Origin of the sequence: Geomicrobium sp. JCM 19037, from assembly GCF_000698105.1 — a bacterium.
Lineage (GTDB): Bacteria > Bacillota > Bacilli > Bacillales > Marinococcaceae > Geomicrobium_A.
Genome location: NZ_BAWZ01000018.1, coordinates 1 through 57671, shown reverse-complemented (window position 1 = coordinate 57671; position 57671 = coordinate 1). Strand labels below are relative to the sequence as shown.

The 57671-nt window shown below is 44.3% G+C and carries 51 protein-coding genes, 12 pseudogenes and 1 riboswitch (1 of these 64 running past the window's edge); of the genes and pseudogenes, 19 read left to right on the top strand and 44 right to left on the bottom strand.

What is annotated here, in order from left to right:
* The 5 genes and pseudogenes from JCM19037_RS11695 to JCM19037_RS11675 all read left to right on the top strand — a co-directional run.
* Positions 1 to 620 carry the 3' end of an ABC transporter substrate-binding protein gene (locus JCM19037_RS11695; protein ID WP_042401262.1) on the top strand. The gene continues 730 nt to the left of window position 1, outside the view, so the window shows 620 of its 1350 coding nt (coding positions 731–1350); the start codon falls outside the window, past its left edge; its stop codon occupies positions 618 to 620.
* A gap of 85 nt (positions 621 to 705) precedes the next feature.
* Positions 706 to 1599: a carbohydrate ABC transporter permease gene (locus JCM19037_RS11690; protein ID WP_042401258.1), complete on the top strand. Its 894-nt coding sequence runs from the start codon at positions 706 to 708 to the stop codon at positions 1597 to 1599.
* A gap of 10 nt (positions 1600 to 1609) precedes the next feature.
* Positions 1610 to 2482 carry a carbohydrate ABC transporter permease gene (locus JCM19037_RS11685; RefSeq protein ID WP_042401256.1) on the top strand — a complete coding sequence of 291 codons (873 nt, stop codon included), beginning with the start codon at positions 1610 to 1612 and terminating at the stop codon, positions 2480 to 2482.
* A 100-nt stretch (positions 2483 to 2582) separates the two neighbouring features.
* Positions 2583 to 4663 (top strand): annotated as a pseudogene (locus JCM19037_RS25110) (glycoside hydrolase family 3 N-terminal domain-containing protein); the annotation flags it as partial.
* A 26-nt stretch (positions 4664 to 4689) separates the two neighbouring features.
* Positions 4690 to 5836 (top strand): annotated as a pseudogene (locus JCM19037_RS11675) (exo-beta-N-acetylmuramidase NamZ domain-containing protein); the annotation flags it as partial.
* Between the two features lie 111 nt (positions 5837 to 5947).
* On the opposite strand, the gene JCM19037_RS11670 reads toward JCM19037_RS11675, so the two are convergent.
* From JCM19037_RS11670 to lipA, 5 genes and pseudogenes are all read right to left on the bottom strand, one after another.
* Positions 5948 to 6592: an SDR family oxidoreductase gene (locus JCM19037_RS11670; RefSeq protein ID WP_042401254.1), complete on the bottom strand. Its 645-nt coding sequence runs from the start codon at positions 6590 to 6592 to the stop codon at positions 5948 to 5950.
* 77 nt (positions 6593 to 6669) lie between these two features.
* A complete protein-coding gene (locus tag JCM19037_RS11665; protein WP_042401252.1) occupies positions 6670 to 7308 on the bottom strand; it encodes a response regulator transcription factor in 639 nt (212 codons plus the stop codon).
* Entirely contained in the window at positions 7299 to 8390 is a 1092-nt protein-coding gene (locus tag JCM19037_RS11660) for a sensor histidine kinase (protein WP_081829272.1), read from the bottom strand. The genes JCM19037_RS11665 and JCM19037_RS11660 overlap by 10 nt, the downstream gene beginning before the upstream one ends.
* Before the next feature lie 47 nt (positions 8391 to 8437).
* Positions 8438 to 8725 carry a YutD family protein gene (locus JCM19037_RS11655; RefSeq protein WP_042401250.1) on the bottom strand — a complete coding sequence of 96 codons (288 nt, stop codon included), beginning with the start codon at positions 8723 to 8725 and terminating at the stop codon, positions 8438 to 8440.
* A gap of 15 nt (positions 8726 to 8740) precedes the next feature.
* Positions 8741 to 9663, bottom strand: a pseudogene (gene lipA, locus JCM19037_RS11650) (lipoyl synthase).
* Between the two features lie 133 nt (positions 9664 to 9796).
* On the opposite strand from lipA, the gene JCM19037_RS29375 reads away from it, so the two are divergent.
* The 3 genes from JCM19037_RS29375 to JCM19037_RS11640 are packed head-to-tail and all read left to right on the top strand — an operon-like array spanning position 9797 to position 11480.
* Complete coding sequence (locus JCM19037_RS29375; protein WP_307189792.1) at positions 9797 to 10093, top strand: hypothetical protein; 297 nt, start codon at positions 9797 to 9799, stop codon at positions 10091 to 10093.
* Positions 10062 to 10790, top strand: a complete 729-nt coding sequence (locus JCM19037_RS11645) for a M23 family metallopeptidase (protein ID WP_307189791.1) — start codon at positions 10062 to 10064, stop codon at positions 10788 to 10790. Before JCM19037_RS29375 ends, JCM19037_RS11645 begins: the two co-directional genes overlap by 32 nt.
* 45 nt (positions 10791 to 10835) lie before the next feature.
* Positions 10836 to 11480 (top strand): histidine phosphatase family protein, encoded by a 645-nt coding sequence (locus JCM19037_RS11640; RefSeq protein WP_042401247.1) that lies wholly within the window; start codon positions 10836 to 10838, stop codon positions 11478 to 11480.
* A gap of 146 nt (positions 11481 to 11626) precedes the next feature.
* Here the strand turns inward: JCM19037_RS11640 and JCM19037_RS11635 are convergent.
* From JCM19037_RS11635 to JCM19037_RS11540, 22 genes and pseudogenes are all read right to left on the bottom strand, one after another.
* Positions 11627 to 12973 (bottom strand): annotated as a pseudogene (locus tag JCM19037_RS11635) (alanine/glycine:cation symporter family protein).
* 72 nt (positions 12974 to 13045) lie between these two features.
* Complete coding sequence (locus JCM19037_RS11630; RefSeq protein WP_042401245.1) at positions 13046 to 14398, bottom strand: sodium-dependent transporter; 1353 nt, start codon at positions 14396 to 14398, stop codon at positions 13046 to 13048.
* A gap of 76 nt (positions 14399 to 14474) precedes the next feature.
* Complete coding sequence (locus JCM19037_RS22820; protein ID WP_052363827.1) at positions 14475 to 14801, bottom strand: sporulation protein YunB; 327 nt, start codon at positions 14799 to 14801, stop codon at positions 14475 to 14477.
* Complete coding sequence (locus JCM19037_RS22815; protein ID WP_052363826.1) at positions 14798 to 15328, bottom strand: hypothetical protein; 531 nt, start codon at positions 15326 to 15328, stop codon at positions 14798 to 14800. Before JCM19037_RS22815 ends, JCM19037_RS22820 begins: the two co-directional genes overlap by 4 nt.
* A 45-nt stretch (positions 15329 to 15373) precedes the next feature.
* On the bottom strand, positions 15374 to 16483 hold the full coding sequence (locus tag JCM19037_RS11620; RefSeq protein ID WP_042401242.1) for a DUF1835 domain-containing protein: 1110 nt from the start codon (positions 16481 to 16483) through the stop codon (positions 15374 to 15376).
* 8 nt (positions 16484 to 16491) lie between these two features.
* Positions 16492 to 16866 (bottom strand): DUF3887 domain-containing protein, encoded by a 375-nt coding sequence (locus tag JCM19037_RS11615; RefSeq protein ID WP_042401240.1) that lies wholly within the window; start codon positions 16864 to 16866, stop codon positions 16492 to 16494.
* Between the two features lie 52 nt (positions 16867 to 16918).
* Complete coding sequence (locus tag JCM19037_RS11610) at positions 16919 to 17221, bottom strand: hypothetical protein (RefSeq protein WP_152549047.1); 303 nt, start codon at positions 17219 to 17221, stop codon at positions 16919 to 16921.
* Positions 17185 to 17553 (bottom strand): hypothetical protein, encoded by a 369-nt coding sequence (locus JCM19037_RS11605; RefSeq protein WP_042401233.1) that lies wholly within the window; start codon positions 17551 to 17553, stop codon positions 17185 to 17187. Before JCM19037_RS11605 ends, JCM19037_RS11610 begins: the two co-directional genes overlap by 37 nt.
* A gap of 110 nt (positions 17554 to 17663) precedes the next feature.
* Positions 17664 to 18149 (bottom strand): dihydrofolate reductase, encoded by a 486-nt coding sequence (locus JCM19037_RS11600; RefSeq protein ID WP_042401232.1) that lies wholly within the window; start codon positions 18147 to 18149, stop codon positions 17664 to 17666.
* 11 nt (positions 18150 to 18160) lie between these two features.
* Positions 18161 to 19123: a thymidylate synthase gene (locus JCM19037_RS11595; protein WP_042401230.1), complete on the bottom strand. Its 963-nt coding sequence runs from the start codon at positions 19121 to 19123 to the stop codon at positions 18161 to 18163.
* A 55-nt stretch (positions 19124 to 19178) separates the two neighbouring features.
* A complete protein-coding gene (locus JCM19037_RS11590) occupies positions 19179 to 19481 on the bottom strand; it encodes a YunC family protein (RefSeq protein WP_042401315.1) in 303 nt (100 codons plus the stop codon).
* A 68-nt stretch (positions 19482 to 19549) separates the two neighbouring features.
* Positions 19550 to 20533, bottom strand: coding sequence for a bifunctional UDP-sugar hydrolase/5'-nucleotidase (locus JCM19037_RS11585; protein WP_152549046.1), 984 nt, complete (start codon positions 20531 to 20533; stop codon positions 19550 to 19552).
* 29 nt (positions 20534 to 20562) lie between these two features.
* The gene (locus tag JCM19037_RS22810; protein WP_052363824.1) at positions 20563 to 20940 is read right to left on the bottom strand and encodes a hypothetical protein; all 378 of its coding nucleotides are present in this window, start codon (positions 20938 to 20940) and stop codon (positions 20563 to 20565) included.
* 4 nt (positions 20941 to 20944) lie between these two features.
* Positions 20945 to 21805 carry a DUF72 domain-containing protein gene (locus JCM19037_RS11580; protein WP_042401228.1) on the bottom strand — a complete coding sequence of 287 codons (861 nt, stop codon included), beginning with the start codon at positions 21803 to 21805 and terminating at the stop codon, positions 20945 to 20947.
* 249 nt (positions 21806 to 22054) lie between these two features.
* Positions 22055 to 22900, bottom strand: coding sequence for a TraB/GumN family protein (locus JCM19037_RS11575; protein ID WP_042401227.1), 846 nt, complete (start codon positions 22898 to 22900; stop codon positions 22055 to 22057).
* 357 nt (positions 22901 to 23257) lie between these two features.
* Entirely contained in the window at positions 23258 to 24655 is a 1398-nt protein-coding gene (gene sufB, locus JCM19037_RS11570; RefSeq protein WP_042401224.1) for a Fe-S cluster assembly protein SufB, read from the bottom strand.
* A 45-nt stretch (positions 24656 to 24700) separates the two neighbouring features.
* On the bottom strand, positions 24701 to 25138 hold the full coding sequence (gene sufU / locus JCM19037_RS11565) for a Fe-S cluster assembly sulfur transfer protein SufU (RefSeq protein WP_042401220.1): 438 nt from the start codon (positions 25136 to 25138) through the stop codon (positions 24701 to 24703).
* Positions 25122 to 26358 (bottom strand): annotated as a pseudogene (locus JCM19037_RS11560) (cysteine desulfurase). Before JCM19037_RS11560 ends, sufU begins: the two are co-directional and overlap by 17 nt.
* Positions 26358 to 27665 carry a Fe-S cluster assembly protein SufD gene (gene sufD, locus JCM19037_RS11555; protein ID WP_042401217.1) on the bottom strand — a complete coding sequence of 436 codons (1308 nt, stop codon included), beginning with the start codon at positions 27663 to 27665 and terminating at the stop codon, positions 26358 to 26360. The pseudogene JCM19037_RS11560 and the gene sufD overlap by 1 nt, the downstream one beginning before the upstream one ends.
* Positions 27666 to 27684: 19 nt before the next feature.
* Positions 27685 to 28470, bottom strand: a complete 786-nt coding sequence (gene sufC, locus JCM19037_RS11550; protein WP_042401215.1) for a Fe-S cluster assembly ATPase SufC — start codon at positions 28468 to 28470, stop codon at positions 27685 to 27687.
* A gap of 296 nt (positions 28471 to 28766) precedes the next feature.
* Positions 28767 to 29069: a carboxymuconolactone decarboxylase family protein gene (locus JCM19037_RS11545; protein WP_238544679.1), complete on the bottom strand. Its 303-nt coding sequence runs from the start codon at positions 29067 to 29069 to the stop codon at positions 28767 to 28769.
* A 64-nt stretch (positions 29070 to 29133) separates the two neighbouring features.
* Positions 29134 to 30658, bottom strand: a pseudogene (locus JCM19037_RS11540) (BCCT family transporter).
* 227 nt (positions 30659 to 30885) lie between these two features.
* Here JCM19037_RS11540 and JCM19037_RS11535 point away from each other — a divergent pair.
* From JCM19037_RS11535 to JCM19037_RS11515, 6 genes and pseudogenes are all read left to right on the top strand, one after another.
* Positions 30886 to 31584, top strand: coding sequence for a DUF421 domain-containing protein (locus tag JCM19037_RS11535; protein WP_042401212.1), 699 nt, complete (start codon positions 30886 to 30888; stop codon positions 31582 to 31584).
* A gap of 192 nt (positions 31585 to 31776) precedes the next feature.
* Positions 31777 to 32634 carry a YafY family protein gene (locus JCM19037_RS11530; RefSeq protein WP_052363823.1) on the top strand — a complete coding sequence of 286 codons (858 nt, stop codon included), beginning with the start codon at positions 31777 to 31779 and terminating at the stop codon, positions 32632 to 32634.
* Positions 32635 to 32659: 25 nt separating this feature from the next.
* On the top strand, positions 32660 to 32812 hold the full coding sequence (locus JCM19037_RS30105; protein ID WP_373900806.1) for an NAD-dependent epimerase/dehydratase family protein: 153 nt from the start codon (positions 32660 to 32662) through the stop codon (positions 32810 to 32812).
* Entirely contained in the window at positions 32776 to 33483 is a 708-nt protein-coding gene (locus tag JCM19037_RS11525) for an SDR family oxidoreductase (protein WP_238544685.1), read from the top strand. The genes JCM19037_RS30105 and JCM19037_RS11525 overlap by 37 nt, the downstream gene beginning before the upstream one ends.
* A gap of 17 nt (positions 33484 to 33500) precedes the next feature.
* Positions 33501 to 34471 (top strand): annotated as a pseudogene (locus JCM19037_RS11520) (ATP-binding cassette domain-containing protein).
* Positions 34452 to 35273 (top strand): ABC transporter permease, encoded by an 822-nt coding sequence (locus tag JCM19037_RS11515; protein WP_238544678.1) that lies wholly within the window; start codon positions 34452 to 34454, stop codon positions 35271 to 35273. The pseudogene JCM19037_RS11520 and the gene JCM19037_RS11515 overlap by 20 nt, the downstream one beginning before the upstream one ends.
* 200 nt (positions 35274 to 35473) lie before the next feature.
* On the opposite strand, the gene JCM19037_RS11510 is transcribed toward JCM19037_RS11515, so the two are convergent.
* The 4 genes and pseudogenes from JCM19037_RS11510 to JCM19037_RS22805 all read right to left on the bottom strand — a co-directional run bounded on the left by JCM19037_RS11510 (position 35474) and on the right by JCM19037_RS22805 (position 38980).
* Positions 35474 to 36373, bottom strand: a complete 900-nt coding sequence (locus JCM19037_RS11510; RefSeq protein ID WP_042401207.1) for a MetQ/NlpA family ABC transporter substrate-binding protein — start codon at positions 36371 to 36373, stop codon at positions 35474 to 35476.
* A gap of 11 nt (positions 36374 to 36384) precedes the next feature.
* Positions 36385 to 37052: pseudogene (locus JCM19037_RS11505) on the bottom strand (methionine ABC transporter permease).
* Entirely contained in the window at positions 37045 to 38067 is a 1023-nt protein-coding gene (locus JCM19037_RS11500) for a methionine ABC transporter ATP-binding protein (RefSeq protein WP_042401205.1), read from the bottom strand. Before JCM19037_RS11500 ends, JCM19037_RS11505 begins: the two are co-directional and overlap by 8 nt.
* Before the next feature lie 152 nt (positions 38068 to 38219).
* A riboswitch (SAM riboswitch) is annotated at positions 38220 to 38327 on the bottom strand.
* A 56-nt stretch (positions 38328 to 38383) separates the two neighbouring features.
* The gene (locus JCM19037_RS22805; RefSeq protein ID WP_052363822.1) at positions 38384 to 38980 is read right to left on the bottom strand and encodes a TetR/AcrR family transcriptional regulator; all 597 of its coding nucleotides are present in this window, start codon (positions 38978 to 38980) and stop codon (positions 38384 to 38386) included.
* A gap of 163 nt (positions 38981 to 39143) precedes the next feature.
* On the opposite strand from JCM19037_RS22805, the pseudogene JCM19037_RS11490 reads away from it, so the two are divergent.
* Positions 39144 to 40602, top strand: a pseudogene (locus tag JCM19037_RS11490) (MDR family MFS transporter).
* A gap of 676 nt (positions 40603 to 41278) precedes the next feature.
* On the opposite strand, the gene JCM19037_RS11485 reads toward JCM19037_RS11490, so the two are convergent.
* From JCM19037_RS11485 to JCM19037_RS11465, 7 genes are all read right to left on the bottom strand, one after another.
* Positions 41279 to 41836 (bottom strand): nucleotidyltransferase family protein, encoded by a 558-nt coding sequence (locus JCM19037_RS11485; protein WP_042401201.1) that lies wholly within the window; start codon positions 41834 to 41836, stop codon positions 41279 to 41281.
* A gap of 76 nt (positions 41837 to 41912) precedes the next feature.
* Positions 41913 to 43220 (bottom strand): flotillin family protein, encoded by a 1308-nt coding sequence (locus JCM19037_RS11480; RefSeq protein WP_307189793.1) that lies wholly within the window; start codon positions 43218 to 43220, stop codon positions 41913 to 41915.
* A 50-nt stretch (positions 43221 to 43270) separates the two neighbouring features.
* A complete protein-coding gene (locus JCM19037_RS29370; RefSeq protein WP_307189790.1) occupies positions 43271 to 43498 on the bottom strand; it encodes a hypothetical protein in 228 nt (75 codons plus the stop codon).
* 110 nt (positions 43499 to 43608) lie between these two features.
* Positions 43609 to 44091: an NUDIX domain-containing protein gene (locus JCM19037_RS22800; protein ID WP_152549043.1), complete on the bottom strand. Its 483-nt coding sequence runs from the start codon at positions 44089 to 44091 to the stop codon at positions 43609 to 43611.
* Positions 44042 to 44632 carry a cysteine hydrolase family protein gene (locus tag JCM19037_RS11470; RefSeq protein ID WP_042401198.1) on the bottom strand — a complete coding sequence of 197 codons (591 nt, stop codon included), beginning with the start codon at positions 44630 to 44632 and terminating at the stop codon, positions 44042 to 44044. The genes JCM19037_RS22800 and JCM19037_RS11470 overlap by 50 nt, the downstream gene beginning before the upstream one ends.
* 1009 nt (positions 44633 to 45641) lie before the next feature.
* On the bottom strand, positions 45642 to 45806 hold the full coding sequence (locus JCM19037_RS25795) for a hypothetical protein (RefSeq protein ID WP_193744748.1): 165 nt from the start codon (positions 45804 to 45806) through the stop codon (positions 45642 to 45644).
* Between the two features lie 55 nt (positions 45807 to 45861).
* The gene (locus JCM19037_RS11465) at positions 45862 to 46329 is read right to left on the bottom strand and encodes a GNAT family N-acetyltransferase (protein ID WP_042401195.1); all 468 of its coding nucleotides are present in this window, start codon (positions 46327 to 46329) and stop codon (positions 45862 to 45864) included.
* A gap of 84 nt (positions 46330 to 46413) precedes the next feature.
* Between JCM19037_RS11465 and JCM19037_RS11460 the strand changes: the two genes are divergently transcribed.
* Positions 46414 to 47802 carry a YfcC family protein gene (locus tag JCM19037_RS11460; protein ID WP_042401193.1) on the top strand — a complete coding sequence of 463 codons (1389 nt, stop codon included), beginning with the start codon at positions 46414 to 46416 and terminating at the stop codon, positions 47800 to 47802.
* 290 nt (positions 47803 to 48092) lie between these two features.
* On the opposite strand, the gene JCM19037_RS11455 is transcribed toward JCM19037_RS11460, so the two are convergent.
* Positions 48093 to 49901: a hypothetical protein gene (locus JCM19037_RS11455; RefSeq protein ID WP_042401190.1), complete on the bottom strand. Its 1809-nt coding sequence runs from the start codon at positions 49899 to 49901 to the stop codon at positions 48093 to 48095.
* 219 nt (positions 49902 to 50120) lie between these two features.
* Here JCM19037_RS11455 and JCM19037_RS25790 point away from each other — a divergent pair, with 219 nt between their 5' ends.
* On the top strand, positions 50121 to 50294 hold the full coding sequence (locus tag JCM19037_RS25790; RefSeq protein ID WP_193744290.1) for a hypothetical protein: 174 nt from the start codon (positions 50121 to 50123) through the stop codon (positions 50292 to 50294).
* 34 nt (positions 50295 to 50328) lie between these two features.
* Here the strand turns inward: JCM19037_RS25790 and gcvH are convergent, their stop codons facing one another.
* The 5 genes and pseudogenes from gcvH to JCM19037_RS11430 all read right to left on the bottom strand — a co-directional run bounded on the left by gcvH (position 50329) and on the right by JCM19037_RS11430 (position 56659).
* Complete coding sequence (gcvH, locus tag JCM19037_RS11450) at positions 50329 to 50712, bottom strand: glycine cleavage system protein GcvH (RefSeq protein WP_042401188.1); 384 nt, start codon at positions 50710 to 50712, stop codon at positions 50329 to 50331.
* A gap of 44 nt (positions 50713 to 50756) precedes the next feature.
* Positions 50757 to 51152 (bottom strand): arsenate reductase family protein, encoded by a 396-nt coding sequence (locus JCM19037_RS11445; RefSeq protein ID WP_042401185.1) that lies wholly within the window; start codon positions 51150 to 51152, stop codon positions 50757 to 50759.
* A gap of 136 nt (positions 51153 to 51288) precedes the next feature.
* Positions 51289 to 53071: pseudogene (locus JCM19037_RS11440) on the bottom strand (acyl-CoA dehydrogenase family protein).
* Between the two features lie 17 nt (positions 53072 to 53088).
* Positions 53089 to 54265, bottom strand: a pseudogene (locus tag JCM19037_RS11435) (acetyl-CoA C-acetyltransferase).
* Positions 54266 to 54278: 13 nt separating this feature from the next.
* Positions 54279 to 56659, bottom strand: a pseudogene (locus JCM19037_RS11430) (3-hydroxyacyl-CoA dehydrogenase/enoyl-CoA hydratase family protein).
* Between the two features lie 260 nt (positions 56660 to 56919).
* Here JCM19037_RS11430 and JCM19037_RS11425 point away from each other — a divergent pair.
* Together JCM19037_RS11425 and JCM19037_RS11420 are read left to right on the top strand one after the other, a co-directional pair.
* Positions 56920 to 57156 (top strand): hypothetical protein, encoded by a 237-nt coding sequence (locus JCM19037_RS11425; protein ID WP_042401308.1) that lies wholly within the window; start codon positions 56920 to 56922, stop codon positions 57154 to 57156.
* Positions 57153 to 57479: a spore coat protein gene (locus JCM19037_RS11420; RefSeq protein WP_042401182.1), complete on the top strand. Its 327-nt coding sequence runs from the start codon at positions 57153 to 57155 to the stop codon at positions 57477 to 57479. The genes JCM19037_RS11425 and JCM19037_RS11420 overlap by 4 nt, the downstream gene beginning before the upstream one ends.
* Positions 57480 to 57671 lie beyond the last annotated feature (192 nt).

Below are 57671 nucleotides of genomic sequence, written 5' to 3'. Positions count from 1 at the left end.
GTGCGGAAGGTGCATGGGAAACACCTGAAGTTGTCGAAATCATGGAAAATGTTGAACAGATGCAAACAGAAGGATTTTTCGATTCTGGGCTTGGCGCGTTTAACCATACTCAGTCGCAGATGAACTTTATTCTTGGCGACAATGCCTTCATCCCAGTTGGTTTCTGGTTGCCAAACGAAATGGCAAACGACACACCAGATGACTTTGAGTTTGGGTTCATTCCTTCACCAATGCAAGCCGCAGGTGAACCGTATCGCGTCGTGCCAGATTTACGTCCACTTGCTATTGCTGAAAATGCAGAGAATCCAGATGCAGCGAAAGCGTTCGTTGATTTCGCCTTTAATCGTGAATACGGTGAACTGTTCTCCGAGCATACCGGGGCGATGGTTAACATTACAGACATTGACTTAGATGGTAATGAAAATGTACCAGATTATCTCATATCCGCAAATGAAATGATTAATGACGAGTCACAAGTTCAAATTAACCAGCTTCCACACCCAATGAGTGCTGATTTGGAACAACCGATCAGTGACGCACTCGTCTCATTGATGACCGGAAACATTGGTGCTTCCGAGTTTATTGAAAGCGCAGAAGCAGCCGCCGCTAGTTACCGTTAATACAAACATCAAAAGGATGTAGTGATGACGATGCACTACATCCTTTTGTACATATCCGTACGATCTTTGAAAAGAGGTGATCACCATGGTGCAACCAAAAAGTCAGCGTTACTTATTTTTAGCCTTTTGTATCGTTCCAACGCTCGTTCTTTTTATGATCTTTACAATCTACCCGATGTTAAACGGGTTGTATCTCTCCTTCTTTGAATGGTCTGGTTCAGCAGGAGGTCGCACATTTATCGGTCTTGATAATTACGTGCAACTATTTAATGACAGCATTATTCCTCGCACCATCTGGCATGATTACTTTCTAGTGATTACAAAAGTATTCGGCATTATGATCCTGGCAACATTTTTTGCCGTTGCCCTTACTCAGTTAAGGCTACGGGAGGCTCCTTTTTACCGAGTCATTTTCTTCTTTCCAAATATTATGAGTGTTGTAGTCGTCGGGATTCTTTGGTCATTTATTTACAATCCGTCACTCGGGATCGTAAATTCTGGTTTGGAAGCCGTCGGTCTTGAAAATTGGACTCAACCTTGGCTTGGTAGCGAGACGTGGGCTCTTCCGAGCTTGGTTCTACCTTCTGTATGGGCAGGAATTGGTTTATTCATGCTCATGATGATGGCGGGTATTTTGAACGTACCGAAAAATACGTATGAAGCAGCGAGGATCGATGGTGCCAATGAATGGCAACAATTTTGGAAAGTGACGATGCCTCTTATTTGGCCACAAATCAAAAATTCCATTCTTTACATCGTCATTACCACACTGAACGGATCATTCATCCTCGTTCAAGTGATGACGCAAGGTGGACCGAACAATTCAACGCACGTGATGGGTTCGTACTTATACCAACAAGCCTTCAATCAGTATAACTTTGGATACGGAGCGACCATCGGCGTCATGATTCTCATTTTGTCTCTCATTACTATTATGATTCTACAATTCTTCTTACGTCGTGAGAAGGTCGAATACTAGGGGGGATCTCATGCAGACAGCGACAGAACAAAACAAGAAAACCAATCAAAGCTTCAAACATACACTCGCTCGTGCAGGCATTCGAATCCCACTCATTCTTTGGTCCATTGTTGTTCTTTATCCACTTGCCTGGATGATTGTTGGGGCATTCAAATCGAATGCAGAGATTTACGCTTCTCCTTGGGGGTTACCAGAGACGTGGAACATCCAAAACTTCGCAGATGCGTGGGTAAATTACGAAATAGGCAGTGCATTCTTAAATAGCTTTCTCGTCACTGGTGGTGGAACTTTACTTACAATCGCTCTTGCATTGCCTACATCTTACGCGCTAGAACGTCTGCGCTTTTATGGACGGATGCCACTGTATTACATGTATATTGCCGCTATGCTCATTCCTGTTGTACTCGGCTGGATTCCGTTATTTTTCATTCTTGGGAATTTAAATCTACTCGATAGTTTACTAGGGCTCACCATTGTGTACGCTGTGAGTCAAGTTCCGTTCAGTGTATTTATACTGACAGGTTTTATGAGTTCATTTCCTAAAGAATTGGAAGAATCGGCGGCGATTGATGGATTATCTCCGTACGGCACGTTATGGAAGGTCGTTACTCCTCTTACGATGTCGGGAATTATTACGGTGTCGATTATGAATGCGATTATTTTTTGGAATGAGTATTTCATGGCACTCATCTTTTTACAATCAAGTGAAAACTACACGCTCGGTCTTGCGATGGACTTGATGAATAGTGAAGCGCAATACACGAATGCGTGGGGAACGCTGTTTGCCGGACTCACCATTTCCATTATTCCAGTCATCATCTTATACAGTGTGTTCCAACGCAGAATCACTAAAGGGATGACAGAGGGCGCGGTTAAAGGGTAAAAGATGATGTCTAAACGAGAAAGGAGGCTTCTGGGTGTTGATGACGAGGCAATACGGCAATAACACAACGTAAATGGAAAGAAAAAGGGAGGATGAAATAATGAAAAAAGGAATGCGACAAATGGCGTCACTCGGTCTCATTGGAGCGCTTGTGCTTTCCAGTTGGGCTACACCTGCGACATCCAAAGCGAATGATGGAAAAAAAGACTTTGTTCTCTATGAAAATCTTGATGAAGCTACCATTGAAGTGACGGATCATGTTCAGTTAACAGGGATGAACGTCTATTCAGATGGCCACTTTACACTTGCCGACCCTGAAGATGTTCAATGGACATCCACAAACAGAAATGTGGCAACTGTTGATGACACTGGCCGGGTTGAGTGGACGGGACAACCGGGTCGCACATACATTCGAGCAACGAATGGCAATTATTCAGATCGCATTGCCGTACACAATCGCCCCAACCAAGACGTCCCAGATGTGATTAAATGGTCAGGTGGTGAACGTCATGATCTCGTCTCCCACGCCATTAATAACATGACGATGGAAGAAAAAGTTGGGCAAATGCTCATGCCAGACTTTAGAAACTATGACGGAGCCAATGTCACAGAAATGCTTCCTGAGATTGAGCAGTTGGTGCAAGAATACCACCTCGGTGGTGTGATTTTGTTTCGGGAAAACGTCGTGACCACGGAGCAAACCGCACGTCTCGTCGCTGATTATCAAGCGGCTTCTGACAAGTACGGACTGCTCATGACGATTGACCAAGAAGGCGGCATCGTTACTCGCCTCCAGTCAGGAACTGACATGCCAGGGAATATGGCGTTAGGTGCTGGACAAGATGTTGATACGACACGAGCCGTTGGACAAGCCATCGGGAATGAACTTGCTTCTTTAGGCGTGAACATGAACCTCGCTCCAACGTTAGATGTAAACAACAACCCAGACAACCCTGTAATTGGTGTTCGTTCATTTGGGGAAGACCCGAAACTCGTGTCTGAACACGGGGTAGCATACATTGAAGGTGTGCAAAATGCCGGTGTAGGCGTTTCAGCAAAACACTTCCCTGGACACGGGGATACCGATGTGGACTCGCACCTTGGCCTTCCTTCGGTCCTCATGATCGTGAACGCTTGTTTGACGTCGAACTGGCACCATTCCAAGCAGCGATTGACCACGGTGTTGATTCGATTATGACCGCACATATGACATTGCCTGAAATCGATGATACGACGGTCATTTCCGAAAAAACGGGTGAAGAAATTACATTGCCAGCAACCCTTTCTTATGAAGTGTTAACCGGTCTTATCCGAGAAGAGATGGGTTATGATGGCATTGTTTATACTGATGCACTGAACATGAATGCGATTGCTGATCACTTCGGTCCGGTTGATGCATCGATCCGTGCAATTCAAGCAGGCTCAGACATTGTGCTAATGCCTGTCGGCCTGAGTGCTGTTGCTGAAGGGATCTATGAGGCTGTCAACGAAGGTGACATTAGCATCGAGCGCATTGAACAATCGGTGGAACGCATCCTTACGTTAAAGCTTGAGCGTGGCATCATTAAAGAAGAAGCGCCAGCGCCTATTGAAGATGTTATTGAAAACGCTGAGCGTGTCGTTGGCTCTGTTGAACACCAAAAAGTTCAAAAACAAGCCGCGGAAAAAAGCATTACAGTTGTGAAAAATGATGACAACATTTTGCCACTTCAACCTGAAAGCGACGAGCAAATCGCTGTTGTATCAAATAATTATCTCGAAGAACTCGAAGCTTCAATCTCTCCTCTTCACAGCAACGTCGATTACGTCGAGCTTGGTAGTGACGGGCTAACCGAAGAGAATTGGGAGACGATCAACGCAGCTGATTATGTAATTGCAGCGACCACATCGGCAACAAATGCAGATCGTGATGCCAATCACCCGCAAATTCAGATGGTGAATGAAATTCAAGAAAATGCTGATGCTTCGGTAATTGCACTTGGGGTCAGAAACCCATACGACATTATGGCTTATCCAGATGTAGATGCTTATGTTGCACAGTACAGCTTTAGAGATGCTAGCTTTACAGCTTCGGCTAGGGCGATCTTTGGACGATTGGGTCCGACAGGGAAACTGCCTGTTACGATCCCGACAATTGATGGAGATGATGTACTGTACGAAGCAGGTCACGGCCTTACGTATGATGAGGTTGAACAGCCTGAGCTTTCCAACTTGGTGTTGACGCCTTACTTGACAACCTCGACGTTTTGGAAGATAAGCGTATCGGAATTGTGACGAACCCAACTGGTGTAACACAAGATTTAGACAACATCGTTGATGTTCTCGTTGCTGAAGAGACTTAAACGTCACGTCATTGTACGGACCAGAACATGGGATTCGCGGCGATGCACAAGCGGGTGACTATGTTGAGTTTACATCGATGAAGAAACTGGATTACCTGTGTATAGCTTGTACGGAGAAACACAAAAGCCAACACCGGAAATGCTCGAAGACGTTGATGTACTTCTCTTTGATATTCAAGATGTAGGTACTCGTTTCTATACGTATATTTATACGATGGCTTACCTTCTTGAAGCTGCACAAGAAAATGATAAAGAAGTGATCGTGCTTGATCGTCCGAATCCTATTAACGGTGTTGATGTTGAAGGACCGGTTCTTGAAGCACCAAAATACACTTCTTTTATTGGGAATTATCCAATTCCAACACGCCACGGTATGACCGTCGGTGAACTTGCTCATTACTTTAATGATGAACATGACATCGGTGCAGACCTTACGGTGATGGAGATGGAGAATTACGATCGCAGCTTGTATTTTGATGAAACTGAGCTGCATTGGGTCATGCCATCCCCTAACATGCCAACTGTTGAAACAGCGGTCGTTTATCCAGCCACTGGTATCATTGAAGGAACGAATCTGTCTGAAGGCCGAGGCACGACAAAACCGTTCCAGTTGCTCGGCGCACCTTATGTGAACAGCACTGAACTTGCGGCAGAGCTTAACAGCTTAGACTTAGATGGGGTACTTTTCAGAGCAGCATCATTCACACCGATGTTCTCTAAACATGCAGGCACTCTCTCACACGGTGTCGAAGTCCACATTACAGATCGTGATGCATACGAATCCGTCACAACGGGTCTTCACATTGTGAAAACTATTCATGACCTGTACCCTGACAGCTATCAATTCCAACCAGAAGGTGGAGACGGCATCTCTTTCTTTGACCGCTTACTCGGCAATGGCTGGATCCGTGACGCCATCCAAGATGGCACCACCGTTGAAGAAATGGAAAACGCTTGGCGAGAAGACTTAGAAACGTTTAAAGATACTCGCGAATCGTACTTGATTTATTAGTATTGTTGTAAATAAACAAAACGGCTAAGGAGGGCATGACCCTCCTTAGCCGTTTTGTTGCATGTTGACCTACAAGCTCCCACGCATAAGCGCGGAATTACCTAGTATCTTTTACAAACGCTTCAACGCATCTGCAATGTCGTCAGTTCCAGAAATCATGTCGAAATCTTTGCCGATCGTTCCCTCATCTTTTAATGAGGCGAGAATCGTTTCGGCAACGTCTTCACGAGGAATTTCTCCACGCTCAACCTCTTTCGCCACTTTTATTTGACCATTGCCACGATCATTTGTCAGTCCACCTGGACGAATAACCGTGTAGTCTAGACCGCTACGCATTAACCATTCATCTGCATAGTGTTTGGCTGCACTGTAGTACGGGGCTTTTGACATCCATTTGTTGCGATCATACACACCAATCGCACTAACGATAACGAATCTCTTCACACCTGCACGCTCTGCTGCTTCCATCGATTTGATCGCACCGTCCATGTCAATCATCATCGTCTTGTCAGCGCCAGTGTGCCCTCCAGAACCGGCGGCAAATACTACGGCATCTTTACCTTTAGCCGCTGCGGCTATGTCCTCCACTTGACCTTCAAGGTCTTGTAGCACCGTTTCAGCACCCATATCTTGAAATGCTTTAACTTGCTCTTCTTTTCGCACCATCGCTGTTGGCGTAAAGACGTCGTCGTTTACCATCTTCTCCACAGTTTGCTTTCCGATCTGTCCGTTTGCACCTACAATGAGTACTTTCATGTATGTGAACACTCCTTAATGTAATAATCATGTTCACTATGTAATGTACCCGCCCTTGTCTGTGGACAAACATGCGCTTAAAAGATGTTATTCTTCAATGCGAAAATCGCTAGCTGCGTTCGGTCTCTCAAATCCAATTTCGTGAGCAAATAACTAACGTTATTTTTGATTGTGCCAATACTTAGAAACATTTCTTCAGAAATTTCGCGATTGCTTTTCCCTTCTCCAATGAGCCTGAGTATCTCTACCTCTTTCGCACTTAACTGAGCTAGTTCTTTGGCGGGTACGCGTAATGATTCCCTTTCCAATAGTTTTGGCATCACAGAAGCCGCCACCTCACCATCAATGACGACCTGACCTGTTTGTGCTCCTTGAATGGCATCAATAAGCCGGTCTTCATTTGCATCTTTTAGAAGGTAACCAACGGCTCCATATTTGAGTGCTTCAATGGCGTACTCATCATCTGCAAACGTCGTTAACATGATAATTTTACTGTTCGGGTCATGCTCTCGAATTCGTTTTGTTGCTTCCAAGCCCGTCATTTGAGGCATACGTATATCCATGAGCACAACATCAACCGACTGACTTTGGAATTGCTCGACTGCTTCAACACCATCTGCCGCTTCGATGACGGTATAGTCGGAATGAGTTTCAATCATCATCCGAATCCCTTTTCTTACGAGCGTCTGGTCCTCTGCAATGAGAATCACGCCCATGCCCTCTCCTCCGCTTCTACATTCGGAATTGTAAAGCTTCCTTCGATCACAAATTGGTCGTCATGATAGCCACTTAAGAAGGTTCCGCCAAGCGCCTCGAAACGTTCTCTCAATTGCCTCAACCCGAAACCTTCTGAAAACATCGAGTGATCTTTCGCACCGCTTTTCACGCGTACTACATACCGACGCGCTCCGAGCACTTCAAAGGTGATATCCACCTGTTTTGAATAAGCATGACGCATCGCATTCGTAAGCCCCTCTTGTACAAATCGATAAATGGTGACCGATTGCTCTTCGCTAAGCGAAACCGATAACACACCGCCTTTTGTCGTAAAAGAAATCTTCATGAGCGACTCTGATTCTAGTTTTCGAATCAGCTGAATAATCATCCCTAATCCTTTTGGTTGATCGCTTTTTAATTCGTGTACAGATGCACGCATTTGCGATAAACTCTCTGAAGCCAACGCCGACGCTACGTACACTTCTTCCGGTGCCTCATCGCGCAGCTCAAGCATTTTCAATTGCATCATGAGCGCTGTTAAATTATGACCGACAGAGTCATGCATTTCCCGGGCAATTCGCGCACGCTCATCTTGCTTTACTGTGTTTTCAGCCTCAATGACTTGCCGTTTTTCCCGTCGGTATAAAACGAGCACATCTTGAAACCCTTCCTCCTTTTCTCTTAGCTTTTTCGTATGTAAAACGAGAAGCAAAAGCACGGTTGCATACAAACCATATAACAGGAAATTTATGGTAGATAATAAAACCGGAATGGTTATGAGTGACAAAAGAACCGCCATCGTTTTAACGGTTGCACCCGTGTGTAACGCATAGAACAATACACCAGTGAGAGGGAATAGACAGTACAGATCCGTTTCACCAGGAAGCCATTGCATAACAATAGCAGCCAAAAGCTGCACGGAAACAAATACACTTTTGGGCACAGGTAAATCCCATAAAATAAAGCTCGTCACTACCGCCGCACTTGCAAACCAAAACAGGGGCGACGTCACGACTTGAGGCTGATTAAGATAGATCGTTGCATAGATGAGAAGTGTCGCTACAAGCCGAATCCACATCATTTCACCACCTATGAAAAGAACTCATGCCTAAGATTGGCATGAGCAGTCTATTCACTTTTTTCTGGTTTCACTTTTTGTAAAATAAAGTATGGGCAATCAAAATTACAAAACTCATACAAATAATCATAAACGGTACTTACTTTCGTATCGAATGTCGCTTTTTTGTGGCGGTCATGGAAGAAACCTCGTAGCCGTAGCTGTTCGTGCCCCCAATCTCCGACAATAAAATCATATTTGTTTAGAACTTCACTGTAACGACTCAAGAAAGCTTCTTCGTCCCAGCCTTCTCTCGATTGTTCAATCAGTTCGAAATGTTGTTGATGCGCTTGAATCAACGATTCTCACCTCGCTTATCCGCCAAGCTGCGTTTGGTTCTGGTACTTGGCCGCTTCTTTCCACACTTGAGCTTTATCCACTTGTTCATCGGCATGATACGATGAGCGAACGAGTGGACCTGCCTCACAATGCTTGAATCCTTTTGACATGGCGAGTTCCTTGAACTCGGCAAATTCGTCCGGAGTATAATATTTAATGACGGGCAAATGCTTTTTCGTCGGTTGTAAGTATTGACCAATCGTCATAATATCTACGTCATTGGCCCGTAGATCATCCATAACTTCTTCAATTTCCTCAGCGGTTTCCCCAAGACCGATCATTAAACTTGATTTCGTAGGGATGTCTGGGTGCAGTTCTTTTGAATAGCGGAGAAATGTTAATGAACGGTCGTACTTCGCCCGGGCACGGACTTCTTCGTCAACCTGCGAACGGTCTCGATATTGTGATTTAAAATATTCGGCCGCGCTTCCATTAACGTTTTCAAATTCTCCTCTAGACCCATCATATCAGATGGAAGCACCTCAATGGTACAAAGAGGGTTTCTTCTTCTTACCGCTCGAACCGTTTCAGCGAATACGTTTGAGCCTCCGTCTTTAAGATCGTCACGAGCGACGGCTGTAATGACTACGTGCTTTAGGCCCATCTGCTCGACAGAATCAGCGACACGCTCTGGCTCATCCCAATCCAGTTCGGTCGGGAGCCCTGTTTTCACCGCACAGAAACGACAGCCTCTCGTACACGTATCCCCAAGTATCATAAATGTTGCGGTTTTTCTGACAGCCCAGCATTCATGAATATTCGGACAGCGCGCTTCCTCGCATACCGTATGTAATTTCTTCTCCCGCATCATTTTCTTCAATCCTGTATATGACTCGTTCGTATTTAGTTTAATCTTTAACCAGTCTGGTTTACGAATGTGCTCTTCTTTTTTCGTCATCGTATCACACCCTTCTCCTGTAGTTTACCACGGCAATGCAACATGACCAAGATGTTGTTTTTCAGTATAAAAATGAAAAACTGTCCCATAGTAAAGAAAAGGATGAAATCAAAGCGAGAGGACGAATCGTCGGATGAAGAAAAAGACTGTATGTTTACTATTGGCTGTTTGCGTCTTTTTATTCAATACTATGCCTTCTGAAGCTGCCATTAGTGATCTTACTCAAGATGAGCGCGATATGGAACGGATGCAATTATACCGGGACATGGATACGATTACAGGTGTACCTTGGTATTGGCTTGCAGCTATTGATAGCTACGAAAGAGGCTTAATGTTGCCCGTAATGATCGCAGCCCGAGCGAAGGTTTTATTTCCATTTATTTCTCACCCCGGGATTGGTGGGCGCATTAAATCCAGATCTCGAAGATAAAAATGCGCTGAATATCGGAATCTTTGACGGGAGTGGACTGGATGGCAATGCGGATGGGGAAGCTGATCGGTTAAATGATTATGATGTGCTCTATACGATGGCAAAGAAAATATCTACGTATGGATTTGATGATGAGAACATCCGCATCGCCCTTTGGGACCATTATCAACGAGACCAAGCTGTGCGCATCATTACCGGTCATGCAAACATTTATGCAAAGTATCAAACGGTCTCGTTACACGACAACGCCTTCCCTGTGCCTCTTCACTATAATTATAGTTATAAAAGCACGTGGGGAGCGAAACGTGGCTGGGGAGGCCGCCGCATTCATGAAGGAACAGATATATTTGCTGGATATAGTACTCCCGTCCGCGCAACCACCTATGGAATTGTCGAGTTAAAAGGTTGGAACGAATACGGTGGCTGGCGCATCGGAATTCGCGATCTCGATAACGTGTATCATTATTACGCGCACCTTCACGGGTTTGCAGAAGATATTGAAGAAGGAACGATTGTTACCCCTGGTACCGTCATTGGTAGCGTCGGCAGCTCAGGATACGGCAAGCCGGGTACACAAGGCAAATTCCCTCCACACTTGCACTACGGCGTGTATCGGGATAACGGCATTTCTGAATGGTCATTTGACCCGTACCCTAAATTGAGAATGTGGGAGCAAAAAGAACGACAAAAAAGCTAACCTTCCGATATACTCGTAGTGAAACGAGTAGAGGAGGCGATGTGCATGAAGGTATTACTTATCCGACACGGCAAAACCATTTTTAATACACAAGGCAAAGTGCAAGGTTGGTCAGACACGCCTTTAACCGAGGCTGGACGAGCGGGTGCAATAACGCTAGGGAAGAATTTGGCAGGAGGAACGATCGACGGGTGGTATGCAAGCGACAGTGGACGCGCTCGAGAAACGGCGTCCATTCTTCAAGCTTATAGTAACCATGCTCACCTGCCGCTTCACGAACACGAAGGGTTACGAGAATTGTACTTTGGGACGTTCGAAGGTGGCTTTAATTCAGCCATGCTTGAATCACTAAAAGAGGGATTATCGCCGAAATTCAAAGACGTCCATATGATGTGGGATGTCCCCGTCCCAGACGTTGTTGATACGCTATGTTCGATTGATAACGGCGAAGCGGAGTCTTGGGATGTGTATGAAAAACGAGTGACCGAGGCAATGAAAAACGTGGTGAAACACGCAAAAGAAGAGAATTGCGGACAAATCGCCATCGTCTCTCACGGCTTCACGATCCGTACTCTTATCCACGTTTACGGCTACGCAGGTGAGGTCACCGACATTGAAAACTGCAACGTGACAGAGATTGACGCAAGTGGAGAGTCATTTATCGTTAACAGTGTGAACACACACGGATAAAAATTTAGTAATTTCGGATTGCAAATAAATTGGCAACGTTTTGAGTCCTGCTGCCGGTTCAAGCGACCCGTCTACAAATTGCCTCGAACACACAAAAAGCGCCCTAGCCTCTCTTTTACTGAGAAAGGCTAGGGCGTTATCAGTAGTTAGCGCGTTTCGAGCTTTCGTTTATCTTTAAACTTCTGTGTTTCTTTTACGACAACACCAGACAATAGAAGAATGGCGATTAAGTTCGGAATGGCCATGAGCCCGTTAAAGATATCCCCAAAGTTCCAAACAACGTTTAATGGCAACGTTGCACCAATGAATACGGCAATCGTAAATACGAGACGGTACACATACGTTACGCGATCGCCAACGAGGTACTCTAAACATTTCTCACCGAAGTACGCCCACCCAATGATCGTAGAGAAAATAAAGAATAATAGAGTGATCGTAACGACGAGGCTTCCTCCTGCTGGTAAGATCGCTTCAAATGAAGCCGCTGTTAAAGCTGCACCATCTGGACCGGTCGTGTAAAGGTCGGCGATGACGAGCGCTAGACCTGTAATCGTACAAACAATGATCGTATCAATGAACACTTGCGTCATCGAAATGAGTGCTTGCCTGGCAGGCACATCGGTTCTTGCTGCAGCAGCGGCAATCCCGCCTGTACCTAGCCGGCCTCGTTAGAGAATAAGCCTCGAGCAACACCCATTTGAATGACAGTACTATTGCCCCGCCTGCCACGGCATGACCTGTAAAAGCGTCATAAAAGATGAGTCCGAAAGCAGCAGGCACTTCAGTGATGTTAAAGCCGATGACAAAGAATCCTGCAACTACATAAAAAACAATCATGACCGGAACGATAACACCACTTACACGCCCGATACTTTTAATCCCGCCAATAATGACGAGACCAACGAGAACGGTTAGAGCAACACCAGTTACCCAAGTGGGTACATTAAATGTTGAATTCACAATATCAGCAGCCGTATTGGCTTGCGTCATGTTTCCGATTCCGAAAATGGCTGCGAACACCGCGAAGAATGCAAACAGCATCCCCATCCATTTCCATTTCTTTCCTAACCCATGCTCGATGTAGTACATCGGTCCACCAGCCATTTCACCGCGGTGGTTTTGACCTCTGTATTTCACACCAAGAATCGCTTCAGCATACTTCGTCGCCATCCCGACAAGCGCTGTAATCCACATCCAAAACACAGCACCTGGCCCCCGACAACGACGGCGGTTGCGACACCGGCCACGTTCCCTGTTCCTACGGTGGCCGCAAGTGAGGTCATTAATGCTTGAAAGTGTGAAATGTCTCCTTTAGCATCTTTATCTAAGTTCTTTTTAAAGACGAGCTTCAGCGCATAAGGTAACTGTGCGAACGTGTAGAACGTGAGGCGAAACGTAAGATAAACGCCTGTCCCTACAAGTAGAACAATGAGGGGTATTCCCCAAACAAAGCCAGCGATATCTCCACTTATTGTTTCTAACCAATCAACCATTGTCCTTCTCTCCTTACTCCATCATAGTTTTTAAGTATGTAGAAACGGCACCACTCGGTGCCGTTTCTCTCTTTAGTATCCAACTCCAAAAATGTTCAAAAGCAAAATACCAATAATCATGATTGGTGCTACAAAACGTAATAAGATAAGATATAGTTTCGCAAAGAATGGACTACGGAAGTCTGCTTCATCCAATGCATTGCGCTTCGTCCAACCCCAACCGACGAGTAAAACGACAATTAACCCGCCAATCGGAAGGAAGTAACTATCTGTTACGGTATCTACGAAGTCTAGGAATGGAAGGCCAAAGATTTCAAACCCTGATAACGGTCCACCTTGACTCAATGCAGACGGAATACCGAATAGTGTAATGAGTCCCCCCATAATGAGCACTGCTTTTTGACGACTAATCTTAAAGCGCTCGATTGCAGCTGAGATGCTGACTTCTGCAAGAGAAATCGCTGACGTTAAGGCTGCGATAAATACTAAGAAGAAGAAAGCAATTGCAAAGAGGGTTCCAGCTCCCGCCATTTGATTAAATATTTCCGGCAACACCATAAATACGAGTCCTGGACCAGAATCGGGCTCTGCTCCGATCGCATATACGATACCAAAGATGGCAACCGCGACGATAATTGCAAAGAGGGTGTCAAGAATAACGACGTTTCTCGCCGTCTTAGGTAAATCGGAACCGGTTTGCTTCGATAAATACCCACCGTACGTAATCATAATTCCCATCCCGAGAGATAGTGTAAAGAATGATTGCCCAATAGCTGCAAGGTATAACCTTGGATCTGATAGCGCACTCCAATCCGGAACGAACAAGAAACGCATACCTTCCATCGCTCCATCAAGTGTTACACTGTAGCCTGCCAGGATGATAAGAATCACTGCGAGCAACGGCATAAAGATCTTACTACTAAATTCAATGCCGCGCTTCACCCCGAAATAAAGAATTCCCATAATGATTGCCATGACGACAATTAACCAGAAGATCGGCAACCATGTCGATCCAATGACCCCGGTAAAATAATCCGGTGCCCCGCCAGTTTCTACTTGTTGAATCGAACCCGTTAAGTAGCCAAACATGAAGTGCAATACCCAACCGGTAATAACGGCATAGAATGAAACGATAAGAAAAGATGTAGCTACGGCTAACCAACCACCTATCACCCACGGTTTTGATGGTGCCGTTTTACGATAAGACCCAACCGCATCCAGCTGTCCTCGCTTCCCGATAGAAAATTCTGCAATAATAACTGGTAAACCGATAAGTGCAATACAAAGTAAGTAAACGAGAAGAAATGAACCGCCGCCGTATTCACCAGTAATATATGGGAACCGCCAAATATTTCCCAAACCAACTGCTGAGCCGACCGCTGCGAGTATGAACCCCACTTTCGTACCCCAATGTTCACGTGCCAATATATATACCCCCTTTTTGTAATATTATAGAAAATTATAAATTAAATTGCTGAAATATGTCAAAATCTTTTTATAACTAATTACTCACGTCATTATTATTACCTTCCTCTGTCGGCGTTTCAGGACCTTGCATTTCCACACTCTCCTCCTCTCCACTCGGCATAATGGCAGGCACTGGCATGCCTCCACCTTGCCCGTAATAATCAGGAACATCTCCAGGAACAAATACCATACCGACAGGCACTGAATATTGTACGTGATCTTCTTCCGTCCCAAACGGTATGACAACACGCACATCCATATCAATCGCTACGCTAATGCGTAGCCACGTATTGTTAATCCCGACATTCTCAATCTGTTCTTCCATGTCTGCATGAATTTCTCCAATTACAGAAAAACTCACAGGTACACGAGGCCTAAGTTTGCAAGTAGTGCATTTCCAGTCGCCATCCCTAACGGTATCGTATAAATTGCACCATCTTCTACATTTCCTACACCCGTATCTTCAAATTCTTCTTCCAACTCTCTAGGCATATCTCCTTGCGTAATGCCGCGCTGCACTTCTTGCAAGTAATCTTGAACGACCATTGTCGCATCGGAAAGAACGCGGTTGTAAACTTGTGCATTAAATGCGAGTGAAGAGATGTCTCCGTTTTCACTTCGTTCAATGAGAACAAGATCATCCATATCTTCTCCATCGGTCATCTCTTGAGATATTGCTTCTGTAACAGCGTGTTGCGCTATTCTTTTCGTCTCTACAACTGCGATGGACATGAGCGATGGCCGAATATGCTGGTCAACGAAATACAACCCATGGATGGTCATCACTAGAAAAATAGCAAGCGAGATCAGAAATACGTAACGAAACGGGAGTGGTCCGCCTCTTTTTGACTTTTGTGGTTTCACTATTTTTGAGCGTTTCAGTGCCATACAAAAACCCCTCCTGCAACCATGTATATGCAGAAGGGGACGGGTTCAAGCATGAAATTTTTCAGTTGCGCGTTTCACTTTTATTCGATTCATTCTTCTTGGATTTCCGCTCATAATTAAGCGCTTTTGATGAATGATTAACTCGTAAATTCGATATTCAAAAAATAAGAATCCGAGATGCTCAATGTGTGGCTCGCCGTTAGCTAAAACGATTTGAATGACTTTAGTTGCACTCGCAAACCCTTCGTCATTCACTTGCTTTACCTGGTCAACCGCCCGCTCAATCTCCTCATCATATGACGAAACTGGAACCGTTGATAATTGACCATTGTTCACGATACGAAGCTCTCCTACCTGCCTTGAAAACGTCTTCCAAGCAAGTAAGTGGCCTTCGTTTTTAGCTACTGGCTCAGCGTTTGACACCAGCTGAGACATGACCGATGTCTTAATGTTTTTCACATCAGAACGATCATAAATCTTGAAAGGAACAGAGTACGTATCATTAGGAACGTCTTGCAACCAAGCGAGTATCAATTTCCGGGCCGTTTCCCCTCCAGCCTCCCGGGTATGCCATACGTAAATCGGGACATGAGCTGGAATATCCTGAAGTTGCAGACGAAAACGATCATAAAGATTTAGCCGTTCGTATTCACTTTCCCTAGGATGAACACCAAATCTCTCTAAGAGCCATTCGTGCCGATTTTCAATACCCTTCCACGTTTCTAACTGTACAACCGGGCCGTACTGCAACTGGTCTGGAAACTCTAGAACGGTTCCTTCACCTGCTAATCCGATTTGTAATACGCCGGCATCCCCCTCACTTGCTGAGATGTGGACAGGGGCATCGGGATTTGCCACCGTACCGTGTTGTTGCAACATACGGTTTAACTCACACACGATTTTGTGTACGTCACGAGGTGTAAGACCTGCCCCACCAGATGCCACTGTTGCCTTCCGATGATCGAATTGTTCCAACGATTGTCCTGGCACTCGCTCATACGCGTCCCAAGGAATCTCCCGAGACGTTCCCTTGTCTTCCATGAACTGAACAATCGTATAGTATGAACTCGTATCTTTCGCTTCGAATACGTGCACATTGGAGTCTGTGCCGTTTTTCATCATATATAGATAGGGGTAATTCATATGAAACTTCACGTGCGCATTCACTCCTCGTGTGTAAAGTGAAATCCTATCACGTCATCTTGTTCATTAAACGACACACTAACGAGTCGCTGCATATCTGTGACTGTTCCGTGAAAGTAAATGGTCTCAAATCCGTCTTCGAATTTCGTATTCACATAATCATATTGCAGCACATTTCCATAACGCTCGTTCGCTGTTACCCACGCGTCTTCAATCAGTTCAGGAGAAATGTGCGCTTTTAAATCAACACTAATCTGCTCTGCTGCTTCTTTGAACTCACCTGACTGCATACGGTCAATAAACCGTTCAGCCTCTGAAAGATTGACACTGCCTTGCTCTTGGCAACCGGTCAGCAGTAAACTTGTCACAATGCCAATCAATACCCAATGTTTCATTGTTCTCCTCCGTTCATGAACCTTACACATTCATTTACGGTTCATAAACGGCTCACGTTTCAGCAGGGAAAATAATTTGATCAATTACCGCTTCTTTATCGAGCTCAATTTCCCAATGACTAGATGTTGAGAAAGTAACATGGGTACCTTCAAAATCAAACAGTCCATTCCATTGCCCTTCACTACGAATGGTTATTGAATCTTCAGACTCATTCATAACGATAACCGGACCCGCATCCCAATCGATGCCACCCATGCCAACATTGATCGCCGTTGCATCTTCAAGTAACCGCCAGTCCATTGCCGCTTCCTTATCTTCTAGTGCATTCCAATCTGCTTCATTGAGACCTGGCAAACCGACCGATCCTGTAATCGTTCGCTGCACTTCGTCATCTGTATGACTGAGGCGAGGTTGATGGAGAGCGCAACTTCCTCAGCTTGTAGTAGTGCATGATCGACACGATAATCCGCTTCGTCCTCTTGCATGTATGCTGACACTTGCATCAACATCGCTTCTACCTGCTCATGCTCGAGTTCAGGCAAGGGTTCGGGGTACGGGTTATCCTCATGGTAATGGAGCTCAATTCCATACTCCTCTTCCAGCGGCGCTAGCTGTTGTTCGGCATCCGAACATGCGGCAACGAAGACAGCCAAAGTAATCAGATAAAGTCCATTCCATTTAGACATCGTCGTCCCCCTTTCATTCCCTAATGACATATTATCCTTTTCCCTCACCCTTTCCTCATAAAACCGCAAAAACTGCATCCATGAGATCAGGATGCAGTTTTGACGATGCCTTATTTTCGTTCATATTGTTTAAACGTATGAGCGTACCGATTTCGCTCATCAACCTGGCCTGCTTCTTCCCAAACAAGCTGCCAGTCTTCGTCTGTATACGCTGGGAAGTACCGATCCACATCAAACCTTTCTTCTATTTCGGTAATGTATAGCTTGTCCGCTCTTTCCATCGCCTGTTCATACACTGAGCTTCCTCCAAAGATAAAGACTTCGGAAACGCCTGCACAACGTTCAATGGCTTCATCTAACGAATGGACGACTTCCACACCGTCAGGCGCGTAATCTGTTCGACTCGTAATCACGATGTTTCGCCGCTCTGGTAACGGCTTGCCAATTGATGCAAATGTTGAACGTCCCATGATGAGCGGATGGCCGGTTGTCACCTTTTTCAAGTAGCGAAAATCCGCCGGCAAATGCCAAGGCATCTCGTTATCTTTACCGATGCCTCGGTTCAAGTCGTGAGCGGCAATCATTGAAATCTTCATCCCCATCATCCTTATACCGCAATCGGCGCTCGAATCGCCGGGTGCGCTTCGTAATCTTTGAGCTTAATATCTTCAATGTCAAAATCAAATACCGAGCTTTCTAACGCTCGTGCTGACATTGTAAGTTCAGGCAAGGGGTACATATCCCTTTCAAGCTGTTCTTTCGCCTGCTCGATGTGATTGCTGTATAGATGAGCGTCACCAATCGTATGCACGAACTCACCAACATCCAACCCGCACTCTTTTGCGATTAAATGCGTAAGCAAAGCGTAACTCGCGATGTTAAACGGCACACCGAGAAAGATGTCTGCAGAGCGTTGGTACAACTGGCACGACAGCTTTCCATTTGCCACGTAAAACTGGAACATCGTATGACACGGCGGCAACGCCATCGTCGGTACATCTTCAGGATTCCACGCCGATACAATGAGTCGCCTTGAATCAGGATTCGTTTTAATCATACGGATTACATCAGCGATCTGATCGATCGTCTCACCGGCACTTGTTTTCCACGCTCGCCATTGTTTACCGTAAATGTCGCCGAGTTCTCCGTATTTTGTCGCAAACTGATCATCAGAGAGTACTTTTTGTTTGAAAGCTTCCATCTCTTGCTTGTACACATGTTGAAACTGCTCGTCTTTCGTTGCCCGAAGAGCAAAATTGGTCATATCCGGGCCCGTGTAATCCTCGCTCTGTACGTAGCGCTCAAATGCCCATTCATTCCAAATGTTATTGTTGTGCTTCAATAAGTATTGAATGTTCGTCATTCCTTTTAGGAACCAAAGCAACTCACTTTTAATGAGTTTAAAAGGCAGCTTCTTTGTTGTGAGCATCGGAAATCCGTCACTCAAGTCGAAGCGCATTTGTCTACCAAATACTGAAAGCGTTCCGGTGCCTGTCCGATCAGACTTCTCATCTCCATGCGCCAATACGTCGCGGAGCAAATCCAAGTATTGTTGTTCACTCTGACTCATGTCAATTCTCTCCTCTTTACGCGCACCTACTCTTGGCAAGCAGGTGCGCCGTAAATCATTTCATTTTTAGCAACGCTTCTCTACCGGTCATTCCTTCATGAATGCCGAGTTTTTCCGCTGCGATTGTAATGGATTCTAATGGTGCATCTAAAAGTTGCTCAATGGAGCGAACGCCCACTGCACGCCCTGCAACGATCTCACGATCCGCAAGCTTTTCATTTAGAAGTCCAACATCAAGAGCTCCACACATGATATAGCCTACATCATTAGTAACTGCCATAAAGTTAGTTTTTGGAAGCTTCATAGACACTGCCTGAAACCATACACCGTCAATTTCAACGGGTCTCATTTCCATCATAACGATCCCACCTGTCACATTTAATCTCCATATTGTATGATCTTAGTCAAAGGTCGTTCGGGCCATGTTCATTGTTCATTCGTCTTTGATGTGAATGCCCACGCAATCACATCACGCAATAGTTCTGGCATAAAGTACTGTTTATTCGTGCTTGCTGCTACTTCTGGATAAAGTGTGCCAAACGTGAGCATGTCCGGAACCGCTACGTTGTATTCAAGCTCTGGCACAATCCGCTCACCTTGTTTCGTAATGTGTGTCACGTTGTATCCATTCACCTCATCAAACTCATACCCAACTTCCATACCAGCAAAAACCATAACACCTAACTGAATTCCTCGAAACCCATACCCTTTTAGCGGTAAGTGAATCATCCGCTCGGTAAATGATCGATGAACGGCTTCAATCAATTGCTGACCGCTTAGCGTTACGACTGCAGGATTGACAGGGTGAGGGCAAATGTGGTGAAGATCTCTACGTGTAATTGATCCTTCCCTGAGAGAGGCGAGTAACAAGCCACTGTGCATCATCGCCATATCCACACCGCACCACTCACGCAAATGCTCAACAACGAAGGAGGAAAACGCAGACGGGTGCGTCCACGAAATCTCGAGCCGTTCATCTGACGTTCCAACCTCTTCGGCTAAGGTGTCTAACGTTTCCACTTGTAAGCGAGTATACGTCTGTAATGCTTTGTGAGAGTCTGCAGCCGATGCTGTAATCGGAATTAATGAGCCAGACGCACGGACGAGTTGCTTGTTCGAAAAGGAAAGCTCCACCTTGCCAACATCCGTACCGAGCTTACCGGTTTGTGTAATTAACGTACCCTTCATCGTTGGCGCTGGGTCGAGTCGATGATGCGTGTGTGCACCGAGAATGACATCCACATCAAAGTCTTCCGCAATCTGTTCGTCCATAAAAAAACCGAGGTGAGATAGTACGATAATCGTATCGGCTTGCTTTTGTAGCTTCGGTAATTCACGTTCTAGATTGGCAAGAGGGTGTTCAATTGACCATCCGAGCTTTTCATAGAACGGGTAAAATGCCGCCGTCAAACCGATAAACCCTAACCGCACCCCGTTATTTAACGTGTGAACTTGCGTTGCTCCGCCCAGCTTGGTCGTTTGCCATCTTGGTCATACAGATTGCTCAAAATCACTCTGAACTTGGCCTGCTCGTACAATCGGTCCAAGCCTTCCTTTGAGAAGGTAATGCCTTCGTTGTTGCCAATCGTCGCATATTGAATGGGAGAATCGTTCAAAAGCTCAACGTTTCCCCTTCCCGACGTCGCTTCTGTCACAGGATGCACTCGGTCGGCATGGTCACCGAGATCAAAAAACAGTGCCTGCTCACGGTTAGAACTGTGGTACTGCTTTTGATGCTCTAAGTAGTGGACGATTTTTGGCCACTGGCTCAGGTGGCTATGCAAATCATTCGTATGATATAGATAGATGGTTTCCATCTGCTCACCGCTCTTCTTCAAAAAGGGACAGCTGTTTCGGGGCAAGCCCTTCGTAAGTTATTCCAGCCATGTCGAGAAACGTTCTGGCATTCCCCGCCGCATGACCTCCAGAATTGTTATTCCAAATCACGTACACATCGGTTGACGTCTCGTGCAGCTCTTCTACACGCGTCAACCATTCTTGAATTTCTTTTTGGTTGTAATCATATAAGTATCGGACTTTGCGCCAGTCTGCACCAGCAGTTTCTTTTCTCCAGCCCGCTTTATTTCTTCCATGGAGTCTTACGAGCGTCTTTTCTTTATGCGTTGCTACCGGAACGATCGGAATCGAACCTTCCCCTGCTTGTGGCTCATCACAGACCGAATGAATGTAGTCATGTTCATGGAGAAAAGCCAATGTCTGTTCCCTAAATTGGTCCGAATACCAACTTTGGTGACGAAATTCAATTGCTACTGGTACATCCGAAAGCATCTCTCGTACATTCCTGAGCTTCATTACATGTTCCTTCGTGCAATCAAACCATGGAGGAAACTGGCATAAAATCATCGCCAACTTGCCCGATTCAATGAGAGGATTTAGTGAAGTTCGAAAAGCCTCAAACATTGTTAACTCATCTGGAAATGGCGGCTTTTCCATTAATTGGCCCGTCATGCCTGCATAAGCCTTCACGACGAAACGAAAATTATCGGGAGTATCACGGATCCACTTCTCCCAAACGGTTTCTGACTGAACCGCATAATACGTACTATCTACCTCTACCGTCGGAAAAAAGCTGCTGTACGTTCCTAGCTTATCAGTGCCTCGGACTCCGTTCGTATACAAATCATAATGATCTCCCCAGCCTGTTAAACCTGTATAGATCATCCGTTATCCCTCGCATTCGTGCAACTCTTTCTGTACGTTTATTTTATCACGTTTCGAGCTTCTACATCATCTATTCTAAGCGAGAAGCATCGGTGAATTTGTGAATGAAATATCTTCCTTATTCGTGTGAGAGTATGCAAATACGAAAGCATCTCCATCTCATATTGTAACAACGATAATCTATAAATCGAAGTTGTTTTTTAGCCATAATACTCGACAATAAAATGCGTTGCTTTGTCTGTTAATGACCTACAATATCCTCGCTACGTTATAGCCTTTATTATCTAATATTGTGGGGAGACTCGGTTCAAGAATCACATGAAAACAACCAACAAACAGAAAGTATCTCTTGTCTAGACCTGATCGTAGAACTTGATCAATCTTCTCTGCCATTTCTAGATTGCGTCGATCGTTGATCCCCTGAAAATATTCTTTATTAATTCCATCGTTCTCAAAATCGATTCGAGTATTTTTGAAAGATTGAATATCTCTATTTAACCAATTGTGAGCACTTTGCTCCGTTTCTTTTGGTAAATTACTGAAATTCCTTACTGTCCTTTCCAATGCTTGAATTTGTGTTTCTAAAGTAAAGCTGCTAAAAATTTCACTCTGTACACCTTCACTTTCAAGAGGTACGATTTCTTTACCCAATTTCTCTGCTCGATTCAACAGATACAGATCAACGCTTTTTTCTGAATCAACATTACTTTCTTTAGTAGCGAGGTCTACTAGTATTAAGTCCATTAACCAAGGCTGGAACATATGAAAATCTTTAATGTCCATATCGTACTTAAGCAACAATACAGATAATTCATGATATACACGTTTAGACAATACTTGGTCAAGTGTATTGCCGTCTTTAAACATGGCAAGCTTCATAAGCGCTTCTTGGTCCATAGACTTTTCATTCGCGTTTATTTCTGGCATAACAATGTCCGCATTATCAAAAGCTTCTTCGACAATTGGGTCCAGAGGATAGAAATCGTTCGTCCCTAAATGAATGGTCCCGAACAAAAACAGGCTTGTTCCACCATTGTTCACTTCCCATAAAAAACCACCCGCACCTTCCACTGACCTTTGATTATCATTTCGCATAGTATTTCCTCCTAATGAATGAAATAGAAACGAACTGTCCATGCGTTTAAGTATCACAGAGCATTACCATAATATCAGTTCTATATTATCGCTTTGCATCCTTCGAGATTAAATCATAGCCATAAGTCGAGTAAATAAACTCTTGCTTAGTATATATTGTTGTATATAATCGCCATGCTGAGTAGAACGTATACGAACGCGTCTCTTCACCTTTCCCTTGTTTATTCAACAATCGCAATAGAAAAGTTTCACAAAATCATTTGTTTTTGCTCGAAAGAAAACCAGTCTCGTTACAAATTGTATAGAGCCAAAAAAACCAACGAAGCACAAAACGCTTCGTTGGTTATCTAATCGTTATTAACCGATTGAACCTTCCATTTCGAAACGGATTAGGCGGTTCATTTCAACCGCATACTCCATTGGAAGTTCTTTCGTGAATGGCTCAATGAAGCCCATGACGATCATTTCTGTAGCTTCTTCTTCGTTCAAGCCACGGCTCATCAAGTAGAAAAGTTGCTCCTCGGATACTTTTGAGACCGTTGCTTCGTGCTCAAGCATGATGTCATCGTTGTAAATCTCGTTGTAAGGAATCGTGTCAGACGTTGACTCGTTATCCATGATCAACGTGTCACACTCAATCTTCGACTTTGATCCTTGAGATTTACGTCCGAAGTGAGAGATTCCTCGGTAAGAAACTTTACCACCTTGTTTCGAAATCGACTTCGAAACAATCGTAGAAGAACAGTTTGGTGCTAGGTGATACGCTTTTGCACCCGCATCTTGGTGTTGGCCTTTACCTGCGATCGCGATGGAAAGGACATTTCCACGTGCACCTTCACCTGTCATGATAATGGAAGGATATTTCATTGTCAGTTTTGAACCGATGTTACCGTCAACCCATTCCATTGTTGCACCGGCGCCAGCTGTCGCACGCTTTGTAACGAGGTTGTAGATGTTTGGCGCCCAGTTTTGAATCGTCGTGTAACGGCAGTATGCATCTTTCTTCACGATGATCTCAACGACTGCACTGTGAAGTGAGTTCGTAGAATAAACAGGAGCTGTACAACCTTCGACATAGTGAACGGAGCTACCTTCATCAGCGATGATGAGTGTACGCTCAAATTGTCCCATGTTCTCAGAGTTAATACGGAAATACGCTTGAAGTGGTGACTCCGCTTTAACGCCTTTTGGCATGTAAATGAATGATCCACCAGACCAAACCGCAGAGTTCAACGCTGAAAACTTGTTGTCACTTGGCGGAATAACCGTCGCGAAATGCTCACGGAAAATATCTTCGTTTTCTTTCAAAGCAGTATCCGTATCCTTGAAAATAATTCCTTGTTCTTCAAGGTCTTCTTGCATATTATGATAAACCACTTCTGATTCGTACTGTGCTGACACACCAGCAAGATACTTTTGCTCAGCTTCAGGAATACCAAGCTTATCAAACGTGTTCTTGATTTCTTCTGGCACTTCATCCCAAGACTTCTCTGAACGCTCAGATGGCTTTACGTAATACGTAATATCATCAAAATCGAGCTCAGAAAGGTCGCCGCCCCATTGTGGCATTGGCATCTTGTAGAATTGCTCCAATGATTTCAGACGGAAATCAAGCATCCACTCCGGTTCCTCTTTAATTTGCGAGATTTCCCGGACAACGTTTTCAGTTAGACCACGTTCAGAACGAAAGATTGACACGTCTTTGTCATGGAACCCATATTGGTATTCACCAATCTCAGGCATTTTCTTAGCCATTTAAATGACCTCCTTATAATGTCATCACTCTAGGAGTGATGGCTTCTATGCATCCAAGCCTTTCTCCATTGCTTTCCATGCAAGCGTTGCACATTTGATTCGTGCCGGGAACTTCGTGACGCCTTGGAGAGCTTCGATGTCTCCAAGATCAAATTTCTCGTCGTCATACTCTTTCCCTTGAACCATTTCCGAGAAGATGTTCGATAATTCAAGGGCTTCATCAATCCGTTTCCCCTTTACCGCATCCGTCATCATTGATGCTGAAGAGAGGCTGATGGAGCAGCCTTCTCCGGTGAATTTCGCATCTTTCACTTCGTCGCCTTCAACTTGTAGATGAAGTTGAATCCGATCACCACATGACGGATTGTTCATGTTCACAGTCAGTGTATCATCTTCAGGGAGCTCCCCGCGATTACGCGGGTTTTTGTAATGGTCCATGATTACTTGTCGATATAGCGTATCTAGATTACTCTGCATAGACATCTCCAAAGTACTCCTTTGCGGTTACAAGCGCATCGACAAATGCATCTACATCGCTTTCGGTATTATACAAATAAAAACTGGCTCGTGCGGTTGCTGTGCATTCCAGCCAATTCATTAACGGTCTCGCGCAATGATGTCCAGCACGGACGGCCACACCTTGCGAGTCCAGTACAGTAGCGACATCATGCGGGTGTACGCCTTTTATATTAAATGTGAGGATGCCTGCACGTTCGTCTGCTGGAGGCCCGTATACGTCAACATCTTCATGTTCTCGCAGCCGCTCCATCGCATACCGAACGAGCATTTTTTCGTGAGCTTCAACGTTGTGTAGACCTAGCTCCTCTAAATAATCAATGGCTGCCGCCAAACCAATTGCTCCAGCAATAATCGGCGTTCCACCTTCGAATTTATAAGGAAGCTCTTTCCACGTTGATTCGTAGAGCCCGACTTCGTCAATCATCTCTCCGCCAAACTCAAACGGCTCCATCTCTTCTAGCAATTCTTTCTTGCCGTAAAGAGCACCGATGCCTGTAGGTCCGCACATCTTATGTGCAGAAAATGCAAAGAAATCACAGTTCAACTCTTGAACGTCTACTTTTTTGTGAGGCGCACTTTGTGCACCGTCTACAACCATAATCGCTCCATTTGCGTGTGCAATTTCACCGACTTCTTTTACCGGATTGATCGTTCCGAGTACGTTAGAAACATGCATCATGGAAACAATGCGTGTTCGCTCCGTAATCGTCGCTTCAACATCCGAAAGCGAGATCGTACCATCTGGCTGGAGTGGTATATATTTTTAACACAGCTCCAGTCGCTTTTGCAGTTTGTTGCCACGGAATGATGTTACTGTGATGTTCCATTGGAGTGAGTACAATCTCATCCCCTTCGGAAAGATTCGCGCGTCCAAAGCTTGATGCAATCATATTCAAAGCGGTTGTCGTTCCTCTTGTGAAAATAATCTCCTCACGATGCTTCGCATTGATGAATGATTGGACGGTATCCCTTGCCCCTTCATATCCATCAGTTGCTCTCGAACCGAGCGTATGAACGCCACGATGGACGTTGGAATTGTAGCCTTTATAGTACGACTCCAACGCCTCAATGACGTGTACAGGTTTTTGTGAGGTGGCAGAATTGTCCAAGTAGACGAGCGGATGTCCATTGACTTCTTGGTGAAGGATCGGAAACTGCTCGCGCACCTTCTGAACATCGTACATTAGTATACTTTCCCTTCGATAACCTCTGTGAGTCTCGACTTCACAGATTCGATCGGCAATTCACCAACCACTGGCTCAAGGAAACCATGAATAATGAGACGCTCTGCTTCCACTTTAGACAACCCGCGGCTTTGCATATAGAACATTTGCATCGGATCAATCTTACCAACAGAGGCAGCGTGGCCTGCTGTTACATCGTCTTCATCAATCAAGAGAATTGGGTTCGCATCTCCTCTTGCTTTTGAAGAAAGCATCAATACACGCCCAGTCTGTTCACTGTGTGCTTTCGTTCCACCTTTTTCAATTTTGTTTATCCCGTTGAAAATGGCAGAAGAAGAGTCCTTCATAACACCGTGAGTCAAAATGTACCCTTCTGAATGCTTTCCGTGACCGATCATGTTGCTTGTAAAGTTTTGGAGTTGTTCTCCTCGACCGACAACAACTGTTTTCGTATCACCGTATGAACCATCACCGAGCAAGTGAGTCGTATTATCAGAAATCGTGTTCCCTTCGTTCATTTGACCGAGGGCCCACTCAATTCGACCGTCTTTTTGAACGTGTGCACGACGCGTAATGTAGCTCGTAACACCACTCTCCAAGTTATCAACAGCCCCGAACTTCACTTCAGCACCTTGGCCAACGTACACTTCGGCAATAATGTTGGCTGCCGCTTCTTCTTTAGAGAAAGACACATAGTTCTCTACATAAGTGACGCGACTTTGGTCTTCAGCTACGATGATGACGTGGTTAAATAACCCTGTCTTCGTATCTTCTTGCCAGAAAATGCTTTGAAGAGGCACTTCCACTTCAACATTCTTAGGCACATAGATGAATACACCACCGTTAACAAGCGCTGTATGAAGCGCCGTCAATTGGCTCTCTTCTGTCGGTACCGCTTCACCCATAAAGTACTTCTCAAGCAAATCACTATGCTCCACTGCTGCTGTTTTTAAATCAGTGAAAATGACACCTTGGTCTGCAAGTTCCTTCGCTGCTTGATGATAAACTGTTTCACCATCGCGTTGAATAAGCGCGCTCGTTACGCTGCTTTCTTCTCCTGCAAGACGCGTAATATCACTCGGTAAGTCACTGTACTCAGCAATGGCTCTTCCGCTCGCTTCAATTGTCTCAAACGTCGAGAAGTTCCATCTCGTTAACTTTGTTTTATCTGGATTTGGCATTGGTAATGATGCCGCTTGTGTGAGAGCTTCAAGTCGCTTCTCTGCCAACCAAGCTGGCTCATTCCGCTTCTCAGAAAAAGCTTTTACCGTTTCACGGTCAAATGCCCATTTCGTTTCAACAGCCATCTAGCTCCACCTCCGTCTCTTATGCTTCTTGCCCGACACGCTCGTCTTCGATGCCGAGTTCTTCTTTAATCCAGTCATAACCTTCTGCTTCAAGACGTTGTGCAAGGGAAGCATCCCCTGACTTAACGATACGTCCTTGCATCATTACGTGAACGTGATCTGGGGTGATGTAGTTCAAAAGGCGCTGATAGTGCGTGATGATCAGGCAACCGAAGCTTTCTCCACGAAGGTCGTTAATCCCTTTTGATACTACTTTAAGTGCGTCAATATCTAGACCCGAGTCAATCTCATCTAGGATCGCAATTTTTGGTTGAAGCATAAGCAATTGAAGAATTTCATTACGCTTCTTCTCTCCACCTGAGAAACCTTCGTTCAAGTAACGAGTAGAGAACGCTTCATTCATATCTAATGTTTCCATGTTTTTGTCCATTGTCTTAATGAACTTCATTAACGAAATTTCATCGCCTTCTTCACGATGAGCATTCATCGCTGTACGAAGGAAATCAGAAGTTGTAACGCCTGTTACTTCACTTGGGTACTGCATTGCAAGAAACATTCCTGCACGCGCACGCTCGTCCACTTCCATCTCAAGTACATCTTCGCCATCGAGGATGACTGACCCTTTCGTAATCTCATAGCTTGGGTGGCCCATAATCGCAGACGCTAATGTTGATTTACCGGTACCGTTAGGTCCCATAATGGCGTGGATTTCACCACCAGAAATTTCTAGGTTAAAGCCTTTTACAATTTCTTTGCCTTCGATTTCAACGTGCAAATCTTTAATCGTCAACGTTGATGCTGTCATTTTCCTACCTCCATTTATTATAGCTACAGATCGTGTGTAGCGTATTCTCAATCTATTATCATTCTTATTTTATAACAAATTCAATCTTCCATCAAGGGGACGCACATTCAGCGCGGCGATTGAATGTTAACAAGAATTCTCCACTCATTATGACGTGTTGAGGACGAAGATTCAATCCTTCTCCCTTGATCACAAGAATAACCACGTGCATACATGCCGTGGTTATTCGGAAGCTTCTTCTTTGTCTTGAGATTCAAATGTGTCCAGTGCATCTCTTATGAGCGTCGCTGCTTGGCTCATTGCAGGCGCAGGCAAAATGCTGCTGCCACACTAACGGCCTCTAATATTTCGCTGTCGGTACAATTTTCATCAATACATGCTTTCGTATAAGATAAGATGCAATATTCATCCCGCAAGGCGACGCTAACGGCGAGTGCCATTAATTGCTTGTCTTTTACAGCCAGTTTTCCTTTAGTGAAACACGTATCTGTAAATGCTTGGTATTTCCTCATTAGCCGCGGCAGCTTTTGTGCGATGAATTGCGTTCCTTCTTCATAGTCAAGCATCGCATCTTCGACATATCCTTCTTCCTTCGGCACAGCATACCCTCCTTACCCGTCTATTATGCAAGAAAGGAGGGCAAACTATGCATAAATCTTCCAGTTATGGCTTTCGTATCAAACCTTGGTCTCTCGCAAGTCGTTTTGCGATCTTTGGTGCTTGCCAAATCGTCGGAAGCAGCAAGATCGATACCGGGACTGCGGTAACAACGATAAATGATTGAAGCGCATCAATACTACCTTCTCCAATAAAGATTAAGATGGCTGCAACTGTAGCCATAATCGCTGCCCAGAAAACACGCATCGGCTTTGGCGGGTTGCCTTCACCAGTCATGCTCATTGAAATGGAATACGTCATTGAGTCGGCTGTCGTAATGACAAACAAAATCGCCAATACTAAAAAGATAAACGGCATGACGACACTAAATGGCATTTGCCCTGCAACAGCGATGATCGCTGCAGGCAAACCACCTTCACCCAATGGCTGTGAGATAATGCCAGGTTGCTGTTGTTCATAATAGATGCCAGAGCCACCCACAACCGTAAACCAGAAGTTCGTGATGAGAGGAGAAATGACTGCCACCGCAAGAATAATCTCACGAATCGTTCTCCCTCTAGAGATACGTGCAATTAACATAATCATCATCGGGGCAAACCCAATGAACCATGCAAAGAAGAAGAGCATCCACGCACCGAGCCAATCATTGTCTCCTCGATACGTATGAAGTGTTATAAAATGATTCACATGATACCCGAATGAAGAAACAAACGTATCGATGATATAAGCGCCGGGTCCAAATATAAGGATAATCCCTGCAAGGATAAACACTAAAATAATGTTCCATTTACTTAACCATTGAATCCCTTTATGAACACCTGTAATGGCTGAAATCGTTACGATGAACAATAAAAAGCCAATAATGACTAGCTGGATACCGAAAATGTCAGGTAATCCAAATAAAGCGTTTAATCCGTAGCTTACTTGTAAACCTAATATTCCAATTGGACCAATGGTTCCAGCAGCCACAGCAATAATACAAAACGCGTCGATTACCGTTCCGAGTTTGTGCGTGGCAATTTTTTCACCAAAAAAGGGATACAACATTGACCTTGGCTTCATCGGCATTCCTTTATGATACACAGCATACATAAGGACAATTGCCCCCGTCGTACCGAGTGCAGCCCAAGCTGCCATCCCCCAGCTTACATAAGCTTGTGCCATCGCTGGAATAACGGCTTGTGGTGATCCTGGTTCAATCCCGTCGTGTACAGGGGGCACTTCCATGAAGTAATACATCGGTTCGGCAGCTGCCAGAATACTCCACCTGCCCCTAGCAGTGAAATACATATGACAGATACCCATCGAAATGTGCTTAGCTCTTTTTCACTTTGTTCTCCTAAGCGTACATTCCCATATTTTGAAAATGCGAGGACGATTGAAACACCGAGCATGAGTAAAAGTAATACTTGCCAAAATGCACCGAAATAGTCAACGGACCAACCAAACAGCAAGTTAACAATGTCCCCGACAGCCTCCACATTAATGAAAGAAGCCAACACGAATAGGACAAGAGCCCCCCACTCAGTACAAATACGGGCCAATCAATTTTCCCAACAAGCTTATCCATATATTTAGTTATTCCTTCCTGCCCATCTCTTGGGGCGATAAACCATCGTGACGAAGTTGTGAACTAAATTAAACTTAAGCAACGAATTATAGCACACAATGATTCACGCGCAAATGCCAAATTTAGGCTCTTCTTTTCGCGAAAGGGCTTCCATTTGCACCTGTTCAACATTCCGCTGATATTTTGTTTCTTTTCGGTGCAACTTAACACGAGAAGGAGGGATATCGTTGAGTGATATATTGTCGACATCCGTAGAACTAAGTGTTGGTTTTCTTGCTCTTCTTATTATGACCAAACTTCTTGGAAAGACATCTCTAGCACAAGTAACACCCTTTGATTTTATCTCTGCTTTAATTCTCGGTGAACTGGTTGGAAATGCGATTTATGATGACGAAGTTCGTTTAGGAACAATTCTTTACTCTGTTGCTTTTTGGGGACTTTTAGTATTTCTAATTGAATTCTTAACGCAGAAATTCAGGAAGACAAGAGGAATGCTTGAAGGAAATCCGTCCGTCGTCATCCGCAATGGACGAATTGATCGAGAACAGATGAAAAAGAATAAAGTTGACCTCAACGAATTACAAAACCTTCTCCGGCAACAATCGGTGTTTTCTATGCGAGAAGTCGCTTACGCCATCATTGAGACCGATGGCAGCGTAACCGTTCTAAAGAAGTCACAATATGACCAACCGACGAACAAAGATTTGAATGTTCCTTCTAAAGCTGTGTACTTACCCATCACCCTCATTAGTGACGGTCAAATAGATGATGATAATCTTGAACAGGCAGGCTTGAGTAGAGAGTGGTTACAACAACAGCTTCGGGAACGAAACATCTCCTCGCCAGATGATGTATTTTTCCTTGAATGGAAACAAGACGAAGGTGTGTACATTGACTTGATGGATAATGTCGGGACGAGCAACTAATTGAATGGTTTAGTATGAAAGGCGCTACCTTACTAAAATGACTTTGCCTGAGCGTACAGATCTTGTATATGAAAGTAGACAGTTCCAACAAACTGAGCAACTTCATCATGAAGTTGCTCTATTTTTATAACCCTGACACGCAAGATGTCATGTATGATGACCTAAAGTGTACTGTATGGGGAGGCACCTATTTTGAAGTTAGAACGATTACTCGGAATTACGACAATGTTAATGACGAAAGGGCGCGTGACGGCAACAACGCTTGCCGACCGTTTTGAAGTTTCGGTTAGAACAATCTATCGGGATCTCGACCTCATCAATCAGTCTGGCATTCCGATCGTTTCTTTTCCTGGGACGGACGGCGGTTACGAAATTATGGATGGCTTTTATTTATCCAAGCAGCATTTTTCATTAGAAGATATGAGAACCGTTTACCATCTCCTGCAAAGTTTGGATGCATCACCTTTTCAAGCGATTTCCGAAAGGCTGGCATCTTTACAGCCATTGCTACTTACATCATCAGATAATCACTCCGTCATCTTTTCACTTAGTTCTTCTGAAGAAGAACGCACGTACATCCAAAAATGGACAGAAGCCATTCACCAAATGAAACAAGTCTCGTTTACGTATACGAGTGGAACTGGTGAGGTTACGACGCGTACAGTTGAACCGAGAAACCTACATTTTGATTACGGAACGTGGTACGCTGAAGCATTTTGTTTAACTCGCCAAGCTGATCGGTTGTTTCGACTTTCGCGCATGGAATCACTGTTGCTTCTTTTGACGAGCTTCACGCCGAAACGTAAAAAAAGTGACCCTCATTCTATTGCTCCAATACCATTGCATCTACGCTTCTCGCGAGATGTTAAACAACGAGTGCTTGAGCAATTTCCTGAACAAACCGAAACATTTAATGACCACATCTACGTTTATACAGAATATTATCATCCGACATATGCTTTATCGATTGTTCTTAGCTATGGATCAAATGTAGAAGTGATCTCCCACTATCATTGCGAAAAGAAGTTCTTCAAGAAATCAAGAAAATAACCCAAATCTACAATGAAGGAGACGAATGATGAATATTCTAGTTACAGGGGCTACTGGCACAGTAGGTCGACACGTAGTTCAGCAGCTGATAGATAAGGGTTATCTGTTCGCGCAGTATCGAGAAATCCGAAAAACGCACAACTGCCCCACCGTGCAGAGGTCGTTTACGGGGATCTGATGCAACCGGAAACGATGCGTCAACCTCTTCACAACATTGATGCCATGTACTTGATTTTATCAAGCGATGTAGCTGGTGCCGATTTGGAAACCGATGCGCAGGTCATTGCGCTTGCAGAGGAAGCAGGAGTTAAACACGTGTCGCTGCTCACTGTTTACGGAGATGGACTGGTGGAGCAAGCGTTACGAAACAGCACGATGACTTCAACGTTTGTTCAACCCGTCGGGTTTATGGCAAACTGCCTTGATGACTGGCAGGACACCATTCGTAATGGTGAAGTGATCGAAGCATTTGGCGGCCATATCAAGACAGCAATTATTCACGAAGGTGATATCGGAGCAGTGGTCGCAGAAACATTGGTAAATGAGGATCACTATGGACAATTTTACACACTCACAGGACCTGAATTGCGATCAAAAAAAGAATGCGTTGATATGATTAGTCATGTGCTAAGAACATCGATTTCGTTTAAAGAGCTCTCTTTGGATGAAGCTCGGAAGCGCTGGAAAGACGCAGGGTATGACGATGAAAGCATCCAGTTTTTCGTGCAGATGGGCACTCAGCCACCTGAAATTGGCACCACCATCTTACCAACCGTTGAAAAGGTTCTAAAACGACCTCCAAAGAGGTTCAGTCAATGGGTGAACGAAAATAAGAATCAATTTAGTTGAACAGAAAGGGTGACAAAATGAGCAATATTGCAATTGAAGCAAAAGGTCTCGTGAAGAGATTTGGTGAGCAAAGGGCTGTTGATGGCATCGACCTTACGATACCAAAAGGAATGGTATATGGATTCCTCGGTCCAAATGGCGCAGGAAAGACGACGACCATTCGCATGCTCGCTACGCTATTAAAACCAGACGGAGGAAGTGCAAAAGTTTTTGGTCACGACATTACAAGCGAAACGAGTGCGGTTCGTGCAAGAATTAGTCTAACCGGACAATATGCCTCATTAGACGAAGACTTGACCGGAAAGGAGAACCTTGTCATGATCTCGCGCCTGATGGGCTACTCAAAGAAGGAAGCGAAAAACCGAGCCGACGAACTTCTTGTCGCCTTCCGTCTTGACGCGCCGCCAAAAAACAAGTAAAGAACTACTCCGGTGGGATGCGAAGAAGAATGGACATCGCCGCTAGTATCGTCGTGACTCCGGACTTGTTATTTCTTGATGAACCAACGACCGGACTTGACCCAGAAAGCCGCATCGAAGTGTGGGGAATTGTTCGTTCACTCGTCCGCGCAGGAACGACCGTATTACTTACGACGCAATACCTAGAAGAAGCCGATCAATTAGCGGATCGAATTGCAGTCATTAATCAAGGAAAATTGATTGCAGAAGGAACAAGCGCAGAACTGAAAGCATCAATTGGACGAAACACGTTGCACGTGACGCTCGTTGATGAGAATGATTTATCTCGGGCACAGCAAATTTTCGAAAATAAATTAAGCAACGTCGTACAAATTACAGATGCTCATTCCCTCTCTATACAAGTCGATCAGCCCTCCAAGATTGCTGAAACATTTAGTAACCTCGCGAATGAATACATCCAAATGAGTAGCTTTTCTTTAGGTCAACCGAGTTTGGACGAAGTATTTCTTACGCTCACAGGTTCCAAAACACCAGATGAGGAGAAGATCAATGACGAAACAAATGAATGAAGAACGTCTTCATGATGCGATTGCTTCTGGGAAGCGTCCCCGTCGACCGAGTCCTTTTTCTTCAACGCTCACCTTTGCATCACGTACACTTTTACGAATTAAGCATGTTCCGGAGCAAATGTTCGACGTAACGCTATTTCCGATTATCTTCTTACTCATGTTCACCTACTTGTTTGGCGGGGCAATCGCCGGTTCAACGACCGAGTATTTGCAATTTCTGTTGCCCGGTATTCTCGTCATGACTGTTGCTCAAATTACGATGTATACAGGTTTAGATCTAAATAATGATATTCGAAAAGGAATTTTTGACCGCTTCCGCACCTTGCCAATCTGGCTGCCATCCGCTTTGATTGGTGCGCTGCTCGTTGACGTTGTGAGATACACATTAGCTTCTCTCATTATGATTGGTCTCGGTCTCATCTTAGGATTTCGACCGGAAGGGGGCGTATCCGGCGTATTGGTTGCTCTCGTCCTCATCCTATTCTTCTCATTCAGCTTATCATGGCTATGGACAACGCTCGGTCTTATTATGCGCTCAGACAAATCGTTAATGATGGTTAGCATGATGATTCTGTTTCCACTAACATTTGTAAGTAACGTTTTCGTAGATCCAGACACGCTGCCAGGATGGCTTCAAGGTTTTGTAGAGGTAAACCCCATCTCCGTTTTAGCAAATGCCGTACGGAGTTGGATGCATGGAACTGGGACCTTTGAACAGATTGGCCTCGTTCTCCTGACATCGGCAATTTTCATCGTAATCTTCGCACCTTTAACGATGTATTTATACCGCAACAAAAAGTAAGAAAAACCTCAACAATATCAAAGAGGTATATTTGGGCGTTAACCCACATAATTGCTACTAGTGAGACAAAAAGCAACCACTGATCGAGCCAAAACAAGCACGGCTTAGATTCTATTGGCAGGCACCTTGCTATGCCTATACACAACCTAAGGACGACACAACAAAACCCCTCCAAGCTGCCAAGCTTGGAGGGGTTCTCATTATTCAGCCGGAAGGACGGCACCTTCATACTGATCTTCAATAAATTGTTTCACATCATCAGATTGCAAAACGTCCACGAGTGTTTGAATGTTCTCGTCCTCTTGATTTTCAGCTTTCACAGCGATCACATTCACATACGGGTTATCTTCACCACTCTCGACGACAATGGAGTCATCGACAGGGTTTAGGTCGTTATCAATGGCGTAGTTAGAGTTAATGAACACGACGTCGCCCTCACCGACATCGAACGCTTGTGGAAGTAAAGCGGCTTCGTACGACGGATCAAAGTCAAAGTTATTCGGGTTTTCGTCAATATCATCAATCGTTGCATAGATTGGATCGATGCCATCAGCAATGGTAATTAATCCTTCGGCTTCAAACAAGCTTAATACGCGGCCGTGGTCAGCGACAGAGTCGCTCATAATAACATGTGCGTCTTCAGGAAGGTCTGCCAATGATCCGTACTCTTGGCTGTATCCCCCCATCGGTTCGATATGAACACCACCGACGTTCTCAAAATCGTATCCGTGTTCTTCAATTTGACTCTCTAAATACGGAATGTGTTGGAAGTAGTTGGCATCCAACTCGTCAAGGTCAAGGGCTTGGTTTGGCATTACATAGTCATTGAATGTCTGGATTTGTAATTCAATGCCTTCTTCTTCTAGTAGGTCTGTGGCGTATTCTAGAATTTCTGCATGAGGAACGTTTGATGCACCGACAACGAGTGACTGTGTTTCGCCATCTTGGGCTGCTTCATCATCGCCTTCATCCCCAGTTTCTTCCGTCTCTTCTGGTGCATCTCCTGCTGATTCGTCTGTTCCTTCTTCATCAGAAGTGCCACATGCCGTTAAGGCTAACGTTAACGATCCTGCTGCAATTGCGGTGTAAAACTTTTTCATCAAACTCTCCCCTATCTTTTATCTAATTTTCTAGTTAGAACGTCTCCAATACCTTGAAAGATGAAGACGATAACGAGTGTGATAATCGTTGCAATAAACGTTATTTCAGGGTTATTTCTTTGGAAACCATCTCGAAACGCAAGATCCCCTAAACCACCAGCACCGATCACTCCGGCCATCGCTGTATAACCAACAAGTGCGATGGATGTGACGGTAATCCCTGAGACGAGCGCTGGCATTGATTCTGGGAGTAACACTTTGAATATAATCTGGAACTGGTTACTGCCCATTGATCTTGCAGCTTCAATAACCCCTTTATCTACTTCACGCAAACCAATCTCAACGAGCCTTGCGTAAAAGGGAGCGGCTCCAATAATCAATGCCGGTAGTGCAGCTTGTGGCCCGAGCATCGTGTTGAGTACTGCAACCGTAAACGGTATGAGTAAGATAATTAAAATGATAAAAGGAATGGAACGAAACACATTGACAAACGCAGCGACAATCCAATTAATGATAGGGTTCGCCCATATCTGTTTCTTTGATGTCAAAAATAGCAATAAACCAAGGGCAATGCGAGAATAAATGTAAAGAAAATAGCGATGACGCTCATGTAAACTGTTTCCCACGTGGCATCGAGCATATTATCCCAATTGACATTACTGAGGAATTCATCACCCATCATTCATCACCTCCGCCTGAACATGGTGCTTTTCAATATAGGCAAGTGCTTCTGTTACTGCGTCAGAGGTTCCTTCAAGGGAGATAAACAATGAACCATAACTCCCATCTTTCGTGCGTGCGATGTTCCCTTGTAAAATATTCACGTCAACGTTTACGTTGCGAATGAGATCAGACACAACAGGCTTCTCCGTTTCGTCACCTACAAAAGTCAACTTCACGACTGTACCTTTTTCATCGTGCAATTGATCCTCAATCACTTCTAATGAACCATCGGTTTCTGTAATTTGCTTCACGAACGCTTGAGTAATTTCTTTCTTAGGGTGTTTGAACACATCAAGCACTCCTCCTTGCTCGACGACTTCTCCATCTTCCATGACGGCAACTCGCCCACAAATCTTGTGAATGACGTGCATTTCATGAGTGATGAGCACAATCGTCAATCCTAGCTTCTGATTGATTTCATAAAGAAGCTCGAGAATCGAAGACGTCGTTTTTGGATCAAGTGCAGATGTCGCTTCATCGCATAGCAATACTTTTGGGTCATTCGCAAGTGCTCTAGCAATGCCAACGCGTTGCTTTTGTCCGCCACTCAGTTGCGAAGGGTATGCACCGCCTCGACCGTCCAAGCCGACAAGCGAAATGAGTTCGTCCACTCGTTCATTTCGTTTCTTTTTTGGTACACCGGCAATTTCTAGCGGGTACGCAATGTTTTCCCGAACCGTCCGCGACCAGAGGAGATTAAAGTGTTGAAAAATCATGCTAATCTCTTGCCTCGCCTTTCGTAGCGCACGTCCTTTTAAATTCAGCATGTCGTAATCGGCAATTTTCACCGTTCCCGATGAAGGCGCCTCTAAAAGGTTAAGAAGGCGTATAAGTGTACTTTTTCCAGCACCACTATAACCGATTATGCCAAAGATCTCTCCTGATTCTATCGTTAAGTTCACGTCTTTTACTGCATGAATGTGTGCATCTTTCGTCACAAAAGACTTTGACACATTGTTCATTTGAATCAATTGATGCACCCCCTATCCATTCTATTCCAAGTATCCTTACCTATTCACTATATTTTAAGTTCGAAAAAAATAAACAAGCATACGTTTCGTTTGGATAAAACAAAAATAACCTTTTTGCTAGAAGATGAGCAGAAAGGTTAATCGTACGTTCCATCTCATCTCCCAAGGCATTTGCAACCTTGCAGGAATTGGCACCATTGCAATTGCTTGCCGGTTGCCGGGTTTCACAGGGCCAGTCCCTCCACCACTCCAGATAAGGATATTTAGTTGATGTTTGAATCTTAGCACCCTCACACCGATGTTGTCAACTATTCTTTCAATGGCATAATTTAGGCAAAATCAACTCATCAATAATCTGATAAATATAATTCGCATCAATCGTTTTCTTCGTCACGATCGTACGGTAATGAATCATTGAAGGTCCGATATCTGCGATTAAATCTAACTGTTCCAGCGTAAGTGCTGGATTAGGGTACATGTAAGGGTCGAGTATTGCGAAGAAAGCAAGCCGAAACTTGTGATAATACCCTTGCTGTAACCCAAGTTCTAATTCTTGATTTTGTGAAGCTGCACTTCCAATCGCTGCATACGCACGTTGAATCGATTCATCTTCGATTCGAAAGCTAGACGCCATTAGATGAAACAATTGATCCCGTAAATCATTAAATTGCTCCACTTCTTGTAAGATCTCTTCAAACGGCTTCACGTCTGAAATGGCCTGAATAACGAGATGTGTCTTTGACGTCCACCTTCGATAGATCGTCGCTTTTCCTACGCCTGCGTGCTGAGCAATACGGTCCATCGATACACGTTCATATCCGTGTTCTCCAATGAGCTCTAGTGCCGACTGCATGATGATGCGATCCCGACTCTTGTCCAAAGGGCGTCCCTTCTTCTTTTCAATCGCACTCATGACAAGCCTCCTTCTTCCTATAGTCATTTCATCGTATCACCAGGATATACAGAGTGCAAATTTACGAAACGAAACTGTTTCGAAACGATTGCGTTTCGTAAATAATCATGGTACGATTCATCTTGCTGATTCAAGCCATATATATTTTTTAGGAGGGACGGCTATGGCACATGCACCAACAACTGCTGAAATAAAGGAAGACTTATCGAATGTAAAACCGATACCGATATTAGCCGTTCTTCTTTCAGGCGCCTTTGTTGCGATCCTGAATGAAACGATTCTTAACGTGGCTTTACAAGCATTATGGGAGACTTGGGCGTGAACTCAAGTACAGCTCAATGGCTCGTGACTAGCTATATGCTCGTCATCGGAATCTTAATTCCAATTTCTGCATATTTCATTCAACGATTCACAACGAGACAACTATTTATTACGGCGATGACACTGTTTACGCTCGGTACAATTGTCGCCGGTTTTAGCCCAACCTTTGCCTTCCTTCTTATAGGACGTATTGTGCAAGCGGTCGGGACCGCGATCATGATTCCGTTACTCATGAATGTCATTCTTGCTGTCATTCCCCAAGAAAGGCGTGGGGCAGCAATGGGTATGATGGGACTTGTCATCATGTTTGCTCCAGCAATCGGGCCTACTGTCTCTGGGTTTATTATTGAAGGATTATCGTGGCGCTGGATCTTCTTTCTTGTGATTCCAATCGCCCTATTTTCTCTAGTGTTCGGTTACTTCGTCTTGAAGAACGTCACGAAAACCTCAAAGCCAAAACTTGATCTCTTTTCATTCTTATTGTCTACGATCGGCTTTGGAGGAATTGTGTACGGATTTAGCACCGCTGGTAAAGGCGATTCCTCACTTGCAGACCCAATTGTCATCGCCTCGCTTGCTGCAGGGTTTATCGGGCTGGCCGCATTCGCATTCCGCCAGATAAAAATGAAAGATCCGCTTCTGGATTTACGTGTATTCCGCTACCCGATGTTTGCTTTTGGTTTAATTATTGTCATGCTCGTCATGATGACGATGTTTGCACTCATGCTCGTTCTGCCGATTTATATGCAATCTGCGTTACTGTTCACAGCCATTGCTACCGGACTCATTATGTTACCTGGTGGGATTATAAACGGGGCGATGTCTCCGATCATGGGCGAATCTTTGATAAGGTTGGTCCGCGCCCAATCATTATTCCTGGAGCCATTTTACTCGTCATCACCGTATTCACGTATCGATTCTCCACCCCAGGTGTAGACGAGTGGATACTTGCGATTCAGCACATTTTTGTGATGGTTTCTGTCGCGATGATTATGATGCCTGCGCAAACGAACGGACTTAACCACTTACCACGGCATTTGTATCCGCACGGTACGGCGATCTTTAATACACTCATGCAAGTTTCTGGTGCGATTGGTGCTGCCATCTTTATTTCTATTATGGAAACAGGCAGAAGTAATGCGCTCTCAGGCATTGAAGATCCGACTGCTGCACAGCAAATTGAAGCACTCACAATCGGTGCTCAACAAAGCTTCTCATTCGGGTTTATCTTTGCGATTATTGCTCTCGTCATTGCGTTATTTATTCGTTCAAAAAAACCGAAAACGACAGAAAGTGAATAGTAAAACGCAAACACCCCTATATTGGGCGTGTTTGCGTTTTTTGCTTTGATATCTGCTGAGGGACAATATCCGTGAGATCTTTGGCGCTGAAAAATGCATCTCACTCTCTAAACTACTCGTCAAAGTGAACCAGCGGGTCCAGCTCGAGTGGGGATTTCAAGAACATGAAGCATTGCAATCGCAAATTATCCCATCATATACCCTTATCTATGGAATTTTCTATATATATCAAGCTAAACACTGTTACACGTATTTTAACTCCTCTTTTTCAGTGAACTGCTTACGACCTGTGGGGTCTCGTCTCGGTCCTTTTTCCACAAGCGTGATCTCCTTTCGTTCCAATCAACGATACTGAAAAAGCGACAGTGTTAACTAAGTTTGCTAAGTAATGACCATGAACGCTATTCATACACTTTGAATGTCAATGGCAGTCATAGAAACCATTCATTGCTACGTCTATAGTGTACGATTATCTTTGATGATGTTGAACTTTAAAGCTCTATCGGTTGGTTTACCATAGGTTTATGAAGAAATTCTTTCGTTCAACTTACATAGATTATGTCCACACGCGTACGAAAAACAAATCTGACACCGATTTATGCAGCTACCCTTAAAATCTCATTAAAAATTACTTACATTTATAATGTGTATATTCCTTGATCAACCTACTCGCCTCTTATCTTTCTACACGCACTTGTGGCCAACGCTTGTCCCATTTTTTATGTTTGACCCGATGATTGTAAGCCGACTGCACGCTGGGGTGTTCTTTTGCCATCGGTGTTGGTTTTATTACACAGTTGACCAAGTCAGAGATGCCATGAGGGGCAGCGAGCTCAATTGCGCCAGCATTTGTCATTCTCACCATAACGGCAGTAGCGGTTTCAGGATATTGGCTGACAGCATCGAGCGATGATTCATATGGGTCTGTACCGTTAAGCGTATGCATACGCGCTTGATTTTTGACAGACCAAGGGACATCCGGACAGGCGGTGTGCAGTTTCTGTTCGATCTGCTTTTCAAACGACTCCGTGACGTGATCGGGATCATAATAAATGACATCCACATCGTCCGTCTCTGTTCTTTTTGAGAATTGGTGCAAATGATCCCACACTTTTGCTCGAACAAAGCCTGCACTGATCCAACAATCAGGTAAGTTTAGCTTTCGGACTGTGCGTAAACATTTCACCATATATTCATCTTGACTAATAAGTTGTTCAATATCCTCTTTCTTCATTACACATTTCTCCATTCTCGAAAGCTCATAACAATGCCCGTGTTAAGAACAAACCTCAACACGGGCATGAGACTTTCTAGTCGTTTTTGTCACGGTCATAAAAGGATTCAAGGTTTTCTTCTGCTGATGTGGAATACGTGTCTTCTGACGCTTCCGGTTCGGACGACTCTTCTGCTTTCGCATCGGCTTCTGCCGCAGTTTCGTCTTTAGCTGCAGCAAACTGAGGTTGACCTTCACGCACGGTATTGCCTACGCTAGAATTGCCACGAGCAACGAAACTTTCGAGCATCTCTTTTAGGTCCATTCCCGTTGCTTCTTTCAAACTTTCCTGCACACCGAGCATCGTTTGCGTTACATTGCCAGCAATTTTATGAGCACCACCTTTGGAGTCGGAGCCACCCATATCAATGACTTTGTAGCCGTCAATTTTGCTAAGTGGGGCAGCAACTTCTTTTGCAATGTCTGGTAGCGAGCGAATCATCATTTCCATTATAGCGGCTTCCCCGTACTTCTCCATTGCTTCGGCCATGAGTTCTTTCGCTTCGGCTTCTGCACGGCCTTTCTCACGGATGACTTCCGCTTGGGCCAAACCTTCGGCACGTTGAATGGAAGCTTCTGCTTCACCGTCAATTCTCGCTTTATCAGCTTCTGCTTCAGCTTTTGCTTTAATGTCATACGCATCTGCATCGGCTTGTGCCTTGCGTCGTTTTTGTTCCTCTTCTTCAAGTGAAACTTGGCGTTGGCGTTCGATATACTGCACTTGCATTTCTTCTTCTTTCACTTCTTGATTTAATCGGGCTTGTTCTAACTGATACGCTTGCTCAGATTGCGCTCGTGCCCGTTCAGTTTCTTGTTTGAATGTTGCATCTTTAATATCTTTGTTCTTTTGTGATTCAGCAATGGTCGTCGCACGTGTATTTTCTTCTTCTTTCGCTTCTTGATCGTTTTTCGCTTTGTACATTCTCGTTTCTTTTTCTGCATCTGACTCTGCCATGTCCGCTTTCTTACGAATTTCAGCAATGCGCGGACGACCGAGATTTTCTAAGTATCCGTTCTCTTCATCGGCGTCACGTAAATCATCAAGGCCGAATGATGTAATCGTAAAACCCATGTTATCGAGCTCAACTTGAGCGATGTCTTGAACTTGATGAGAGAAAGATTCACGATCATTGTTAATCGCTTCAACTGAGAGCTTTGATAAAATCGCACGAAGGTTCGTACCGAGTACTTTTGAAACTTCTTGCTCAATTTCTCCTTCTTTCTTACCGAGAAATTGTTCTGCATAGTTTGCAATACCGTGAAGAGAATCTGCAATCTTTACGGAAGCAATCGCATCTGCAACAACAGGTACCCCTTGGCTAGTGTACACTTTTGGTGTCGTCAGTTTAATTTGAAATGAATTTAAATCAACAGGCGTACTCGTTTGGAAAAACTTTAAACGTTGCCACCACCACGAATAATTTTCATACTTCTTCCATTATCGTCTTGGAAAATGCGGTTGTCCTTTTCTGGGTCACCTAAATTCGGACCTGTAATAATAAGTGCTTCATTGGACGTCGCTGTTTTATAACGTCTCTTCACATAGATAAAACCGATAAGTCCAAAGATTAGGACAAGTGCAGCGACAACACCTAAAATAATGAAAATAAATACGATGTCCAAAATAATCACCTTCCTTTTTTATTCTTGTTACGTACTTTTCTACTGCAAGGTTTCGCATTTACTGAAAACTCTTACCAATTGTATCGAATTTCCACGTCTTTTGACAACATTCAACAATCAATTAATGTCGACCATTGCATCCATCCGCCAGTTCCTAGCGTACCAACAAACATGTCGTTCGTCTCCTTGCCATCCCGTTCAAAATGCTCGACCATTGCTTTAATCGGAGGCGTCACGCGTCGTGTTAGTAGTTGCTCAGATGTGAGCCAGTAGAGATCGCCTTCCTCACTCGATGTCGGGGTTCCAAGGGTCGACATCGTAAAAACATATTGCAAACGAATTTCATCATCAACGTACCGGACGAGCAAATATTTGTATTGTACATTGTGTAAATCTTTTTGCTCCAAACCAGTTTCTTCATATACTTCACGAAGGCACGCCTGTTTCACGTTTATCAGCTCTTCGGGCCGAATATGACCGCCGATCGGCACATAGAAACCGGCAAGAAAGTCGTGGTCATTCCTTTTTTTGAGAAACAAATATTCACCTTGTTGATTGTTGATGAGGGCGACCGCCATCTGTCTCGTTTTCAATCGTAAACGACTCCTTGATTTGTTCAGTTGTTTTTACACTCGCGAATTCATCTTTAAGTGTAGCAATTGTTAGCTTTTGAACCGTTTCCCCATCGTACTCTCCAATTGGAAAAGAAACCGTCGCATCTTCAATTATCACCGTTGAAAAGCCTAAATTCCCACTCATTCGCACTGTCGTTGAAACGCAATGAGGAGTCGTTAGTCCAATCACATACACCCTTTCCGGATGGTTATCGTTGAGCACCTGTTCAAGATCAGTGCCGATAAACGCACTGTTCGTCGGCTTCTGAATGCAAATTTCATCATTTTCCGGGACAAATCCATCCATAAAGTCGTGTCCTTCTTTACTCGGGTGAAATAAAGACGTTCGTTCTTTTGGAGTATGTTGGATATGAATCACACGGCTTTTGTTTTTTCGCCATAGCTTCAGTAAATCTCTCATATTTTCAACAGCACCCAAATCGTAAGGTGATCCCAGCTTCGGGTTGTGAAACCCTTTCTGAATATCAATTAGAAGCAATACATCATTTTTCGTTATCATGTCTTCGCCTCCCCCGTTCAACCTATGTACGTATAAATTTGAATATAACATACCTTCCTGAAAAATCCAGTGGACAGGCGAAGTAGAGGTACGATCTGCTAGCGTACATTCGTAGTTATCACGAAACACGTTCGACACGTCATTTGCAGGGAATATACTTACTTCCATTTCGTTTCACTCTATAACCACACATACTTGCCCTCAAGTACCCATATGATATCGGCGCGGCCCGCACCGAACCGAGTCCGATTTGGCTTCGGCCCCGCTGGGGCCGACGTGTCGTTGGCACTTCCGCCTGGAATCTGCGCTCCAGTGGAAGCAAACTGCGCAGGACTTTAGCGGAATGAGCGCCAAAATCGTTAAACAAGGCAAGCTTGCGCGCAGAACGTTCGTTCGTCTTGCCCGCATGTGCCCTCACCCCCTGCGGCAACGGTTCAGAGAACCATCCTTTTCATTCCCAAGTAAAATCGGGCTCGGCCCCTTGGGGGCGACCGATTGCTCGCTTCTTAACATTAGATCTGCGCGCAAAAAGACACTCACCACCGCGCTACCCCCTCCACACAACAGTGCAAATAAAGAAAATGTTTAGCTCATTCCATATAGATCGTCAAGTATTTGGGAAAATCGACCTTTTTACCGTGATCTAGACCATTTTGGGCGTGATCTAGATCACCGATCTCCTAGAAAATACCAACACCAAGCATCCATTCAAAGTAAAGCACCGCACCGATGTTGCACTTGTAGTCTGGACTGTCAAGTAGACACAGCGAGCACAAGCGGAGCGCAGTGAGAGGTGATGTCGCACTTATGCTCTGGAGTGCATCCGCCTGCAGTGGAAAGCAACACCCAACAGTGCAAATCAGGAAAATCTTAAGTTCATCCTGTATAGTTCAGGTCGTAACGGAGGCTACCACAAATAATAGAGAGCCAAATGAATATGCTAAAAAGCGGATGACTCGCCATGAGTCATCCACTTTTTGTCGTATAAATGGGCGGCTAGGCTTTAGCTTTATTCCTCGATATCCTCTGCGCTCATGTATTCGTTTAAACGACTGTTTTCTTGGGTTCGGTGTGCTTGGTCGTTCATTTTTACTTCTTCATGCCCTGGATGTTCGGTTTCGTACTGCATTTCTTTTGGTCGATCTTTGTGATCTTCTCTTTTCTTATCATTCATACAGTATACCCTCCTTTAAATGAATTAAAGGCTAGTTTATGCGAAGTGAGCAAAGCTATACTAAACTTTTAGAAAGGGTTGCAACGTCAATGATGCGATGGTTCACTTCTTTCGCTTCGATTTTCTTTGTTACATAGTGGAGCTTTTCGTACAGGTGCATGTTTCGAGAAACAGAAGCTCGAACTCGACAGCGAATTTCTCCATAGCCAATCGATTGTGTATACGTTTCAAGTGCACGGATTAGCTGTTTGGCAACCCCTTTTCCTTGATGACTAGGGGGGACTGACAAGCGGTAGAAATAGATATGATCCTCAAACTCCCGAAATCGGATTACCCCTACGGCTTGTCCACTATCAACAGCAATCATGGCTTGTTCTCCAGCATCAAATCCTTCAGCAATTGTATGTGGTGTTTCTTTTAGAGCGCTTGATGGTGGGGTGGCGTTTCTATACTCAGCAAATGCTTCATGCATCAGTGTACATATCATATCGGCGTCGTTTCGTGTGGCATGAATCGTCTGCATTCCGGTCGTTCCTCCTAAGAAATGGTTTGCGTTTATGACCATTATTCTATACGATAATGAAATACAACAATAGGGGGATGAGAAATGTCCGAACAGAAAAATAACCGGGGAATGAATGTTTTCGCCTTAATTTTTGGCGTGATTATTTTTGCAACTATTCTGACTTACTTGATTCCAGCAGGTAGCTATGAAAGAGTAGAGCAAGATGGTCGAGAAGTGGTAGACCCTGGTTCATACACCGAAGTAGAAGCAAATCCAATACATCCGTTTCAGATTTTCACCTCTATACATACCGGTCTCGTCGAGGCCTCAGATATTATTTTCTTCATATTAATTATCGGAGGTACGTTTGGGATCTTGAATCGTACAGGTGCCATTGACCGACTCGTTACCGTCGCTTCTTTTAGACTAGTGAATCAAGAGAAGTGGTTTATCCCCATAACGATGCTCATCTTCGCCCTTGGAGGAACACTTATGGGTCTCGCCGAAGAAACATTGGCATACATCCCCATTCTTATTCCACTTGCCCTTGCATTACGTTTTGACGCAATCACAGGAACTGCAATTGTTCTAATTGGCAGTTCGATCGGGTTTACAACTGCGATTATGAACCCCTTCAACGTCGGTGTTGCCCAAGGAATTGCTGAGCTAGATATTTATTCTGGCATGTGGCTTCGTCTCATTCTCTTCATTTTAATGTATACGATTGCCGTCATCTTTGTTTATCGGTATGCAATGAAAGTAAAAAGAAATCCTGAACTCGGATATTACGGCAATTATGCTAGTAATACCGAACTGGGTGAGATGAAAACAGAGAAGTCATTAACCGGTACACATAAAGTTGTTTTAGGATTGTTTGGTGTAAACTTTATTGTTCTTGCTTTCGGTGTCATTCAATTTGAGTGGTTTATTACTGAGATCGCATCATTGTTCTTATTGCTCGGAGTCATCATTGGCATTGTTGCCCGCTTAGGTGTTCACAACGTTGTTGATAGCTTTCTAAAAGGTGCTTCTGGTGTACTCGCTGGTGCGCTAATCGTCGGTTTTGCTCGCGCCATCTTAGTTGTTCTAGAAGACGGTAACACGATTGATACAATGCTCTATTATGCCGTTGGTTTTTTGGAGAATATTCCTGCCGAATTAAATGCTGTTGGGATGATTTTCATCCAAGGAGCCATTAACTTCTTCATTCCGTCAGGCAGCGGTCAAGCAGCGCTCACGATGCCAATTATGATCCCACTTGCAGATTTGCTTAGCATCACGAGGCAAACGACTGTACTTGCCTTTACATTAGCTGACGGAATCGGAAACATTATTCTCCCGACATCAGGGTATTTCATGGCAGCACTCGCACTTGCAGGAATCCCGTGGACAAAATGGGTTCGTTTCATTTGGCCTTTTATCTTGATTCAACTTACAATCGCAGTCATCGCTGTCATGTTTGCCGCCTGGTTTGGATACGGACCGTTCTAGTAGGTGGTTGTAGCTTCAACCACATTCGTATCCGATTGTAATTTCACTTGTGCCTTCTATCCTAGAGACCGGCTCATTATAGAGCATTTTCTCCTCGGGCATAGAGGCTAACAAAACAGATCGAATCATCAGTGTAGCCATGTGCTTAGTTCCTGTGCCACCTTAGAACCTTGCCGGTTCCGAGAAAAAATCAAACGACGGACGTTCGCTTGTGTTAAAAAGTGTCCATGCGTAGCCTGAACATACTGCGCAAAAAAGCGTACCGAACTCGGTACGCTTTTTGCGTTATGCTATTCTTCCGTGACATCTTCTTCGTTTTCTGCTGGCGAATCTTCTTCGAGATCTTCTTCATCTATAATAAACTCTTCAATCTCTCCAAAATTATCGTCGATGGTTAGGTTGTTAAATTCGATCACTTGCAAAATGTTTTCATCTGTATCAATAACCGTCGCTTCAATCTCATCACCTTCTTGGATGAAGACGGCATCGGATACACTGGTAATATCAAATTCGAGCACTCTCGTCTCCCCGGTCATGAGCGCTTGGATGTACTGGTTGTTGAACGTATCACTAATGCGATAGATCTCGCCCTCTACGGTTTCCTCATCATAGATATCAGTCGGAACATAGTCATCCGCGCCGAGACTAGAAGCTAAAAGCTGACGATACTCATTAAATGCCTCTTCGCGAGAGGATGCGTACGCAATATTACCCGTTTCAGCATGAACCATCGCCATTTCTCTCATGAGACCATTTTGGTCGACGACCGGGACGACCCACGTGTAATGATCATACACCGAATATAACACCGGTTGGGTTCCGCTCCATTGTTCACGCACAAATGATTTGTTCACGACTTCTCGCGCTCCTCTTGCATTTAAAAGACCTGAGGATCCGGTGTAATAAGTTGCTTCACCTGTTTGTGCATTGACCATTGTAAAGCCGACCATCGTGTTTGAATCTTGATTCGGACGCATATGGTCAATCATCCAATACATCTCATCGTCTGGTCCGAGGACGCCAATCATCTCTTCATTACTCGTCGGTTCGTGCACCCCTTCTTTTGCAAACCAGGCGTTCAGCAGTCCATTGCTGTATCGGCCAAACCAATCCGCATATTGAAGAGCAAGGCGATAATCAATAGCATTGTCAATAAAGTCAGGTTGGTCGCCGAGTGCAAATTTCTCCATCTCACCAGTGACCGCATCAATGACAATCACACCGTCTGCACGAGGCCCGGTTCGGTAATAGTCGTAATACGCATAAGAATAGGCATAGTACGGATGACCATCATCATCTGGCTCAAAAGAATAACCTACAAGAATGACATCTTCATATGCTTGCCTCACATGTCGCTCCAAGTTGTCTCCAAAGAAAGCACTTGGCACATACGTCATCTCATGATCGCTCACAAGTTGCGCCTCTGCATTAGGATCTTCCGCACTCACCATAATGTAACCTGGCGCACTATCCGCTCGCCACCATCTCCAAAGGTTTGCGTACTCAATGGGGGACACCCAATACAGTTCGTCATTGATCTTTTGAATCGTTGATTCTCCAAGATCATAGAATGAAAAGTTGTCAATGTTCCCGAATACAATTTCTGATTTATAACGAGCATATGTATACGGAACTGCTCTTACCGCTTCTTCAGTAACAGATTCGATCTGCTCACTGCTCGTCTCAATATCTCCTAGTTCAGAGAGTTGTTCGGTCACTGTAAATGGAAACACGAAATTCATGAAAAGAAGACCGACAAGTAACGTTCCCCCAATTGCACTCGGTACGTTTTTAATTGCTTTCTTTGCTTGCAGCTGAGCTTCTTTACTGTTTTTAGGCACACGTGCAGCACCTAAAAACAATCCTGACAAAATTAAATTAATCGCTACAACAAACCCAAACGTGTTCAGAATTCCTGACCAAGATAGATCAAGCAATTGAAAATAAACAATATAAAAGCTAAGCACTAGCCCAAACACATAGCGCAACGCTTGGAACGCGAGCCATGCTTTCGTGTTTCGTTTCATTCCATGTTTCCAAGCCACTGGGTTTAACTCCACAGTCGTTAAACCTAGTATCAAAATCCAAATGTACATCATCTTTCGTTCCTCCTACACCGTTTCCTAACTCATACTTACGAAAAAACTACGAAAAAGATTCAAGAGATTTCTTCATCCATCATTCCCGGGAAATACATGTCGAAATAAGGATGTGTTCTCTCTATGTAAAGATCAGCAAAACAAGCAGGGCAATCATACAAGCACCAACATCTCGTGTCGAATATTGTAGTAGGAACACAAGCTAAAGGAGGTCATATTGTGTCGTATCGTTACCTTTATGACAATGATGGAAATTGCACGGGCATCGAGATTAACAACAATCTCATTAACGGACCTGGAATCGTTGGAACAGGTACGTTGCCAACCGTCCCTACAACACCTACTGTGCCTACTCTTCCAACGTTGCCTACGTTACCAACCGGTACAGTATAACAAAAAGGCTGCCACTTTGGGCAGCCTTTTTCATTTACTCTTGATTGATGAGTTCGTCATAGTCATCTGCTGAAAGAAGGTCATCAAGTTGAGCGCGATCTGTTGGTTCTACAACGATCATCCAAGCTTTCTCATAAGGGGATTCGTTGACGAGCTCTGGAGAATCTTCAAGTTCTTCATTGATTTCGACGACCTTACCACTAACCGGTGCATAAAGCTCTGAAACTGTTTTTACGGACTCAACACTGCCAAACGGTTCATTTACAGCAATTTCATCGCCGACTTCTGGCAATTCCACAAATACGATATCTCCTAGCTCATCTTGGGCAAAAGAAGTAATGCCAATTCGCAAGTTGCCCGTTTCTTCTTTAACCCACTCGTGTTCTTTTGAATATTTGAGTTCTTTTGGTGATCCCATTTTGTACTACCTCCCATTTTTAATTAAACGTTGTATAAGCAACCTTACCACTTACCTAGTATATCAGGTGATACATTCCCCAAGTACTGCTTCCAATACTTTTCAAATTCGTCTTCTTTAAATCCTACTGTTGCAGCATGACCATCGGTGACAATTGGCCGCTTAATCAACATGCCATCTGATGCTAGCCAATCAATAATGGTGTCCTCACTTGCATCTGGAAGCTTGTCCTTAAGCCCAAGTTCACGGTACTTCTTACCACTCGTATTGAACAACTTTTTCCACTCTAAACCACTCAGCGCTTTAATTTCTTGAAGCTCCTTGCGCGTAGGTGGGTCGTTAACAATATGTCGTTCTTGATACGAAATCTCGTTTGCATCCAGCCAGTTTTTCGCCTTTTTGCACGTTCCACACGGTGGATAACTAAAAAGTGTAAGCATGTTGCTTGTTTCCTCCTTCATGTGTACGAACATTCCCTTACATTATACGATAAAATCCTACTGTTTTATACAGGCCATCAATGATTATCCTCATCATTAGGGAAAAATAAAAAGAGGGGAAGATCCCCCTCTTTCATTAAACGATATACTTTTTCTCTTGTAGAACGCGCTCGGCAATTTCACGTTTTGTTTTAATAAGGTTTGCCGGTGTGCGACGCGTCAGTTTTCTTACCATAGATAGCATCGTGCGGAGGGTGTCGCCTTCTTCCATATGAATAAGGGACTCTTTCGCATCTGCTTCGATGTTTTGTAAGCCTTCTTCAACGATAACTTCTGTATAAAGTAGTTTCATCGTTTCTTTATCGGCGCCGTTTTTCTCGATGGCTTTCTCTGTTCTTGCAATGGCAGCTTCCATGTTGTAGATCTCGCTCACCATATCTGCCACATTCAATAGCAATTCTTGCTCGTCGTTCAATGCTTTGCCGTATTTTTGAACGGCAGCGCCAGCGCCCATGATGACGAGTTTCTTTGCGTTTTGTAGCATATACTTTTCTTTTTCTAATGGCGCATCGCCTGGCTCTTCAGGCATCATTGACATAAGTTCATCTTGCAGCCCATGGCTTTATCTAGGAACGGAAGTTCACCTTTCATCGTTTTACGGATGAGTGTACCTGGGACGAGCATACGGTTGATCTCATTCGTACCTTCAAAAATTCGGTTGATTCTGGAGTCACGGTAAATGCGCTCAACTTCATATTCAGCCATAAAGCCGTACCCACCATGAATTTGTACAGCTTCATCTGCACAGTAATCCAACACTTCTGAACCGTAGAATTTGTTCAATGAACACTCAATTGCATATTCTGCAATGGCTTTTGCTACTTTCTCTCCATCTGCTTGCTCTTCGTCGGTTAGGTCACCAAGGTTCTTTTCGAACAAGCCACCTGTACGATAGATGGAACTTTCAAGTGAGAATGATTTCGTCGCCATTGAGCCGATCTTCTCTTGAATCGCTGTGAAGTTAGCGATCGGTGTTTTGAATTGCTTACGCTCATTCGCATACGTTGCTGCAAGCTCAATCGTACGTTTCACCCCACCGAGACAACCGACACCTAGCTTATAACGACCTACGTTTAAAATGTTAAACGCAATGATGTGCCCACGACCAATTTCTCCGAGCAAGTTTTCTTTTGGCACTTTCGCGTCTTCAAGGAGAAGGGTTCTTGTTGATGAACCTTTGATTCCCATCTTCTTTTCTTCAACGCCTGTGGATACGCCTTCATAGTCACGATCAACGATAAACGCTGTGAATTTATCACCGTCCACTTGTGCATAAACGACAAACACATCAGCAAACGCAGAGTTTGTAATCCATTGCTTCTCACCATTTAAAATGTAGTGCGTACCTTCGTCATTAAGGACAGCCGTTGTTTTTGCGCCGAGTGCATCGGATCCTGAGCTCGGCTCTGTAAGTGCATAGGCCGCTATCAATTCACCAGATGAAAGCTTCGGAAGGTACTTCTTCTTCTGCTCATCGTTTCCAAAGAATACGATTGGAAGGGAACCGATCCCTACGTGTGCACCGTGCTCAAGCCAAATCCACCTGCTACTGCCATACTTTCCGTAATGAGCGTAGAACTAATTTTGTCTAAGCCAAGACCTTCGTATTGCTCGGGTACGTCAGCACCGAGTAAACCTAGCTCTCCAGCTTTTTTCAATAGCTTCACAGAATAATCAAATTCATGATTTTCAATATTGTCAATGACTGGGTAAACTTCATTCAAGACGAAATCTTGAGTTGTTTTAGAAATCATTTTGTGTTCTGATGTGAAGTCTTCAGGTGTGAATACATCCGTTGTTTCCACATCTTCAAGTAAAAACCCGCCGCCTTTAATGCTTGTTTTTAACGTTTCTGTCATGATCATTTCCCCCTAAATTATAGTAGTTCGAATACGCCAGCAGCACCCATGCCGCCACCAATACACATCGTCACAATGCCGTACTGTTCGTTACGACGTTTCATTTCATGAATTAATGACAGCGTCAGTCTTGTTCCTGTGCAGCCAAGTGGATGGCCAAGGGCAATCGCTCCGCCGTTTACATTTACACGGTCGTAATCAAGGTCTAATGAGCGGATGACTTGTAGTGCTTGGGATGCGAACGCTTCATTTAATTCAAACAATCCGATGTCTTCTTTTTTCAGTCCGACGTTCTTTAAAACTTTAGGAATCGCTTCAACTGGGCCGATTCCCATGACTTCAGGTCTTACACCGGCAACGGCCATACCTAAAAACTTCGCCATAGGCTTAAGCCCGTCTGCTTCAGCTTTCTCACGATCCATAACGAGCACGGATGCAGCACCGTCACTCATTTGCGATGCGTTCCCGGCGGTTACACTTCCCTGAACGTTAAACGCAGGGCGAAGCTTGCCTAATGTTTCACTCGTCGTGCCTTCTCTTACCCCTTCATCCGTATCAAATGTAACGATTTTTTCTTGAAGTTTGTGCTTCGCGTCTACTGTGCGGTGAGTCACTTCAATCGGCACGATTTCATCTTTAAAACGTCCTTCTTGGATAGCTGCTGCTGCACGCTTGTGGCTTTCTACAGCAAAAGCATCTTGGTCTTCACGGCTCACACCAAATTCCTGTGCCACCTGTTCTGCTGTATGACCCATACCCATATAATATTCCGGTGCGTTTTCTACAAGCTTCGCATTTGGGGCGATGACGTGCCCACCCATTGGATGAGACTCATGGATTCTGCCCCACCTGCAAGAATGGTGTTTGCATGCCCTAGCATAATCTTCTCGCCTGCGTACGCGATGCTTTGCAAGCCAGAAGCGCAATACCTGTTCACTGTCACCGCTCCTGCTGTATTCGGAAGGCCTGCTAAGCCGGAAATGTTCCGCGCCATGTTCATCCTTGCTCCGCTTCCGGCATGGCACATCCGATAATCACATCTTCAATTTCACTTGCGTCAAAGTCACCCGCACGCTTTAATGTTTCTTTAATGGTTTCTGCCGCGTAATCATCTGGGCGCATTTTTGCGAGCGTCCCTTTTTTCGCTTTTCCAACTGCTGTTCTCGCTCCTGATACGATAACTGCTTCTCTCACAGCTTTCCCTCCTCTAGTTACGTAATGGCTTTCCGGTTTTCAGCATGTGTTGCATGCGCATTTGTGTTTTTGGCTCAGCAATCAAGCTAAGGAATGCTTCACGCTCAAGATCAAGCAAGTACTGCTCATCAACTTCACTATTTTTCGCCACACGACCTCCGGCAAGGACAAACGCAAGTTTCTCCGCGATCTTTAAGTCATGGTCGCTAATTTGCCCCGACAGTTTAAGGGCTTTTGCTCCAAGAAGCATCGTTGCATATCCGGTTTCACCAACGACTGGTATAGGCTTTCGAACCGGTGGGGCATATCCTTTCTCGGAAAGCTCCATCGCTTTTCTTTTCGCGCTCCACGTCAAATGACGGTGGTTGGCAATAATGTCGTCACGCTCTCCTAAATACCCATTTTCAGCTGATTCTTGCGCAGACGTTCCGACTTTTGCCATTGCAATACGTTCAAAGACCTTATTCGCAATCGGTTGCAATTCTGTACCTTTAGGAACGTTTTCAATTTCACGCAGGTAGAGTTCTTTGTTCCCACCCCCACCTGGAATAAGACCGACACCGACTTCTACAAGACCCATATACGTCTCTGCAGACGCTTGAATACTTGCTGATGGCATACAAATCTCTGCACCACCACCTAGAGACATTTGGAATGGTGCGGTTACAACTGGTTTACTGCTATAGCGAATTTTCGCTGTCATCTGTTGGAACTTACGAATAACAAGATCCAACTCATCGAAAGCAAAGTCTTGTGCTTCCATGAGCATCATCATTAAGTTCGCACCAACACAGAAGTTTTTACCTTTATTCGAGATGACTAGGCCGTTATAGTTTTCTTCCACTTCATCGATGGATTTCTCCACCATCTGAATAACGTCTAGACCAATCGAGTTGTTTGGTGATGTAAACGTTAGCCCGGCAATACCATCCCCTAAGTCAGTGAGAACCGCTCCGGCATTTTTCTTAATGACGTTTGTTTCGTTTTTAATGTGAACGCTAATGTCGATTTCCTTTTCGCTTTTCGGAATATCCACATACGTACCGTTATGATAGAAAGCACCCGCTTTATAAAACGACTCGTATCCGCTTTCAAGCATGTCTTTTACCCAAGTAGGAACGGTCTCACCATCGGCTTCCATCTTTTCAACAGACTTTCTTACACCGAGTGCATCCCATACTTCAAACGGTCCAAGATCCCATCCGAATCCCCATTTCATCGCATTGTCAACAGCGACGATGTCATTTGCAATCTCGGAAGTTTTCTCTGCGGAATATAGGAGGCTTGCTTTAAGTGTCTCCCACGTAAATGTTCCTGCTTTATCATCAGCGTAAGCAAGCGCTTGAATCTTCGCGGCTTTGCCTTTCGCTTGTTTCGCCATTTCAACGGATGGTGCTTTTAGTTTCTTACCTTCTCGGTACTCAAGCGTTTCAGGATCGAGTTCAAGAATTTGTTTATCTTTTCCTTTCCCCTTCTTCAAATAAAACCCTTGCCCTGCTTTACTACCGATCCAACCTTTTTCAGCAATCTCTTTCATAAATTTCGGTGGATCAAAGATGTTCTTCTCTTCGCCATCCACTTGATCGTACACATTTTTTGCGACATGAAGGAATGTATCTAGCCCAACAACATCAAGTGTGCGGAAGGTGGCGCTCTTCGGACGACCAATTAACGGTCCAGTGATCGAATCGACTTCTGTGATGGACAAGCCGTTTTTAACCATCTGCTCGACGGATACGAGTAGACCGTACGTCCCGATCCGGTTTCCAATAAAGTTCGGCGTGTCCTTCGCTTCCACAACACCTTTACCGAGGGCATCCTCAGCAAACGCTTTCATAGAAGCGAGCACTTCAGAATCGGTATCTTTCGTTGGAATGATCTCCAGCAAATGCAAATACCTCGGTGGGTTGAAGAAGTGTGTCCCAAGAAAATGTTTGCGGAACGTCTCTGAACGACCTTCTACCATCGCATTCACAGAGATTCCTGACGTGTTGGAACTCACAATCGTCCCAGGCTTTGTATGTGCTTCTACTTTTTCAAACAATTGTTGTTTCACTTGTAAGTTCTCAACGACCACTTCAATAATCCAATCAACATCGGATAATTTCTCTAAGTCGTCTTCTAAGTTTCCAACTTCAATGCGATGAGCATTTTCCTTTGATGCAAGTGGCGCTGGTTTTTGTTTGAATAGCTGCTTTTTCGCCTCTACCGCACGCTTATTGCGGATCGATGCATGTTCAGCCGATAGCCTTTTGCTCGTTCTTCATCCGTTACGTCTTCTACTGGTAAATCCAAGAGAAGAACGGATATGCCTTGATTTGCCAAATGTGCAGCAATTCCTGATCCCATCACGCCTGAACCAAGTACAGCAGCACGTCTAATGTGAATAGTCATGTTCGGCCTCCTTTTTTGAATGAATCCTCATTCATTATATTCGCTAATACAAGAGCACTCACGATTGTAAATGCTCTTCATCCGTCGGAATTGGTTAAATTGCGAATATATTATCTACCTACACTATATAAGATTTTTAACCGTCTGACAACTAAAAAATTTTAGCGTAAAGCGCATACAGCTTTTTAATATCGGTGATGCTACACGTTGATTAGATTTTCTTTAGGAGGGCTAATATGGATCTTCACAATCAACAACCGATGAACCAACAAAACCAAACGATGAGTCAACCCCCTGCAATGATTTCAACGAAAGATCAACTGTATCTGTCTGATATGTTGAACTGGAACTTAACTGCCGCGAAGAAAGCACGTTTTTATGCTCAACATGCGATGGACCCAAAAATTAAAGAAACGCTTGATCAAGTAGCTGGGATGCACGAAAAACATTACCAACGCTTACTTCCACATCTCAATAGCCAAGGAGGTACACAATGACAAAAATCCAAAACCCAAAAACAGAAGTACCGAACTCAAAAGAGATGAATGACAAAGATTTTATGACTGACATGCTAACCACTGAAAAATATATGGGATCGTCCTACACAACGGCGATGACAGAAGCGAGTCATAAAGCGTTATATGATGAGATTTCTTCAATTTGCAACGAGACAATTGACTGTCAACGCAACCTTTACAATCAAATGTTCGCCAATGGCTGGTATGCGTTGGATACGGCACCAGGTCAAGCCATTCAACAAGCACATCAAGAATATGCCGGCATGACGAACCAACTTCCAGGAAGCGGGATGGCTCATTAATCATCCAGCAGAATAAGCATCGAAAAAGCAGGTTTTGTGAACCCGGGCTTTTTCGACAATAAATCAAACCATCTGCCGATGGTTTGATTTATTGATTAGGCTATTCAATATCTACCCGACCATCCGTTGATGAATCATCATGCTTCTCAATATCAACCGTCCATCCGTTAATGAATCATCATGCTTCTCAAT

What these genes read in the sequence shown, in the direction of transcription:
- JCM19037_RS11670 (WP_042401254.1), bottom strand. Translation starts at nt 6,592, where the DNA reads ATGAAAGTACTCATTGTAGGTGCAAACGGACAGATCGGAAAGCAAACT.
- JCM19037_RS11690 (WP_042401258.1), top strand. Translation starts at nt 706, where the DNA reads ATGGTGCAACCAAAAAGTCAGCGTTACTTATTTTTAGCCTTTTGTATC.
- JCM19037_RS11640 (WP_042401247.1), top strand. Translation starts at nt 10,836, where the DNA reads ATGAAGGTATTACTTATCCGACACGGCAAAACCATTTTTAATACACAA.
- JCM19037_RS11445 (WP_042401185.1), bottom strand. Translation starts at nt 51,152, where the DNA reads ATGCTTACACTTTTTAGTTATCCACCGTGTGGAACGTGCAAAAAGGCG.
- JCM19037_RS25795 (WP_193744748.1), bottom strand. Translation starts at nt 45,806, where the DNA reads ATGAATGATAAGAAAAGAGAAGATCACAAAGATCGACCAAAAGAAATG.
- JCM19037_RS11455 (WP_042401190.1), bottom strand. Translation starts at nt 49,901, where the DNA reads ATGATGTACATTTGGATTTTGATACTAGGTTTAACGACTGTGGAGTTA.
- JCM19037_RS11590 (WP_042401315.1), bottom strand. Translation starts at nt 19,481, where the DNA reads ATGATGGAAATGAGACCCGTTGAAATTGACGGTGTATGGTTTCAGGCA.
- JCM19037_RS11615 (WP_042401240.1), bottom strand. Translation starts at nt 16,866, where the DNA reads ATGAAACATTGGGTATTGATTGGCATTGTGACAAGTTTACTGCTGACC.
- JCM19037_RS11425 (WP_042401308.1), top strand. Translation starts at nt 56,920, where the DNA reads ATGAACCAACAAAACCAAACGATGAGTCAACCCCCTGCAATGATTTCA.
- JCM19037_RS11600 (WP_042401232.1), bottom strand. Translation starts at nt 18,149, where the DNA reads ATGAAGATTTCAATGATTGCCGCTCACGACTTGAACCGAGGCATCGGT.
- JCM19037_RS11470 (WP_042401198.1), bottom strand. Translation starts at nt 44,632, where the DNA reads ATGATAACGAAAAATGATGTATTGCTTCTAATTGATATTCAGAAAGGG.
- JCM19037_RS11595 (WP_042401230.1), bottom strand. Translation starts at nt 19,123, where the DNA reads ATGAGTCAGAGTGAACAACAATACTTGGATTTGCTCCGCGACGTATTG.
- gcvH (WP_042401188.1), bottom strand. Translation starts at nt 50,712, where the DNA reads ATGGGATCACCAAAAGAACTCAAATATTCAAAAGAACACGAGTGGGTT.
- JCM19037_RS30105 (WP_373900806.1), top strand. Translation starts at nt 32,660, where the DNA reads ATGATGAATATTCTAGTTACAGGGGCTACTGGCACAGTAGGTCGACAC.
- sufB (WP_042401224.1), bottom strand. Translation starts at nt 24,655, where the DNA reads ATGGCTAAGAAAATGCCTGAGATTGGTGAATACCAATATGGGTTCCAT.
- JCM19037_RS22810 (WP_052363824.1), bottom strand. Translation starts at nt 20,940, where the DNA reads ATGGAAACCATCTATCTATATCATACGAATGATTTGCATAGCCACCTG.
- JCM19037_RS11485 (WP_042401201.1), bottom strand. Translation starts at nt 41,836, where the DNA reads ATGAAGAAAGAGGATATTGAACAACTTATTAGTCAAGATGAATATATG.
- JCM19037_RS22805 (WP_052363822.1), bottom strand. Translation starts at nt 38,980, where the DNA reads ATGAGTGCGATTGAAAAGAAGAAGGGACGCCCTTTGGACAAGAGTCGG.
- JCM19037_RS11580 (WP_042401228.1), bottom strand. Translation starts at nt 21,805, where the DNA reads ATGATCTATACAGGTTTAACAGGCTGGGGAGATCATTATGATTTGTAT.
- JCM19037_RS11420 (WP_042401182.1), top strand. Translation starts at nt 57,153, where the DNA reads ATGACAAAAATCCAAAACCCAAAAACAGAAGTACCGAACTCAAAAGAG.
- JCM19037_RS29375 (WP_307189792.1), top strand. Translation starts at nt 9,797, where the DNA reads ATGAAGAAAAAGACTGTATGTTTACTATTGGCTGTTTGCGTCTTTTTA.
- JCM19037_RS22815 (WP_052363826.1), bottom strand. Translation starts at nt 15,328, where the DNA reads ATGGCACTGAAACGCTCAAAAATAGTGAAACCACAAAAGTCAAAAAGA.
- JCM19037_RS11465 (WP_042401195.1), bottom strand. Translation starts at nt 46,329, where the DNA reads ATGCAGACGATTCATGCCACACGAAACGACGCCGATATGATATGTACA.
- JCM19037_RS11685 (WP_042401256.1), top strand. Translation starts at nt 1,610, where the DNA reads ATGCAGACAGCGACAGAACAAAACAAGAAAACCAATCAAAGCTTCAAA.
- JCM19037_RS11575 (WP_042401227.1), bottom strand. Translation starts at nt 22,900, where the DNA reads ATGCGAAATGATAATCAAAGGTCAGTGGAAGGTGCGGGTGGTTTTTTA.
- JCM19037_RS11665 (WP_042401252.1), bottom strand. Translation starts at nt 7,308, where the DNA reads ATGGGCGTGATTCTCATTGCAGAGGACCAGACGCTCGTAAGAAAAGGG.
- JCM19037_RS11460 (WP_042401193.1), top strand. Translation starts at nt 46,414, where the DNA reads ATGTCCGAACAGAAAAATAACCGGGGAATGAATGTTTTCGCCTTAATT.
- JCM19037_RS11515 (WP_238544678.1), top strand. Translation starts at nt 34,452, where the DNA reads ATGACGAAACAAATGAATGAAGAACGTCTTCATGATGCGATTGCTTCT.
- sufC (WP_042401215.1), bottom strand. Translation starts at nt 28,470, where the DNA reads ATGACAGCATCAACGTTGACGATTAAAGATTTGCACGTTGAAATCGAA.
- JCM19037_RS11510 (WP_042401207.1), bottom strand. Translation starts at nt 36,373, where the DNA reads ATGAAAAAGTTTTACACCGCAATTGCAGCAGGATCGTTAACGTTAGCC.
- JCM19037_RS11660 (WP_081829272.1), bottom strand. Translation starts at nt 8,390, where the DNA reads ATGATGTGGATTCGGCTTGTAGCGACACTTCTCATCTATGCAACGATC.
- sufU (WP_042401220.1), bottom strand. Translation starts at nt 25,138, where the DNA reads ATGTCTATGCAGAGTAATCTAGATACGCTATATCGACAAGTAATCATG.
- sufD (WP_042401217.1), bottom strand. Translation starts at nt 27,665, where the DNA reads ATGGCTGTTGAAACGAAATGGGCATTTGACCGTGAAACGGTAAAAGCT.
- JCM19037_RS11605 (WP_042401233.1), bottom strand. Translation starts at nt 17,553, where the DNA reads ATGTCTAAATGGAATGGACTTTATCTGATTACTTTGGCTGTCTTCGTT.